Below are 57,671 nucleotides of genomic sequence, written 5' to 3'. Positions count from 1 at the left end.
TGATAAAAATTATATCCATTTTGGCACGGACCTTTTATCTCCTCAATATAAACAAGTGGTTCCTTTTAGAAATGGCGATTTTGTAACGCCTCGATTTTCTTATCTAGGTGGGGAAATCTACAATAATCAAGGGAAAAAATTAGACCAAGTTCCAGCAGATTTAAAAGCAGAAGTCACGAAAGATAACGATTGGGTGAAAAAATCGTTAAGTTTATCTGACAAATTAAATCAGGAAAACCTTTTACGTTTTTATAAACCACAAGGATTCCAAGAAGTGCAACCAAAGGACTACAACTATTATGTGGCTTTTGAAAAAAACAAAGTCTTAGAAGTAGAAAAACAAAAAAATGCACAATCAACTAGCTTGTTTAGTCAAAATGGCAATCAAACGACAGTCCAAAATTATCCGACTACGCCATAGATCATTTAAGAAGGATAATTTTTGGAAGGGAAAGAGAATCATATATGAAGTGAAGGAGGTCAGAACAGAGCCGTTTATTTTCGAAGGAATAGGTTCTGTTCTCGCCATTTATCAGGTTTTGAGCCTGGAACAAAAATCCAAAGTGATTTTTGTCCCAGGCTCTTTCGCTCTTTTATTGAGTAAGAAGTCAGTTTAGAATTTATATTAAGTTTCGCTGTACATTTTAAAATTATCATCAACAGAAAATACAACAGGCGAATTTTTAGATAAAAAAATTAGTAAAACAAGTATTAAATAAATAGTATTTTTGAGGATAAAGTAAGAGAAATGTTGTTTTTTTAATAGTTGTTAACGGAAAACAAAATTATTTTATAGCCATAAAATATATTTTTATTATAATTATATTATAAAATAATGAGCATATGATTTGCAGATAAGTTTTTCAGGGCCTATTCTGAATAGGAACTTAGCTATAAAAATAAAAGAGGAGAGTGGTTTTGATGAGAAAAAATCAGAAGATTGTGCCAATTGTGACAGCTTCAGACGAAAATTATGCTCCTTATTTGAATGTAATGATGACAACTGTTTTAGAAAATTGTCATGCGGAGAGATCTGTTCATTTTTATGTGATTGATGATGGGCTGTCGCTATCTAGCAAAAAAGCACTCCAAGAAACGGTTAGTAGTAACTCACAAAATGCGACTGTTGAATTTCTAACAGCAGACAAAGAAGTTTATCAAAATTTTTTAGTGAGTGATCATATTACAACGACCGCTTACTTACGCATTTCTTTACCGTCACTTTTACAAAAATATAGCTATAAAAAGGTTCTTTATTTAGATGCAGATACGCTTGTTTTAGATGATATTGTCCAGTTGTATGATACGCCATTAGTGAACCAAACGATTGGCGCGGTTATTGATCCTGGGCAAGCATATGCCTTGAAACGTTTGGGCATCCATTCAGCCGATTATTATTTTAATTCAGGAGTCATGATGATTGATATTGACCGATGGAACGAGAAAGCAATCACCCAAAAAACAATTCAGTATCTAGAAGAAAATGGGGACCGCATAGTTTATCATGATCAAGATGCTTTAAACGCTGTTCTTTATGAAGATTGGCTAGCTTTAGAACCAAGATGGAATATGCAGACGTCTTTAGTTTTTAATCGTCATGAAGCGCCTAATGAAGCCTATCAAAAATTATATACAGCGGGAAATCAAGAGCCAGCGATTATTCATTTTACTGGTCACGATAAACCTTGGAATACGTTAGAAAATCATCCTTATACAGCTCTTTATCTAAACAAGTTAAAGAAAGTAGGTGCAAGAAATGGAAAATAGAAAAGAATTAGCGATTGTCTCCTGTTGCAATACCAACTTTGTACCGCATCTTGCTGCTATGTTTGTTTCAATTTTAGAAAATAGTCCTTCAGCGGCAGCTGTTCATTTTTATGTGATTGATGACAATATCAATTTTGAAAGCAAGCAACTACTGTATTTTACGATTAAACATACCCAAATCAATGCAGAGTTAACATTTTTAAAAATCAACCCCCATTTTTTCAAAAATGTTGTAACCAGTGAACGAATTCCCAAAACAGCTTACTACAGGATTGCTATTCCAGAGCTGTTTAGAGGAAGCCAGATCGAACGGCTGTTGTATATGGATTGTGACATGATTGCCTTAGATGATGTCGCAAAATTATGGACAGTTGATTTAGGTGAAAATATCATCGCCGCTGTTGAAGATGCAGGGTTCCATCAACGTTTGGAAAAAATGGCGATTCCTGCAGAATCTATGTGTTATTTTAACTCAGGCTTGTTGCTAATCGATGTTAAAAAATGGTTGAATTTAGATGTAACCACTAAAGTCTTAAGATTTATTGAAGAAAATCCAGATAAATTACGTTTCCATGATCAAGATGCATTGAATGCGGTTTTACACGACCGTTGGACCCTTTTGCATCCTAAGTGGAACGCCCAAGGTTATATTCTGTCAAAAGCGAAAAAACATCCAACTATTTATGGAGAAAAACAATATGAAGAAACGAGAAGAGCACCATCCATTATCCACTTTACTGGCCATGTCAAACCTTGGACGAAAGAATTTCAGTGGTATACCAAGCGTTATTATGATCAATATGCGAACAGGACTGCCTTTCGTTGTGTCAACACATTCAATCAATATTTATCTTATACGAAAATTAGCAGAAGGATTGAATATGCTCAATAATGAATATTGTCATGGATTTCGTAAAATCAGTTACTTGTTAGTTGTTGCCAAAACCAAACAATAGAAACGAAGAAGTCGGGATCGAACTGTTTTTCAGATTTTGAGTATGAGACAAAAATCTAAAGTGATTTTTGTCTCATACTCTTTTTTTTCTATTTAAAATAAAGCTAGCAACTGGTATCATATTTAAGGGTGGTTTTTTATAAAAAAATGATTTCTTGAGGAAAAAAATATTACAATAAAGAAAAATGAAAAAATGTAAACGTTATCATTTCAAGGTTATAGCGGTATGAAGATATTTATTAATACTTTTTATTGACAAAATAAAAAAAACCACCGTACTATTGGTTTGTGGTTATAACCAGTTAGGGTAAAGGAGAAAGTTATGGAAAATGCCTTTAAAAACAAAGCTTTGTATCATCAACTTGTTGATTTGCTGCAGGAACGAATCGAAACATGCATGATTCCTCATGACAAGTTGCCCTCTGAACGTGAATTGACTGCACAATATGGAGTGAGTCGGACGACGGTCCGGTTAGCGCTACAAGAACTAGAAAATAGAGGTTCCATCTATCGTCGTCATGGCAAAGGAACATTTGTTTCAGATATAAAAAAAGAGGCCGCTGATTTAGCTGGCGCATATAGTTTTACAGAACAAATGAAAGGGCTGGGTCGAAAACCACATACCCGTATATTATCCTTCGAAAAATTGGAAGCGGATAAATTTATTTGTCAGCATTTGAATCTTTCGTTAGGAGAGGCAGTTTTTAAATTAAGTCGGTTGCGGATTGCTGATAACGAGCCATTAATGGTTGAAGACACATACTTGCCTGTGAAATTTTTCTTATCACTCACGGATCAATTACTACGTAGCAAGCCATTATATGATCTATTTTCGGAAGATTTTAAGCAAACCGTTCGTTTAGCTGATGAAGAATTATACGCTAGCATTGCGTCAAAAGAAGATGCCAAATTATTGATGATTCCGGAAGGAGCGCCAGTCCTTCATTTAGCACGCCAGACATATAACATGAAAAATGAAATTATTGAATTTACGTTGAGTGTGGCGCGAGCAGATCAATTTCATTATCAGATACGCCATATTCGGAATAGTTAGGAGAGTTAAGTATGTTTACAGCAGAAAAAGAAGAACTAGAACAACTAGGAGCGGAAATCACGACACGTGAAATTCGTCAGCAACCTGAGCTTTGGCAAGAAACCGTGACACTTTATCATGAAAATCAAACAGCTTTGGAAAACTTTTTAAAAGAAGTCCAAGCTAAAGCGCAAGGAAAACGCACAAGAGTAATTTTTACAGGAGCAGGGACTTCACAATATGTCGGTGATACTGTTGTACCTTATCTCCGAGCACACGGCGACACACAAGCCTTTTCATTCGAAAGTATTGGGACAACGGATATTGTGGCCAAACCAGAAGATTATCTGATTAAAGACGAACCAACATTGCTAGTTTCGTTTGCAAGAAGTGGAAATAGTCCTGAAAGTTTAGCGGCAGTTGAAGTAGCTAATCAAGTGGTTGAAACAATTCATCATTTAGCGATTACTTGTGCCGAAGAAGGACAACTGGCACAAATAAGCCAAAAAGAAGAAAACAGCTTTTTATTCTTAATGCCAACACGTTCCAATGATGGTGGTTTTGCGATGACTGGTAGCTTTTCTTGCATGACCTTGGGTACATTACTACTCTTTGATCAAACAGCCTTTGAGCAAAAACAAGATTATGTAACCGCTCTAATTAAATTAGGTGAAGAAGTGCTATCCCGTGAAGAAGAATTAAATGAAATTGTTAACCTTGATTTTGAACGAATTGTTTATGTTGGTTCTGGAAGTTTAGCTGGTTTGACAAGAGAAGCGCAATTGAAAATTTTAGAACTAACAGCCGGCAAAGTTGCCACAATTTTTGACTCTTCTATGGGCTTCCGTCATGGACCAAAATCATTTATTAATGAAAAAACAATAATGTTTGGTTTTGTTAATAATACACCATACACAAGAGATTATGATTTGGATATCTTAGAAGAAGTTCACGGTGACGAAATTGCGGCGGGTGTTTTTGCGATTGCTCAACCTGGCAAACGTAATTTCTCAGGTTCAACTATTGAATATTCCGCAGAAACTGCTCTATTACCTGATGGCTATTTAGCATTAGCAGATATCATGGTAGCCCAAACAGTCGCACTTTTAACATCTATTAAAGTTGGAAATAAACCGGATACCCCTTCACCGACAGGTACAGTGAATCGTGTGGTTAAAGGCGTAACGATTTATGACTATAAATAATACAACATTTGGAGGAGGAACTATGCTTACGTTAACAGCTGGAAAAAAAGCGGCAATGGATCGTTTGTCAACCCAAGAAGGAATCATTAGCGCATTAGCCATTGATCAACGAGGTGCCTTGAAAAAAATGATCAAAGCGCTAGATGTAGAGCCAACTGATGCACAAATTGAAACGTTTAAAGAATTAGTCTCGAAAGAATTGACACCTTATGCGTCCGCCATTTTATTGGATCCAGAATATGGATTGCCTGCTGCAAAAGCACGCGATACCGAGGCTGGATTGTTACTCGCTTATGAAAAAACGGGCTATGATGCAACAACTCCGGGACGATTGCCTGATTTACTAGCAGACTGGTCTGTTTTACGCTTGAAAGAAGAAGGCGCAGATGCGATTAAATTTTTACTATACTATGATGTGGATGAGGATCCAGAAATCAATCATCAAAAACATGTCTTCATTGAACGCTTAGGAAGTGAATGTGCAGAAGAAGACCTACCATTTTACTTAGAATTAGTTTCTTATGATGCACAAATAGCAGATGCGACTTCTTTAGAATATGCAAAAGTTAAACCGCATAAAGTGAATGAAATGATGAAAGAATTTTCTAAACCCCAATATAAAGTAGATGTATTGAAAGTGGAAGTTCCAGTTAATATGAATTTTGTAGAAGGTTTTGCGCCGGCTGAAACAGCGTATACAAAAGAGGAAGCGGCGAATTATTTCTTAGAACAAAGTCAAGCCACTGATTTACCATTCATCTTTTTAAGTGCCGGTGTCTCAACAGAGCTATTCCAAGAAACACTACGTTTCGCTAAAGAAGCTGGTTCAACATTTAATGGTGTTTTATGTGGCCGAGCTACGTGGAAAAATGGCGTGAAACCTTTCGTTGAAGCAGGAGAAACTGCGGCTTGTGATTGGTTAAAAACAGAAGGCCGAGAAAACATTGAAAGTTTAAATGAAGTCATCGCAGCAACCGCCAGCTCTTGGCATGCGAAAGTTCAAGTAAACGAAGGGTAATTGGGAGGCATAGCTGTGATAGTAACAGTAACAATGAATCCGTCAATTGACATCTCCTACCTATTAGATCATCTAAAGCTTGATACCGTTAATCGGACCAGTCAGGTGACCAAAACCCCTGGTGGCAAAGGACTAAATGTCACTCGCGTTATTCATGATTTAGGTGGAGATGTTATCGCTACCGGCGTTCTTGGTGGTTTTCATGGGGCGTTTATTGCAAACGAGTTAAAGAAAGCAAACATCCCTCAAGCATTTACGTCAATCAAAGAAGAAACGCGTGATTCGATTGCGATTTTGCACGAGGGGAATCAAACTGAAATTTTAGAAGCTGGACCAACTGTTTCCCCAGAAGAAATCAGTAACTTCCTTGAAAATTTCGATCAATTAATTAAGCAAGCAGAAATTGTCACAATTTCTGGCAGTTTAGCGAAAGGATTACCATCAAATTTTTATCAAGAATTAGTTCAAAAAGCTCACGCACAAGAGGTTAAAGTGCTACTAGATACTTCTGGGGATAGTTTAAGGCAAGTTCTTCAAGGACCATGGAAACCGTATTTAATTAAACCTAATTTAGAGGAACTAGAAGGATTGCTAGAGCAAGATTTTTCAGAAAATCCATTAGCAGCTGTACAAACAGCTTTAACAAAACCAATGTTTGCTGGAATTGAATGGATTGTCGTATCTTTAGGAAAAGATGGTGCAATTGCCAAACATCACGATCAGTTCTATCGTGTAAAAATTCCAACGATTCAAGCTAAAAATCCTGTTGGTTCAGGAGATGCAACCATTGCTGGTCTTGCATATGGACTAGCCAAGGATGCCCCAGCGGCCGAACTGCTAAAATGGGGCATGGCGGCTGGAATGGCTAATGCCCAAGAAAGAACGACTGGGCATGTAGACGTAGAGAACGTGAAGAAACATCTTATGAACATCCAAGTAGTTGAAATTGCTAAATAAAGAGCTTTCTTTATTTAGCAATTATCCAGTAATTGAAAGCGTTTACTAGAAAGGGTGGCAATGTGGACAGATTTGAAATTAAAGAGGAGTTTCTTTTAAATGGTCAACCATTTAAAATTTTATCAGGCGCCATTCATTATTTTCGTGTAGATCCCTCAGATTGGTATCATTCACTTTATAACTTGAAAGCTTTAGGCTTCAATACAGTTGAGACATATGTACCATGGAATTTACATGAACCGCAAAAAGGAACATTTCATTTTGAGGGAATATTAGATTTGGAGCGCTTTTTAAAATTAGCACAAGAACTTGGACTATATGCGATTGTGCGGCCGTCTCCTTATATTTGTGCAGAATGGGAGTTTGGCGGTTTTCCAGCCTGGCTATTAAATGAACCAGGACGGATGCGTTCGAATAATCCAACCTATCTGAAGCATGTTGCGGAATATTATGATGTTTTAATGGAAAAAATTGTTCCGCATCAACTTGCTAACGGTGGCAATATTTTAATGATTCAAATCGAAAACGAATATGGTTCATTTGGCGAAGAAAAAGCGTATTTACGGGCGATTCGCGATTTGATGATTGCACGCGGCGTGACAGCACCATTTTTTACTTCTGACGGGCCATGGCGCGCAACATTGCGGGCAGGCAGCATGATTGAAGATGATATTTTAGTAACTGGGAATTTTGGCTCAAAAGCCAAAGAAAATTTCGGTATGATGCAAGCCTTTTTTGAAGAACATGGTAAAAAATGGCCGCTAATGTGTATGGAATTTTGGGATGGCTGGTTTAATCGTTGGAAAGAGCCAATTATTAAACGAGATCCGCAAGAATTGGCTGAATCAGTTAGAGAAGCATTAGCATTAGGCAGTATCAACTTATATATGTTTCATGGCGGCACCAATTTTGGGTTTATGAATGGCTGCTCCGCACGAGGAACCATTGATTTACCACAAATCACTTCCTATGATTATGATGCGCCACTTGATGAACAAGGGAACCCAACCGAAAAGTATTTTGCGTTACAAAAAATGCTTCACGAAGAGTACCCTGCGTTACCACAAGCTGAACCATTAGTAAAAGATTCTTTTGCGCAAACAGCAATTCCTTTAACAAACAAAGTGAGTTTGTTTGCGACTTTAGAAACGATTAGTCAGCCAGTGGTCAGCGTTTATCCGCAAACCATGGAACAATTAGGACAAAATACCGGCTATCTTCTTTACCGAACAAGCATTGAAAAAGATGCTGCAGAAGAAAAGCTAAGAGTGATTGACGGTCGTGATCGTCTGCAATTATTTGTCAATCAGGTACATCAAGCAACGCAATATCAAACGGAAATTGGCGAAGATATTTACGTTACACTGCCGCAAGAGAATAATCAAATCGATGTTTTAATGGAAAATATGGGTCGTGTCAATTACGGGCACAAACTATTTGCAGATACTCAGAAAAAAGGGATTCGAACGGGTGTCATGGCAGATTTACATTTTATGACACAATGGCAACAATATTGTTTACCTATGACAAGCTGTGAACAGGTAGACTATTCAAGAGAATGGCAACCTGATCAACCAAGCTTTTACCAGTATCATATGGAGTTAGCAGAAGTGAAAGATACATTTATTGATGTTTCTAAATTCGGCAAAGGAATTGTTTTTGTTAACCAAACCAATCTTGGTCGTTTCTGGAATGTTGGTCCGACGCTTTCCTTATATATTCCCAAAGGATTATTAAAAGAAGGGCAAAATGAGATCGTCATTTTTGAAACGGAAGGAACGTACCAACCAGAAATTCAGTTAGTAAAAGAACCACTATATAAAGAAATGAAAGAGGGATTACAATGAGTATTATTGGCGTAAGAATTGATGGACGTTTGATTCATGGACAAGTGGCAAATTTATGGGCGACAAAATTGAATATTTCCAGAATTATGGTCGTTGATGATGAGGTTGCAGGGAATGCCATTGAAAAAAGTGGCTTAAAATTAGCAACACCAGCTGGCGTGAAACTAAGCGTGTTACCAGTTGAAAAAGCTGCTCAAAATATTTTAGCAGGAAAATACGACTCACAACGTTTACTAATTGTGGTACGGAAACCAGATCGTTTATTAAAACTAGTAGAACTTGGGGTGCCGATTAAAGAAATCAATGTTGGGAACATGTCTCAAACAAACGAAACACGGTCGATTACTAAGTCAATCAATGTGGTCGATCAAGATATTGATGTTTTTAAAGAGTTAAATGCTAAAGGTGTCCATCTGATTGCTCAAATGGTGCCAAGTGACAAAGCGGAAGACTTTATGAGTTTGATAACAAAATAGGAGGGAACAAAAAATGAATATCTTATGGTGGCAGATCTTATTATTAACATTATACGCAGGATACCAAATTTTAGATGAATTACAAATTTATTCTTCATTAAGTGCGCCAGTGTTTGCAGGTCTTTTTGCAGGATTAGTGATGGGGGATATTAAAGCAGGACTTATTATTGGTGGAAGTATGCAATTAACTGTATTAGGAGTTGGGACTTTCGGGGGTGCCTCCAAAATTGATGCTAACTCAGGCACGATTCTTGCCACAGCATTTTCTGTGTCTTTAGGAATGAATCCTGAACAAGCAATCGCTGCTATTGCAGTACCAGTTGCTAGTTTAATGATTCAATTAGACATTTTGGCTCGCTTTGCGAATACCTACTTTGCACATCGGATTGATAAAATGGTCGAAGATATGAACTACAAAGGAATTGAACGTAACTTCTTAATGGGTGCTTTACCATGGTCTCTTTCTCGAATGATTCCAGTCTTCTTAGCACTTGCTTTTGGTGGTGGTTTAGTACAAAAAGTTGTATCTGTCCTAAATGGCGATTTGAAATGGTTAGGTGATGGCTTGTCTGTTGCTGGGGCGGTCTTACCAGCGGTCGGTTTTGCAATTTTACTACGTTACTTACCAGTGAAAAAACATTTCCCTTATTTAATTCTTGGTTTCACTGTAACTGCTTTACTAGGAACAATCTTTACAAACATGCAACTTTTAGGAACATCTGTTGCGAGCGTTGTGAAAGACTTCAGTGGTGTATTTAACGCACTACCAATGTTAGCAGTTGCTTTAATTGGTTTCGCTTTAGCCGCAATTAGCTACAAAAATGGCCAAATGATTCCGAGTGGGCCAGCAGCCAAAAAAGAACATGCAGCGAATGATTCAGACGAAGGAGAGATTGAAGATGACGAAATCTAATTATAAATTGACGAAAGAAGATTTTAAACAAATTAATCGCAGAAGCTTGTTTACTTTCCAATTAGGTTGGAACTACGAAAGAATGCAAGGATCAGGTTACTTGTATACGATTTTGCCACAATTGCGTAAAATTTATGGGGATGATACGCCTGAATTAAAAGAAGTGATGAAAACACACACGCAATTTTTCAATACTTCAAACTTCTTTAATACGATTATTACAGGGATCGATTTGGCCATTGAAGAAAAAGAAGGCATTGCTGGAAAACAAACAGTTTCAGGTTTGAAAACTGGTTTAATGGGACCGTTTGCAGCAATTGGGGATTCAATTTTCGCAGCTTTAATTCCAACTATTTTTGGGGCGCTAGCTGCCAACATGGCGATTAATGGCAACCCAACTGGTATCTTTATCTGGATTGTTGCTCAAATTGCCGTGATGGTCTTCCGTTGGAAACAATTGGAATTTGCGTATCGCGAAGGAATTTCTTTGGTAACAACTATGCAACACCGCTTAACTGCCTTAACAGACGCTGCAACTTTACTAGGGGTCTTCATGGTTGGCGCTTTAGTGGCAACGATGGTTAATGTGAAACTATCATGGGCACCAAGTATTGGGGATGTAACACTTAACATGCAAAATAACTTGGATATGATTTTACCACGTCTACTTCCTGCAGGAATTGTCGGTGGCGTTTATTGGATGCTAGGTAAAAAGAATATGACGTCTACTAAAGCCATTTTTATCGTATTAATTGTCTGTGTCGCATTGTCTGCGTTAGGTGTTATTTCAAAATAAGTAAGACAGGAGAAAATCGATGAGTGAACATTTAGTTTTAGTAAGTCATGGCCGTTTTTGCGAGGAATTGAAAAAAAGTGCGGAGATGATTATAGGACCGCAAGAAACAATTTCCACTGTTACTTTATTACCAGAAGAAGGTGAAGCTGACTTTTTAGAAAAATTTGAAGCGATTACGGAATCGCTAGAAGATTTTGTTGTCTTTGCTGATCTATTAGGGGGGACACCTTGTAATATTTTATCGAAAAAAATTATGCAAGGTGCTTCGTTTGACTTATATACTGGGATGAATTTACCGATGGTTATCAGCTATGTAAATGCAAGTTTATTAGCGATCGAAGGTGACTATGTTAAGGAATCAGCAGAAAGTATTGTGAAAGTCAACGAATTGCTGCTAAATGTTGCAGTAGATGATGAGGATGAATAATTCTGACTTGTTGTCGTAAGTAATTAAAGTTTTTAAGAGAATGATTTAGAAATGGACGTTCCAAAAATAAAAGAATTTATTTTTGGAACGCCCCTTTAATTGTTAATAATGAAAGCGTGTTCAAAAATGTTAGGGGGCTGATTTATCAGATGAAACATGGAAAAATAAAACGATTTAGTACATTGACACTATTGGCAAGCGCAACGATTTTAGTACCATTAAGTACGTCTGCAGAAGAAACAACAAACAGCAGCACTGAAACAAGCTCATCAATGGTGGAACCTACCGCAACAGAAGAAAAATTGTGGCAATCTGATTTTCCAGGAGGGAAAATTGGTGAGTGGCAAGATGTGATTGGTAAAACAAATCGAGAATTAGCAGGAGAGTCATTGGCGATTTCACGAGATGCAGCAGCAGGTAATAATGCCGTATCTTTAAATTTAGATTCCCCTAAATTAGCTGATGGTGAAGTAGAAACAAAGTTTAAATACACTGCTGGAAGCGGTCGAACGGGTGTGATTATTCGTGGTAATACCAAAGATAGCTGGGTTTTTGTAGGCTATAACGCGAATGGCAAATGGTTAGTTGAAAGCCCTAATTCGTGGAATGATTCAATTTCTGGGCCAACGTTAAATGAAGATACGAATTATTTGTTGAAAGTACGTTATGTTGGTGAAAAAATTACTATCTGGCTTAACACCACGTTGATTTACGAAGGAGAACCTGTTTTGGCCAACGGAGACAAAATTCCAACAGAAGCCGGACATGTGGGTGTCCGTTTGTGGTACGACAAAAAAATTGTCAATTATGACTATTTTAAAAATGGCCCCGTAGATAGCATTCCAGAAATTGTGCCAGAAGTGACCCAAATTGCGCCAGTCAAAGTTTTTACAAAAATTGGTGTCGCACCAAAATTACCGAAACAAGTAAAAGTGACCTATAATACTGGTAAAGAAGCCAATGAAGCAGTCCGTTGGGATGAAATCGATCCTGCTGCATACAAAGAACCAGGAACTTTTGAAGTCGACGGTACTTTGGAAAATACAAACATCAAAGCAAAAGCCAGCATTGTTGTTGCTAAAGACAATGAAGCTGAAAAAGGCGACAAAATCTCTTCCGCAGATTTAACAGCCGTGGTTGATCCACAATTTCCACGAATTATTCGCTACGAAGACCCTCAGAGTAATCAAGTGATTTTTAATGGCCAACACGAGAAAATTGACCAAGTAATGATTGATGGCAAAGCATATAAAGCAACTGCTGAAAAACAAAAGAGTGAAGCAAATCAAGCCGTTTATAACGTAGCTGTCCCAGAAATTGGTTTGCATTTCACAACGACATTGACTGTTTCCGAAGGCCAAGAATTAGCTATGAAACTCTCAGATATTCGTGAAGAAGGAATCAAAATACACACAATTTCAATTCCAAATCAAGGCTTGATTTCTGTCAATAGTACAGATGAAGGGGCGACTTTTGCTGGCGTTGTGATGAATACTGGGACAAATGCAAATAACGGAAATAAAAATGGTGATACTATCCAAGATTTAACTACAACAAGCCAAGAAGAAACGAAAAAATATATGTATGGTTTCTTAAATACGGCGAATTATGCTGCAAGTTTTTGGACGAACGCCTATGGAGACGGCTCTGTCGATGGTAGTGACAACAATCGAATCCATAAACAAACAAAAGAAGCGGCGACTGGTTTTGTAACAACCTTGTCAAGTGGGGCATGGACCTATCGACCATTTGATGCACCGGAAGATTACACAACTGGAGAAAGACCAGAAGTGAAAGTTAAATTCTCAAAAGATAGCAACGACGACAATCGGGTGGATTGGCAAGATGCGGCAATTGGGTTCCGTTCAATTATGAATAACCCAATGGGCGCGGAAAAAGTCCCTGAATTAGTCAACCAACGGATTCCTTTTAACTTTGCTAGTCAGGCGACAAATCCATTCTTAGTGACGTTAGACGAATCAAAACGTATTTACAATTTAACAGATGGATTAGGACAAATGAATTTACTAAAAGGGTATCAAAATGAAGGACATGATTCTGCGCATCCAGATTACGGTGCTATTGGTCAGCGACCTGGTGGGGAACAAGCGTTGAATCAATTAATTGATGAAGGACATAAATTAAATGCCGTTTTCGGTGTGCATATTAATGACACCGAGTCTTACCCAGAAGCAAAAGGATTTAATGAGGAATTAGTTGATCCAACGAAGCGTGGCTGGGATTGGTTAGATCCGTCTTATTTTATTAAACAAAGACCCGATGCATTGAGTGGTCGTCGCTATGAGCGCTTTAAAGAATTAAAACAAAAAGCACCGAATCTAGATTATATTTATGTTGATGTTTGGGGCAACCAAGGCGAATCAGGTTGGGCAAGTCGTCAACTAAGTAAAGAAATTAATTCACTCGGTTGGTTTACAACCAATGAATTTCCGAATGCTTTAGAGTATGACTCGGTTTGGAACCATTGGTCTGCAGAAAAAGATTACGGCGGTACAACAACGAAAGGCTTTAACAGTACAATCGTTCGTTTTATTCGGAATCATCAAAAAGACACTTGGATTATTTCCGACAACCCTTTGTTAGGTGGAGCTGAATTTGAAGCCTATGAAGGTTGGGTGGGTAAAACCAATTTTAATACCTATCGCCAAAAAACTTTTGCCATTAATGTCCCAACTAAGTTCTTACAACATTACCAAATTACAAACTGGGAAACTACAACAGCAGCAGATGGTCAAATCTATGGCACGATTAAATTAGCGAACGGTGCTGAAAAAGTGACCGTTACTCAAGCAGATGCTAATTCGCCAAGAAGCATTACGTTAAATGAGACAGAAGTTCTAAAAGGTGATGCGTATCTACTGCCTTGGAATGTCAATGGTCAAGACAAACTATATCACTGGAATCCAAAAGGCGGTACCAGCACTTGGTCATTGGATAAGAAACTGCAAGGAAAAACGAATTTACATTTATATGAATTAACAGATCAAGGGCGTATTGACAAAGGCGCAATTGCCACTACAAATAACCAAGTGACCATCCAAGCCGAGGCTAATACACCGTATGTCATTGCTGAACCTGACAGTATTGAACCGATGACATTCGGAACAGGAACACCATTTAAAGATCCTGGATTTAATGAAGCCAATACCTTAAAAAATAACTGGAAAGTTTTCCGAGGTGATGGAGAGGTTAAAAAAGATGCTAACGGTGATTATGTCTTTAGTTCAGAAAAAGAAAGAACCGAAATCAAACAAGACATCAATCTTCCTAAACCAGGAAAATATAGTTTGTATTTAAACACAGAAACACATGATCGCAAAGCCACAGTAACTGTTAAAATTGGTGGTAAAAAATATACGCGGACAGTGAATAATTCGGTTGCCCAAAACTACATTCAGGCAGATATTAACCATACAAGCAGGAAAAATCCGCAGTATATGCAAAATATGCGAATTGATTTTGAAATCCCAGATAATGCCAAAAAAGGCTCGGTGACATTAGCGGTTGATAAAGGCAATTCCGTTACAAAATTTGATGATTTACGAATTGTTGAGCGTCAAACGGATATCATGAACCCAGACAAACAAACAGTTATTAAGCAAGATTTTGAAGACACACAAGCAGTTGGGTTATATCCGTTTGTTAAAGGCTCAGCTGGTGGTGTAGAAGATCCACGGATTCATTTATCAGAAAGAAATGAACCTTACACACAATATGGTTGGAATGGAAACCTTGTTTCAGATGTATTAGAAGGCAACTGGTCCTTGAAAGCCCATAAACAAGGAGCAGGTTTGATGCTTCAAACAATTCCGCAAAATATTAAATTTGAACCGAACAAGAAATATACGGTCCAATTTGATTATCAAACTGATGGTGAAAATGTCTTTACTGCTGGGACCATTAATGGGGAGTTGAAAAATAACAATGACTTTAAGCCAGTCGGTGAGTTGACTTCGACAGCAGCAGATGGTCAAACCAAGCATTATGAAGCAGAAATAATTGGGGATGCTTCAGGAAACACTACGTTTGGTATTTTTACAACAGGTGCCGATAAAGATTTCATTATGGATAACTTTACGGTCACAGTGGAATCGAAAAAATAAATTTAGTTTATCTAAGCAACTTGGGCTACAAGTTAAACGTACTTGTAGCCCAAGTTGCTTCTTTTATGAAAAGAAGCAAGGCCTAGTGCCTCATTTTTATACTGCAGAATAAACAGACACATTTTTAAAGTGTCAGGCTTCTTTGTGTATTTCATCAAGAACGAATGGACAAACTTGCCTTTTGCCACAAATCGTTTACAATTACAATGATAGGCATAATTTATTTAGAGGTGAAGTGATTGAAGAAATACAATGTTGATTGGAATTACTGGGTTGTCCGCTTTTTATTTGTAATGGCGCTGATTGTTGGCTATTTATTAATCACGAATTATCAGCACTTTGTCCATAGTGTTTCGGGTTTATTAGGCATCTTATCCCCATTCATTACTGGGTTTGTGATTGCTTATTTATTGAGTGGAAGTCAGAAAAAAATCGAGGGATTACTAGAAAGAGTACCTTTACCAGTCGTTAAAAAAGCGAAACACGGCTTGAGTGTACTCCTTTTGTACCTGATTATTTTGTTTATTTTTGTCTTGACATTAAACTATATCGTTCCGCTACTCATTAGTAATTTAGTAGATTTAGCAAACTCTTTACCCACTTTTTATGATCACATGGTTCAGTTTGTGATGAGTTTAGAAGATAAAGGGATTTTAAAAACAGCCGCGATTGAAAAATATTTAAATAGTGTCCTTAAAGATTTGTCGCCGGAACGTTTTTTAAATCAATGGACACAAGCGTTATTTTCATTAGGAACGTTGACTAAAAATGTTTCCTCATTCTTTTTAAATGCATTTTTAACGTTGATTATCTCAATATATGCGCTGGTATTTAAGCAATCTATTTTGACATTTGTTGAAAAGGCTGCCCACAAACTGCTGTCTGAAAAAGTGTACAAGCAAACACAAACCTGGTTAAATACAACGAATAAAATTTTCTATAAATTTATCAGTTGCCAATTTCTTGATGCTTGTATAATTGGCGTTTCATCAACGATTTTGTTAAGTATTTTGAATGTGAAATTTGCTGTGACTTTGGGGATTTTATTAGGTATTTGTAATATGATTCCTTATTTTGGTTCGATTTTTGCGTCAATTGTTGCTGGTGTGATTACGCTTTTCACAGGTGGTGTTACTCAAGCAATTACGGTGTTACTAGTTTTATTAATTTTACAACAAATTGACGGTAATATTATTGGTCCTCGAATTATGGGAGATGCCCTAAATGTCAATCCGATTTTAATTATTGTTTCAATCACGATTGGGGGAGCGTACTTCGGCGTCTTAGGGATGTTTTTAGCAGTTCCTGTTGCTGCAATCATTAAAATTATTGTCTCGGAGTGGCTAAATGAATCAAAAGAAAATGATAAGATTGTAGATTCTATTGAATCCTAAAGTAAAACTTTTCGTCTCGCGCTGACGAAAAGTTTTTTAGTGAGAAAGAAAGTTTAATTATTCGGAATTTTTAATATGCTATACTTAAAGTAAATAGAAAATAAAAATTGAGGTGAATAGATGCAGTTTTTAAAAAAATATGGCGGCTATTTTTTAGTTTTAGGGGTCTTACTTGATTTTTTTACACCTTATTATGTCGGATTCAAAGATCAAGGTTACAATCAATTGACAGAAGTAATTAGCTTATTAGGTGATGTGAATAGTCCAGTTAGGGAAAACTTTAATCGGTTAACTATCATTGCGGGAATGTTGATGTTAGCAAGTTTACCTAGGATATATGCTATTTTTTCCAGAAAAACGAAAAAAGGTGCTTGGTTAGTAGTGGCAATGATTGGCGCTTATGGTTTATTTGACTGTATTTTCAGTGGTCTCTTCAGCGTAGACACTTCAACCGCTGGCACAGTTGCTGCCGCGCTTCATAACGGAGGATCAGCAGTCGGTTATACAGGCTTTTTGTTGTTATCAGGCGTCTTAACCATTATCTACAGTAAATACGGTTCGCAAAAAAATAAAAACCTTTTTGGCTTTTTGTTTATTTTATGTATGCTTGCAGCCGGCTTATATGGCTTAGCAAGGATTCCACAGTTGCAACAGGTAAAACCATTTAATTATTTAGGCTTATGGCAAAGAGTGAGTTCATTTTGTAATTATCTACCAATGCTGGCACTGTGTTTACAAACTAAAACCAATGACAAATTTGATTGAACATTTGTCATTGGTTTTTTACTAGTTAAAATTGTCTGGTAATAACTTAATTATTGGCTACGGTGACTTCACCAGTAACAGTGGCACCATCTTTTTCTAAGTCAGCAGAATCTTTGTATTCTTGTTTATCAAAAGTAATATTGCCATTAACTTTGGTACCATTTAAAGTAAAGCCATTTGCTTTCACCTCAATATCACCTTTGACAGTCCCATGAACGATGTTGAAATTTTCAGAAGAAACGATTAGCTTAGGAACCGTGATTTCATATTCAGCAGTTACTTTTTTATTATCATCTTGAGAATAAAGCGCTAATTTACGATAGACATCGTTGGAATCTTTCCCCTTATCATGGAAAGTACCAGCAACTGTTACCTCTTTATCAAAAGTGACATTGTCAGTAGCTGCGACAATCCAATTTCCTTTATCACTTAACGCCATTTCGAGTTCTTCAGGCTTGGCACTAATTGAAGCACCAGAGACTACTTCTGTACTTGAATTAGCTGTTTCTTTGCTACTAGAACTACTATCTGTTTTTTTATCAGATGAACAAGCACTAAGCAACACAAGAGCAGCAGTTGCCGTCAAAACAGTGGTGAGTACTTTAGACATTTTCATGAAAATCCCTCCAAAAAATTTATTTATTTCTTCCTTTATCATAACTGATTCAAAGGGAAATGAGTAATCATACACTCAAAGATTGAGAAGTTTGGCCAACGGGAAATTAGGATTATTCTCTCAAGAAGGTTCAGGAAATATTCAAAGTAATCATTTCTTTTTCAAATGTTCCTTTTCTGTAGTAAGCTAGTAATAGACAGAATTTAAGGAGGAGATTTTGATGCCTTGGAATATGAATGATTATCCTACATCAATGAAAAATTTAGCACCTTTGATTCGGAAAAAAGCGATAGATATTGGCAATGCGTTGCTTGCGGATGGCTACCCTGATGATCGCGCCATTCCAATTGCGATTAGTCAAGCGGAGAAATGGTATCAAGAGGCAAGTGCAGCAGACAAAAAGGCATTTGAACAAGAAGCAAATCCTACGAAACAAGATTCGCATAAACAGGATAAACATGCGGGAAAATTATTAACGGCGGCTGTCAACGTTAAATATAAAGACGGCCAATGGTTGGTGATTTCAGACAGCGCTGAAAAAGCAAGTAATACATTTACCCACAAACAAGAGGCGATTGAACGAGCCCAAGAAATTGCTCGGAATAAGCAAACAAAGCTGAAAATCTATAAGCAAGATGGTACGTTACAAGAAACCAAAGAGTATACTGAATAATTTTTCGAAACCTTGATATTCCGTTGCAATTCAAGAAACGGTTATCAAGGTTTTTTTGCGAGGGAGAAATGGACAAGTAAGAAAAAATAACAAAAGTTAAGAATGAGAATAAGACTTGCTTTTCTAGTTTTTGGTGGGTACAATTACACTAATTAAGATAAAAAATCAAAATAATTGAGGTGCTACGACAATGGAAAAAGCCAATCTTGATTGGAATAATTTAGGATTTTCTTACATTAAAACGCCCTTTCGTTATATTATTTATTGGCGAGATGGCAAGTGGGAAGAAGGCACGCTAACAGATAACAATCAGTTAACGATTAGTGAAGGTTCGCCTGCTCTACATTATGGCCAACAATGTTTTGAAGGATTAAAAGCGTATCAATGTGCAGATGGTTCTGTCAATTTGTTTCGTCCAGATGAAAATGCCAAACGGCTACAAAAAAGTTGTGCGCGTCTACTGATGCCACAAGTGCCAGTAGAAACCTTTGTTTCTGCATGCCAAGAAGTGGTGAAAGCCAACCTTGCTTATTTACCGCCATATGGAACGGGTGGCACGTTGTATCTTCGCCCTTATATGATTGGTGTCGGCGATAATATTGGCGTAGCACCTGCCAAAGAATACATTTTTTCTATTTTTTGCGTGCCGGTTGGTTCCTATTTTAAAAATGGTTTAGCACCAACCAACTTTATCGTTTCTGAATATGATCGAGCGGCGGGTCGAGGAACTGGGGTCGCTAAAGTGGGGGGCAATTATGCAGCTAGTCTTTTACCAGGTGCAGAAGCACATGAGAAAGAATTTAGTGATTGCATTTATTTAGATCCGTATACGCATACGAAAATTGAAGAAGTTGGTGCAGCCAATTTCTTTGGCATAACCAAAGATGGTACTTTTATTACGCCGAAATCAGCGTCTATTTTGCCAAGTATTACTAAATATTCATTATTGACGCTAGCAAAAGAACGTTTAGGGATGACGGCGCTTGAAGGAGACGTTTACATTGATCGATTAGCGGACTTCTCCGAAGCGGGTGCTTGTGGCACAGCGGCGATTATTTCTCCTATTGGTGGGATTCAAAACGGCACAGATTTCCATGTATTTTATAGTGAAACGGAAGTTGGACCAGTGACTAAGCAACTATATGATGAACTGGTTGGCATACAGTTTGGTGACAAAGAAGCGCCAGAAGGCTGGATTGTAAAAGTTTAAAGAGACAAAAAAGAGAGAATTCATGCTCTCTTTTTTTGTGTAGAATATTCAGAATTTTCTATAAAAAGATTGACTTTGATTCTATTTAAAGGAATAATGGAAGATACAAGATTTAAAAAAGGAGGGAAAGCTATTGCTTATTAAATCAGCAGAATCAGAAGAAATGACGATTTTTTTTGATAAAGAAAACCAACCAAATACACAAGTTCAAATGGGCATTATTACATTACAGCCTGGTGAAAAACGGCCTTTAGCTGGATATGCTCGCCATGAACAGGATGAATATTCTTATGTGATTTCTGGCGAAGCACATACGATTTTAGAAGATGGTCAAGACTTAGTCGGAAAAGCTGGACAAGCCCAATTAATTGAAGCTGGTGAGGGGCACATTAATTATAATGATGGGTTGGAGCCAGCGGTCGTTGTCTGGATGCTTGTGGAAAGGACAAAATAAAAGGGGAGCTGTCTTTCTGTAAGTAAAAGCATAAAAAAATGAAGAGTTATAGGAGAAAGAAGATGAAAAAGTATTTAAAAATCACAATGGTTTGTATTTTATTGGTAGGATTTTTAGCTGGGTGTACCAATAAAAATGAAAATAAAAAGAAACAGAAAAATACCAAAGAAGCCGTTCAACTGATGTCACCTTCAGAATTAACAACGCTCAACACCTCTGTATTATTGGATTTTCCAGATGCTATTGTCCAAACAGCAGCGTTTGAAGGGTTATATAGTTTAGATGAACAAGACCAATTGGTACCAGCCGTAGCAAAAGCATTGCCGACGATTTCAGAAGATGGAAAAACCTACACGATTTCTTTGAGAAAAGAAGCGGTTTGGAGTAACGATGATCCTGTCACAGCACATGATTTTGAATATGCTTGGAAAAAAATGATTGATCCTAAAAACGGCTTTGTCTATAGTTTCCTCATCGTTGAAACAATTCAAAATGGTGCAGAAATCTCAGCGGGGAAATTAGCACCCAATGAACTAGGTGTCACAGCTGTGGATGATTATACATTAAAGGTGACGCTCAAAGAGCCAAAACCGTACTTTACGTCCTTGTTAGCTTTTCCGACATTTTTCCCGCAAAATCAAAAAGTAGTCGAACAATTTGGTGCGGACTATGGAACTGCTAGTGATAAAGTCGTCTATAATGGTCCGTTCGTGGTAAAAGATTGGCAGCAAACAAAGATGGACTGGCAACTAGCAAAAAATAATCGCTATTGGGATCACCAGAACGTGCGCTCAGACATTATCAATTATACGGTTATCAAAGAAACATCTACCGCATTGAATCTTTTTGAAGATGGACAATTAGATGTGGCTACACTAAGTGGTGAATTGGCGCAACAGAATAAAAATAATACGTTGTATCATTCGTACCCAACAGCGACAATGAACTATTTGCGCTTAAATCAAAAACGGAAAGGGCAAGCAACGCCGCTTGCAAACGAAAACCTGCGTAAAGCGTTGGCTTTAGGAATAGATAAAGAAAATCTAGTCAATAATATTATTGCAGATGGTTCTAAAGCGCTACATGGTGCGGTTACGGAAGGCTTTGTGGCGAATCCCACAACGGGACTCGATTTTCGTCAAGAAGCAGGTGATTTAATGGTTTATAACAAAGAAAAAGCGCAAAGTTATTGGAAAAAAGCACAAGCAGAATTAGGAGAAAAGGTTAACGTTGAATTGATGGTAACAGATGATGGTTCTTACAAAAAAATTGGTGAAAGTTTGCAAGGCTCGCTACAAGAACTGTTTCCTGGTTTGACAATAGAGCTAACCGCATTGCCGACCGAAGCTGCATTGAACTTTGGGCGAGAAAGTGACTATGATTTATTCTTAATTTACTGGACACCAGACTATCAAGACCCTATTTCTACCCTAATGACTTTATACAAGGGCAATGATCGCAATTATCAGAACCCTGTCTATGACAAATTATTAGATGAAGCAGCCACAACCTATGCCTTAGAGCCAGAAAAAAGATGGGCGACACTGATTGCGGCTGAAAAAGAAGTGATTGAAACGACTGCTGGCATGATTCCACTTAGCCAAAATGAACAAACAGTCCTGCAAAATGATAAAGTCAAAGGCTTGAATTTTCATACCTTTGGCGCTCCGTTAACGTTAAAAAATGTTTATAAGGAAAAATAAAAAGAGAGCCTGGGCTGAAAATCGCTTTTGATTTTCGGCCCAGGCTTAAATCCTGCTTTTTAACCCAAAATTTGTCACCATTTAGCCTTTTCGGGTTTTATCTCGAACGCTTCTGTTCTAATAGTTCAGAATCAGGTGCAGTGTGTGGCTGGGCATATTTTTTCATATATGTCGGCAAGGCTTGACTAATCTTCGTTGGTAAAACAACATAGTCGGTTTTGGCCAAATCATCTCCAATGAGACTGTGTAAGTAGACGGCGCCAGCAATGGTTTCAATTGTCGGCTTAAACTGAGCTAAAAAACCAGCAATGATGCCAGCCAAGGTATCCCCAGTTCCGCCAGTAGCCATCCCAGGGTTGCCACCTGTATTTTGAAAAGGTTCTCCTGCGTGGAAAATTGTGGTGCGATGACTTTTTAAAACAATCGTACTGCCTAATTTTGCTTGTTGGCGCTGGTTATTTACCAGTGTTTGTTGCTCGATAGGTAAGTGACTCAAACGTTGCCATTCCATTTGATGAGGTGTGAAAACAACTTTTTCAGGATAGGTAAGGGAAAAATTGCCTTGGCTAAACAGGGTAATTGCTGAGCCATCGATAATTAACCATTGTTGTTTTTGATGTTGGGCGAGTACCATCTTTAATATTTGTTGTGCAGTAGCATCTAAGCCTAAACCTGGACCAATTAAAATAACCTCCGCTTGCTCTACGACGTCCGTTAGAAGGACTGTTTCTTCAAAGCCCACGACCATCGCTTCTGGGCATCTTGCATGTAAAGGCCCGTGATTTTTAACATCAGTAATCACAGTGGTGAGACCAGCGCCACTATTGATACACGCTTCGGTACTCATGATGATGGCTCCGCCGTATTGACGGTTTCCTCCGATTAATACGACACGCCCAAAATTGCTTTTATAAGAGTCGGAGGGGCGTTGAGTGATGACTTCCTCTAAAATGTCCTTGCTTAAATAGCGCATTCTATCACTCCTTTTCTTGGGATTTCTTTGTTCTCAGTATACTACAAGAGCCCCGAAAAAATCAGTTTATTAATGTTAAAAGTTACTCTATTGAAGGCAATGAGGTGTATAATAAGGACCAGATAAATGAGTTAGGAGAGTGAAACAGATGGAAGAGAAAAAAACATTTTATATGAGTGGCTACGTAGGAATTGCGAGCTTATTAGTTATTTTAATTGCGGGAATTGGTTTATTTATTTATGGAGCAAGTCATACCAATGGAGTTCTTGTTGTTTTAGGTATTATTTTGTTAGTTGGGGCTATTTTATTTTTAAGTTCCTTAACTATTGTTAGTCCCAACCAGGCGAAAGCGATTTTATTTTTTGGTCGTTACTTAGGTACGATTAAAGAAAATGGGTTGTTTATTACCATTCCATTTACGCAAAAAATGAACATTTCTTTGAAAGTACGAAATTTCAATAGTTCTCTATTAAAAGTCAATGACTCTGACGGGAATCCAATCGAAATCTCTGCGGTCATTGTTTTTCGGGTAGTCGATACAGCTAAGGCGTTATTTAATGTCGATTATTATCAAGACTTTGTGGAAATTCAAAGCGAAACGGCAATCCGGCATGTAGCAACACAATATCCTTATGACACTTTTTCAGATAATGATGTAACTCTGCGAGGAAATACCGAACAAATTTCCGAGGAGTTAACCAAAGAATTGCAAGAACGCTTAGCAGTGGCTGGTGTAGAGGTTATCGAAACACGGTTGAATCATTTAGCTTATGCAACTGAAATAGCTAGCTCCATGTTGCAAAGACAGCAAGCAAAAGCAATCTTAGCGGCTCGACAAACAATTGTTGAAGGTGCGGTAAGCATGACACAAATGGCCTTAGAACAGATCGAAGAAGGGCAAGAAATTAATTTTACCGATGAACGAAAAGTACAACTTATTAATAATTTACTAGTCTCAATCATTACTGATAAAGGCACACAACCAGTTATTAATACAGGCGATGTTTCTTCTTAAAGAGGAAGCAACGCTAAAAATAGCAAAAAAAGAGTCATCTTTCCGATGACTCTTTTTTTTGATAAACACGAACATTATATAATTTTAATCTATAATATTTCGGTTTTTCTTTGACATCTCTTTTTCTCATTGTTAGAATAACAGTGAAAAAAGGCGGAAGGAGTTATTACATTCATGAAACCATTAGTCGCTGTGATTATGGGAAGTACCTCAGACTGGGCAACGATGAAAGCTGCTTGTCTTGTGTTGGAAGAGTTGGGAATTCCTTATGAAAAACGAGTGATATCAGCACATAGGACCCCTGATTTGATGTTTCGTTTTGCAGAGGAATCACGAACAAAAGGATTGAAGGTTATTATCGCTGGCGCTGGTGGAGCGGCCCATTTACCAGGGATGGTAGCTGCAAAGACAACCTTACCTGTCATTGGTGTTCCAGTTAAAACACGAACATTAAACGGTATTGATTCACTGTTGTCTATTGTGCAGATGCCAGGGGGAGTTCCTGTAGCAACAACTGCGATTGGCTCAGCAGGTGCTGCCAATGCTGGCTTATTAGCTGCAGAAATACTAAGTATTGATGATTTACAGTTAGCAGAAAGAATCCAAGCAAGACGACAATCATTGGAAAAAGCGGTTATGGAAAGTGGGGAACAACTTGAATAAACCTTTAAAAGTCGGAGCAACTATTGGCATTATAGGTGGGGGACAGTTAGGGCGAATGCTAGTCATGAGTGGTAAAAAAATGGGTTTCCAAATGATTGTGTTGGACCCGACGCTCAATAGTCCAGCTGGTCAAGTAGCTGACCGTCAAATTGTGGCAGCCTTTGATCAGACATCTGCTTTAACTGAACTAGCAGAGTTATGCGATGTGATCACCTATGAATTTGAAAATATTGAAGTGGCCTCCCTAGAAAAGGCCATTCCACTAGAAAAGCTGCCACAAGGAACAGAATTGTTAAAAATTACTCAAAATCGATTGCTTGAAAAAACGTTTCTTCAATCGATTGGCTGTAAGATTGCCCCTTTTGCGGAAGTGAAAAGTCAGAAAGAGCTGCCACAAGCAACAGAAAAGATTGGTTTTCCATGTGTCTTAAAAACTATTCAAGGTGGATACGATGGAAAAGGACAGGTCGTCTTAAAATGCGAAGAGGATTTCTCCCAAGCGACTGAATTATTAGCTAACGCCACTTGTGAATTAGAAAAGTGGGTGCCTTTCACTAAAGAACTTTCAATCATCGTTGCAGGGAATAAGCATGGTTACCAAAGCTTTCCTGCATCTGAAAACATTCATCGAAAGAATATCTTGCATGAATCAATTGTGCCCGCTCGAATTTCTGAGAATGTGCAACAAAAAGCAGCGGAATTGGCGCAACACATTGCTGAGGAATTAAATTTATCTGGGGTTTTAGCTATCGAACTGTTTTTAACGGATTCAGAAGAGTTGTACGTCAATGAATTAGCGCCACGGCCTCATAACTCAGGTCATTACTCTATTGAAGCTTGCTCATTTAGTCAATTTGATGCGCATATTCGAGGGATTAGCAATTGGGGAATTGGGTTACCCCAGTTACTTCAACCAGTGGTTATGGTGAATCTCTTAGGTGAACACTTAGAAAAAAGCTACCAGTTATGCACGTCAAAACCCACTTGGCAAGTCCATTACTATGGAAAAGCTGAATCAAAAGTGGGCAGAAAAATGGGCCACGTCACCATTACAACACCTTGCTTATCAGAAACGTTAAAGGAAATTGAGGCTGTTGGTATTTGGAACGTAACTTAATAAATGCTTGCTCCAAGCAAGTTTTTTATTTTTACATTCGACAAACACGAACGATTATTGTTTTTTTGTAACTAATGTAAGTTTTTGTCTGATGTAAATCAGCTGACTTAGAAAGAATAGGGTTCATGAAGCTAACGAGAAGAGGGAAAGAATGGAAAAGAAAGCACTTGTGTATACAGGAAAAGCGAAGAAGTTGTATCAAACAGAAAATGCAGCGGTTCTTTTTGTGGAATATCTTGATCAAGCAACAGCTTTAAATGGTCAAAAAAAAGACAAAGTTCTTGGGAAAGGCGCTTTAAATAATCAAATCACTAGTCTAATTTTTGAACATTTACAGCAACAGAAGATTCCCAATCATTTTATCAAAAAAGTATCTGAACACGAACAATTAATTCAGGCCGTAGAAATGATTCCTTTGGAAGTTGTCGTACGTAATTATGCGGCAGGAAGTTTTTCAAAACGTTTAGCGATTGAAGAGGGCACTAAATTAGTGACGCCCATTATTGAATTTTATTACAAAGAAGATCGTCTGGATGATCCTTTTATTAACGAAGACCATATTCAATTTCTAAAAGTAGCCACTCCTGCTGAAATTGTGGAGATTAAAGCATTGGCTTTACAAATTAATCAGGCGCTTAGTCAACTCTTTCAACGCCTCAATATTTGTTTGATCGATTTTAAAATCGAGATTGGTCGGACGAAGGCCAATCAATTGTTACTGGCAGATGAAATTTCTCCAGACACCTGTCGTCTATGGGATTTAAACACAAACGAACATCTGGATAAAGATGTTTATCGCCGTGAATTAGGAGAAATAGTTCCTGTATATGAAGAAGTTTTACAACGTTTACTAACAGCTAATTGAGGAGGAAGCGCGTATGTATTTTGTCAAAGTCTATGTTACGTATAAAGAATCAATTTTGGATCCCCAAGGTGAAGCGGTTAAGGAAGCAGTCCATCGGCTTGGTTTTACAGAAGTAGCCGAAATCCGTGTCGGTAAGTATTTTGAAATGCACGTCCAGCAGACAGAAGCAATTGAAGAGAAAATTGAACAAATTTGTGATCAACTATTAGCCAATGTAAATATGGAATCCTATCGTTTTGAAATTTTATCTTTGGAGGAAATTTAAATGAAATTGGCAGTGATTGTTTTTCCAGGATCCAATTGTGATGCAGACTTATTGTGGGCTGTCAAAGAGGTGATGGGCGTCGATGCAGAATTTGTCCGACACGATGCCACTTCTTTAGCAAAATTTGATGGCGTATTGTTGCCTGGTGGTTTTTCTTATGGCGATTACTTACGTTGTGGTGCAATTGCTCGGTTTTCGCCAATTATCAATGAGGTGATTCGCTTTGCTACAGAAGGCAAAATGGTTTTTGGTACTTGTAATGGCTTTCAAATTTTAACAGAAATTGGCTTACTTCCTGGCACGTTGCTAAGAAATGATTCGCTTCGTTTTATTTGTAAAAGTGTCCCATTGAAAGTGAATACGCACACAAAGTTTACAAGCGAGTATCCTGAAAATGTTTCGATACATTTACCAGTAGCGCATGGCGAAGGGAATTACTATTGTGATGAAAAAACGTTGCAAGAGCTGAAAGAAAAGAACCAAATTGTTTTTACGTATCAAGAAAAGGTGAACGGTAGTCTTGCGAATATTGCTGGTATTTGTAATGAACAGGGCAATGTTCTAGGAATGATGCCTCATCCGGAACGAGCGATGGAAGAATTGTTAGGTTCAACAGATGGACGCAGCTTTTTTGCTTCAATCATTAAAAACTTTGGAAAGGAATTAAGCCAATGATGAATGAACCAACACCAAAAGAAATCAAGGAGACACGGTTGTATGCAGAATGGGGACTAACAGATGAAGAATATCATCAGATTGAGACCATTTTACAAAGAGAACCTAATTATACAGAAACTGGCTTATTCTCCGTGATGTGGAGTGAACATTGCTCTTACAAAAATTCCAAGCCCGTTTTAAAAAAGTTTCCGACGGAAGGGCCACAAGTGCTTCAAGGCCCTGGTGAAGGAGCTGGGATTGTCGATATTGGTGACGGATTAGCTGTTGTTTTTAAAGCAGAGAGCCATAATCATCCTTCTGCAGTAGAACCTTACGAAGGAGCAGCTACAGGCGTTGGTGGAATTATTCGCGATATTTTCAGTATGGGGGCGCGGCCGATTGCTTTACTGGATTCGCTAAGATTTGACGAACTGACGGATGCACGAACACGTTATTTGTTTCAAGAAGTTGTGGCGGGGATTAGCGGTTATGGAAATTGTATTGGTATTCCAACCGTTGGCGGCGAAATTGCTTTTGAGCCATGTTATCAAGGAAACCCACTTGTCAATGCTATGTGTGTGGGATTGATTCGTCATGATGAGATTCAAAAAGGCCAAGCAAAAGGCGTCGGAAATAGCATTCTTTACGTAGGTGCGAAAACAGGACGAGATGGAATTCATGGTGCGACCTTTGCTTCAGAAGAATTTAGTGAAGGTGAAGAACAGCAACGATCTGCGGTACAAGTAGGTGATCCGTTTATGGAAAAATTATTATTGGAAGCTTGTCTTGATTTAATCAAAAATCATCAAGATATTTTAATCGGCATCCAAGATATGGGGGCGGCTGGCTTGGTTTCTTCAAGTGCTGAAATGGCATCAAAAGCAGGTTCAGGCTTGATTCTAGAGCTAGATAAAGTTCCGCAGAGAGAGACGCAGATGAGCCCCTATGAAATGCTCTTGTCTGAGTCCCAAGAACGGATGTTAATCTGTGTGGAAAAAGGAGCAGAACAGCAAGTTTGTGAATTGTTTCAAACATATGACTTAGAAGCGGTAACGATTGGATCCGTAACAGATGATGGACAGTATCGTGTCTTTCACAGTGGCAAAATAGTCGCAGATGTACCAGTAGATGCTTTAGCAGAAGAAGCACCTGTTTACCAGAAAGCCTATCAAGAACCAGAACGGATGCGTGCTTTTAAAAAATTAGCGCCCTTCATTCCAGAAATTACGAATAGTACGGAATTATTAAAACGCCTATTGCAACAGCCAACGATTGCATCGAAAAAATCAGTTTACGAAACCTATGATAGTCAAGTACAAACGAATACAGTGGTGCAACCAGGAAGTGATGCAGCTGTTTTAAGAGTGCGGGGCACCAATAAAGCCTTAGCAATGACGACAGATTGTAATAGCCGTTATTTGTATTTAAATCCTGAAATTGGTGGGCAAATTGCGGTTGCAGAAGCAGCCCGTAATATTGTAGCAAGTGGAGCACAACCTTTGGCTATCACTGATTGTTTGAATTATGGTTCCCCTGATAAACCAGAAAGTTTTTGGGAATTATGGACGTCGGCGGATGGAATCGCCGCAGCCTGCCGTCAGCTAGGAACACCCGTGATTTCAGGGAACGTCTCTCTTTACAATGAAACAGATGGTCAAGCCATTTATCCAACGCCAATGATCGGCATGGTGGGAGTGATTGAAGATGTTTCACAAATTACCACACAAGCGTTTAAACAAGTGGATGACTTAATTTATCTCATCGGTGAAACCCACGCAGATTTTAACGGCTCAGAAATTCAAAAAATGCAACTGGGGCGAATTGAAGGGCAATTACGCTCATTTGATTTAAAAGAGGAAAAAGCAAACCAAGAATTAGTTTTAAAAGCAATTCAAGCAGGCCTAGTTGCTAGCGCGCATGATTGCGCTGAAGGTGGCGTTGCCGTTGCTTTAGCCGAGTCGGCTTTTGCTAACGAACTGGGGTTACAGGTGACACTGCCATTAAAAAAAGAATATCTATTTGCGGAGACGCAATCCCGTTTTATTCTTTCAGTTAGTTCCCAGCATCAAGAAGCATTTGAAACACTTATCGGAAGAAAAGCTCAACATATTGGGAAAGTGACTGAAACTGGTTTGATCATTCATGCGTTAGATGATGTGATCAATTGTTCAACAAAAGAAGCCAAAGCCTTATGGGAGGATGCGATTCCATGTCTTATGAAGCAAAAAGCTTAAATGAAGAGTGTGGTATTTTTGGTATTTGGGGTCATCCTGATGCGGCACAAGTGACCTATTTTGGCTTACACAGCTTGCAGCATCGAGGCCAAGAAGGCGCGGGAATTGTGGCGAACAATTCTGGGAAATTAGATGGCCACCGTGATTTAGGTTTATTAGCAGAAGTATTTCAAAAGCAAGAACAACTGAATGCGTTAGAAGGAACGGCGGCTATTGGTCATGTACGCTATGCAACCGCTGGTACGGGTAGCGTGGATAATATTCAGCCATTTTTATTTAAATTTTATGATAGTCAAATTGGGTTAGCACACAATGGCAATTTGACAAATGCCAAGCGTTTACGAAAACAACTAGAAAGAGAAGGAGCTATTTTTCATTCCAATTCAGACACTGAAATTTTAATGCACTTGATTCGAAAAAGCACTGCTGCCTCGTTTCTCGATAAATTAAAAGAGAGCTTGAATTTGGTTAAGGGTGGCTTTGCTTATCTTTTATTAACAGAAACGATGATGATTGCTGCACTGGATCCCAACGGCTTTCGCCCTCTCTCCATCGGACAAATGAACAATGGGGCGTACGTTGTCGCATCCGAAACGTGTGCATTAGAAACAGTTGGGGCTCGCTTTATTCAAGATGTGGCGCCTGGTGAAGTAGTCATCATTTCTGATGAAGGCTTGAAAATAGAGGTTTTCACTACGGAAGTCCAACCGGCGATTTGCGCAATGGAATATATTTATTTTGCACGACCAGATTCAAATATTGCTGGAGTTAATGTGCATACAGCTCGTAAAAGAATGGGGAAGAACTTGGCAATCGAAAGTCCAGTCGCAGCTGATATGGTAATTGGGGTACCAAACTCGTCATTGTCTGCAGCTAGCGGCTATGCAGAAGAAGCACGGATTCCTTACGAACTAGGTTTAGTAAAAAATCAATATGTCGCTCGAACATTCATTCAGCCGACACAAGAATTAAGAGAACAAGGTGTCCGTATGAAACTATCGGCAGTTCGTGGCGTGGTCAAAGGAAAAAAAGTCGTTTTAGTAGATGATTCGATTGTTCGCGGGACCACTATTCGGCGCATTATTCATTTATTAAAAGAAGCAGAAGCGCAAGAAGTTCATGTCAGAATTGCTTCACCACCATTAAAATATCCGTGTTTTTATGGCATTGATATACAGACGCGGGACGAACTAATTGCGGCAAACTATTCAATTGAAGAGATCAAAGAGCAGATTGGCGCAGATTCGCTGGCTTTTTTGAGTGAAGCAGGGCTGATTGATGGGATTCAATTAAATTATGATGCTCCTTATTCTGGGCTGTGTATGGCTTACTTTAATGGAGACTATCCAACGCCTTTGTATGATTATGAAGAACAATATCAAGCATCCTTGAAAAAAGAAACTAGGAGGAATTGACATGGAAAATGCCTATTCAAAAGCTGGCGTAAATGTTGAGGCAGGATACGAAGTAGTGGAACGAATTCAAAAGCATAGCCAAAAGACACAACGGACGGGAACGTTGGGCATGCTTGGTGGTTTTGGTGGTTGTTTTGATTTAAGTAGTTACAAGCTTAAAGAACCAGTTTTGGTATCAGGAACGGATGGCGTAGGCACAAAGTTACTCTTGGCAATTGAAGAACAGAAACACGAGACAATCGGAATTGATTGTGTAGCAATGTGTGTCAATGATGTCGTCGCACAAGGCGCCGAACCGTTATATTTTTTAGATTATTTAGCGTTAGGGACCGTTAATCCAGCTAAAGTTGAAGCAATTGTTGCGGGTGTTGCGGCTGGCTGTTGTGAGGCGAATGCAGCCTTAATTGGGGGCGAAACAGCTGAAATGCCTGATATGTATGAAGCAGATGCTTATGACGTGGCTGGTTTTGCCGTGGGTATTGCTGAGAAAAGTCAACTCTTGACTCCAAGTAACGTAAAAGAAGGCGATTTCTTGATTGGTCTTCCTTCAAGTGGTCTTCATTCTAATGGTTACTCTTTAGTAAGAAATGTTTTTTTTAAGAAACATTCGTTTAAAACAACGGACAAGCTTCCAGAATTGGCACCCAAAACGTTAGGGGAAGAATTATTAACACCAACAAAAATTTACGTCAAGGAATTATTGCCATTGTTAAAAGCAGGACTCGTGCATGGGGCTGCGCATATTACTGGCGGCGGGTTTTTAGAAAATCTACCAAGAATGTTTTCTTCCGCATTAGCTGCAGAGATTCAATTAAATAGTTGGCCAGTGCTACCAATTTTTAAATTGATTCAAAAATACGGTGAAATTCCACCTGAAGAAATGTATGAAATTTTCAATATGGGCTTAGGGATGATTTTAGCGGTGAGTCCAGAGCATGTTGAAAAAGTTCAGGAGCTTTTGCCAGAAGCTTTTGAAATTGGTCGTTTGGTACCTAGGAAAACGAAAGCCGTTATTTTTAAGGAAGCCTTATGAAGATAGCTGTTTTTGCATCTGGCAATGGTAGCAATTTTGAGGCGATTGCTGCAGCTTTTTCCCAGAAAAAAATTGCAGGGCAGTTGAGCTTAGTCTTTTGTGACCAGCCTGAAGCCTATGTATTGACCCGTGCCCAAAAACGCAAGATTCCCGTTGTTTGCTTTTCACCATCTGATTTTCCATCTCGTGGGCAGTATGAAGAACAAGTATTGAAACATTTAAAAGAGCATCAGATCGATTTAATCGTGTTAGCTGGTTATTTGAGAATTATCGGCAAGACTTTACTGGAGGCTTATCCAAAGAGAATCGTCAATATTCATCCTTCTCTGTTACCTAGTTTTCCAGGTCTTCACGGAATTGAAGAGGCATTTCATTATGGAGTGAAAATAACAGGAATCACTATCCATTATGTTGACTCTGGGGTTGATACAGGACCGATTATTTTCCAAACAACCACCAAGATTGATACTGAAGATACATTGGACACATTAGCAGAGAAAATTCATGCTCTTGAGCACGAATGGTACCCAAAAATAATTTCACAAATTGTAAAGGAGACAATGAAATGACCAAAAGAGCATTGATTAGCGTTTCAGACAAAACAGGAGTGACAACATTTGCAGCAGGCTTAGTTGCAAATGGTTTTGAAATTATCTCCACTGGGGGTACAAGGAGTGTCTTAGAAGAAGCGGGGGTACCGACACTTGCTATTGACGACATCACTGGCTTTCCAGAAATGTTAGATGGCCGTGTCAAAACGTTACATCCGAATATCCATGGCGGACTTTTGGCAAAAAGGGGAAACCAAGCGCATCAAAAAGCACTGACTGAACAAGGCATTCAATTTATTGACCTTGTAGTAGTGAATCTTTATCCATTTAAAGAAACAATTTTAAAACCAGCGATCTCTGAAGCAGAAGCGATTGAAATGATTGATATTGGCGGTCCTAGCATGTTACGTTCAGCGGCAAAAAATTATCAAGACGTAACAGCAGTGGTTGATCCTAGTGATTATGAACAGGTATTAAGTGAAATTAGCAGCACTGGAACTAGCCAGTTAGCCACTAGAAAAAGATTAGCAGCAAAAGTCTTTCGTCATACCGCTGCTTATGACGCGCTTATCGCTGACTATTTAACGACGCAAGTGGGTGAAACTGAACCAGAGAAACAGACGCTTACTTATGAACGTAAGCAAACATTGCGTTATGGCGAAAATAGCCATCAACAAGCCACCTTTTATCAATCCGTTGTACCTGTATCATTATCCATTGCTTCCGCTCGACAACTTCATGGCAAAGAACTGTCATATAACAATATTCGAGATGCTGATGCAGCACTCCGGATTGCTAGCGAGTTTACAGAACCTACGGTCGTCGCTGTTAAACATATGAACCCATGTGGAATTGGAACAGGAAAAACGATTTTGGCATCCTATCGTCAGGCATTTGAAGCAGATCCAGTTTCAATTTTTGGTGGCATTGTTGTTTTGAATCGTCCAGTGGACCAAGCGACTGCGGCTGAAATGCATCAAATCTTTTTAGAGATAATTATTGCGCCTAGTTTTGAGGAAGAAGCTTTGGCACTGTTATCTCAGAAAAAGAATCTTCGTTTGTTAACGTTAGATTTTCATGCTCAAGAAAAAAAAGCGGTGGAATTAGTTTCTGTTATGGGCGGGTTATTAATTCAAGAACAGGATACAGTTGTTGAAAATGACCAAGCATGGCAAGTTGTTACAGAGCGCCAACCCACACCAGCTGAAAGAGACGCATTGAACTTTGCTTGGAAAGCAGTCAAGCATGTAAAATCAAATGCTATTGTTTTAGCCAATGAAAGCCAAACGGTGGGGATTGGCGCTGGTCAAATGAATCGAATTGGTTCAGTAAAAATTGCAGTTGATCAAGCCCAAGCAGCTGGAAAATTACAAGGGGCCGTCTTAGCAAGTGATGCCTTTTTCCCCATGGCAGATAGCGTGGAATATGCTGCACAACATGGCATTCAAGCAATTATTCAGCCAGGCGGGAGCATTAAAGATCAAGCATCAATTGATCTAGCGAATCATTATGGTATTGCGATGATTTTTACTGGGACTCGTCATTTCAAACATTAATTTTTAAAGGAGAAACCGATGAATATATTAGTGATTGGGCGTGGTGGTCGTGAACATGCAATCGCCAAAAAATTACAGCGAGAAGACAAAGTCAAGACTGTTTATTGTGCACCAGGTAATCCTGGTATGAGTGGTGATAATATTCGGACTGTACCTATCAGTGAAGAGCAGCAAACGGAACTAATTCAATTTGCGAAGGATAATCAGATTGATTGGACATTCGTCGGACCGGAAACGCCATTAATTGAAGGGATTGTAGATGCCTTTCAAGCAGCGGGATTACTGATTTTTGGCCCGACAAAAGCAGCTGCAATAATTGAAGGTTCAAAAAGTTTTGCGAAAGATTTTATGCAAAAATACCAGATTCCAACGGCAGAATATCGGGTCTTTCGACGTTTGGCACCTGCCTTAGAATATATTGAACAGCAAGGAGTACCAATTGTTATTAAGGCAGATGGTTTGGCAGCTGGAAAAGGAGTAGTAGTTGCCGAAACAAAAACAGCCGCAAAACGGGCGCTAGTTGCGATGATGGAGGACCAACAATTTGGAGCAAGCGGTCAAACGGTTGTAATCGAAGAATTTTTGCAAGGAGAAGAATTTTCCTTAATGGCTTTTGTTTCTAATGAGAAGGTATATCCGATGGTGATTGCTCAAGATCATAAGCGGATTTTCGATGGGGATGCTGGTCCGAATACAGGGGGGATGGGGGCTTACACACCAGTGCCTCAGATTCCAGAAGAAGCGGTTCAGCAAGCTATTAGCCAAGTCCTGAAACCGACTGCTAAAGGAATGGTGGCTGAAAAACGTCCGTTTCAAGGGATTTTATATGCTGGTTTAATCCAAACAGCAACTGGCCCCAAGGTTATTGAATTTAATGCTCGATTTGGGGATCCAGAAACACAAGTTGTGTTGGCCCGTTTAGAGAGTCCCCTTTCAGAAATAATTTCTTCATTGCTGGTGAAAGAGCAACCAACGATTGCATGGAATGAGTTAGCGAGTGTTGGTGTTGTTGTAGCAGCAGAAGGCTATCCTAATCAATACAAGACAAATCTACCATTGCCCGAAATGTCTGGTGAAACCATCTATTATGCAGGGGTAACTCGTTCAGAACAGGCTCTGGTTTCGGCTGGCGGACGAATCTTTTTAGCAGAAGCAACTGCTTCGACTCTTGAAGAAGCCCGCAAAAAAGTTTATCAAACATTGGATAATTACTCATTTCCTGGAATGTACTACCGAAAAGATATAGGTGTGAAAGGCTTGATTTAGGATTTTCAAAAACAGAGGCAAGGACATTTAATCGAATGTTTCCTTGTCTTTTTTTTATTGCAAATTCAGATAGGGAGGCATAAACTGAAAGTATATCCATCATTAAACTAGAGGAGAAAGCTAAATTAATGAGAGAGAAGCAGATTGAAAAAGTTAGTCAGCGGTTGTTTATTGTTACAAGTATTTTAGCAGTCAGTTTACTATTATTAAGTGCGGTGGTCTATCCTGATTTACCAGCTCATGTGCCCATTTATGTGAATTTTTGGGACGAGGGTAATTCGTTTGGCCCAAGATATAGTATATTTATGTGGCCAACGGTCCTATTTGCCTTGAGTATTTATCAACGAAGTTATCAATCGGTACAACCATATGGTGGATGGCTGAAGGTGTTCTTAATCATTGTTAATCTTGGCGCTTTGTTTAGTATTCTGCGTCTATTTATTCATTTGTTGGTTTGAAAGGGTCGAAAGGTGAGAAAATGAGAAAGTTAATTTTGGTTTTTGTGGGCTGTGCCATGGCCTTTTGTTTATGGCCTAATCAAGCGGCGGCTGTAGCTGGTGGCTATGGCGGTGGACGTGTAGAAAGTCCTAGCGGGGGTAATCCCTCGAATGATTTTTCGCCAAGCGGTGATGGATCAAGAAGTTATGTTCATCATAACGAGACCGGGACCAGCAACACAACGCCACTGGAAGGCTTAATTTCAACAGTGTTTTTTGTTCTTTTTGGGGGCACGATGATTTGGCAAAGACGCCGTAGAAATCAACCAGTCGATGAAGGAGCTTTTCAAGAAATGTGGGCAGCATTACCTGGAACATCAAAAGAAAAAAAGGCACTCTTAAAAGAAATACAACAAACGTTTTTAGAAATACAACAAGCGTGGGATCAAGAAAACTTGTCTGTGGTCAAAGATAACTATACAGAAAAACTTTATCAAAAACATCTTGCAGTATTACAAGCAAATCAACAAGTGGGCATCAGAAATCATGTGAAAAAAGTGAAAGTAGCGCCAGCTTCGAATTATCATCATATTAGTGAAACGAGTTTTTCACTGATGCTTCATTTTTCTTGTATTGACTACGAGGAAGATACTCAAAGCGGTCGTGTTTTATCGGGATACAAGCATCAAAAACAATATTTTTCACAACTTTGGTATTTTGATTACAATCCATCTCTTGGAAAATGGCAAGCAGACTTCATTCAACCTAAAGGATAGTGCTAAAAAGCGCTTGGGGTTTAAATCCCAAGCGCTTTTTTATTCTTCGATGCGTTTTACAAGCTGTATTTTTTTATTTAATACGTAAATCAGGATACCGCCGACGGTCATTGAAAGAAGTTCACCAAGTCCAACGGTCAACCATGTGTACCAAAAAGGTAACTGATAAAAGAACGTTAAGGGTCCGGCGACAGTGAACATGGACAAAGCAAAAAGAATGGCCGTCAGCATTAGTTTAATCAATAAATTTTGCTGATTTTTTGTCGCAAAATAGGCAATCCATAAGACTGCGCACGTTCCAGCACTACCGATGACTATATCGATGATACCAAGAGGCGAAGCGGTGTTGGCAATCGCAACCCCTAACGTAATGGACCAGATATATCGCTTGTTAAAAACGCCTAAATAATTAAATAATTCGGCAAGACGAAGCTGTATCGGACCAAAACTAAGCGGAGCGAGAAGTACAGTGACAACGACATACAAAGCGGTAACCAGCGCCATTTTAGCCAACGCCGTAGCTGACCACGTACTGGTTTGTGGATTTGATGAATGATTCATTTAAGATTCTCCTTTATAAAACAACGACGTGTTTTAGTGATAACCATAACCAAAGGAAGGGCAGTAAAGCCAACTGAAGTGTTATGGTGTGAGTTGCCTCACTGTGTTACATGTTACTGAAGAACAGACACTCTGTAAAGTCTTTTTATTTCATGGTCCAACCACCATCAATGGTCATAACTGTGCCATGGATATAATCAGCGTCATCACTAGCTAGAAATAATGAAAGTTTTGCTACCTCTTGTGGCTGTGCCCAACGGCCCGCGGGTGTTTCACGTGCTACCCAAGCAGCCATTTCACTTTCTCCTGCAAAATCAGCTGCGTTCATGGGTGTTTGGATGGCACCTGGCGCAATCGCATTTGCTCGAATGCCTAATTTGGCATAATCGTAGGAAAGTTGTTTTGTATACCCGATGATTGCGTGTTTGGAGGCAGTGTACGCTGCGCCGCCGCCCCCAGCTACTAAGCCAGCGATAGATGCCATATTAACGATTACTCCTTTTTTTTGTTGGAGGAAATAAGGTAATATGGCATTGGTCACTAAAAAGACACTTTTTAAATTGGTTGCTAAAATTTGATCCCATAAAGCTTCTGAAGTTTCTAGAGAAGGGCGATAATCATCTAAAATACCTGCCGTATTTAATAAAATATCAATTTGGCCGTTGTTTTTCACAATTTGTTTCATCGTGGCTTGCACAAATGAGGGAGAAGACACATCACCGACAAAATAAGTAAACGACTTAGCAGAATCTGGGTCAACCAGTGCGGCTGTCTGCTTTAACCCCGTTTCGTCTAGGTCGATGCCAATAACTTCAGCACCTTGCTCAGCAAAGGCAATTGCTTGTGCTTGGCCAATCCCTGAAGCTGCACCGGTTACAAGCACCCGTTTTGTTTCAAATTCTTTTGGCATAAGAAAAACTCCTTTAAACATTTAAAAATTAAGGTCTGGAAGAACGAGCAATCGCCGTAATCTGCCAGACCTTATGTGTGTAGTTATGCTTCAACAATCACCCAATCTTCTGCTAAGACATCACAAGGTGTTGGTGAAAACATGCTGTAGCCTTCATCAGAAGTTTTGATTAAAAAATACGGGGTAACTTGTAAAAATTCACCTTCGGAGGTGCCAATTTCATCACGTAATTCAATAAAAAGTTCAAAACCGCTCCAGCCTTTACGTACGGCTTTTTTTCCTGCTTTAATCTGTGGCAATACTTCTTCAAATGTCATTTGCTTGTGCTCCTTTTTCGTTAAATGGTAGTTCGTGATAGCTCGTTGCGCCTTTTTCAATTGTCAACTGACCGTTAAGTAGATCCGTCATTTCAGCTATAAATGTTTCTGTTGCTTGTTCATCTACTAAACAAATTAACTGAATAGACTCTGTGTAAATAGTTTCTTTAAGCGTGTAGGGACTATGTTCTAAAAAGGCTTGGGCTTTTCCTAATAAAGGATAGGTGATCGTAATCAATAGTTCTTGTTGTAATTTGCCAATGACTAAACCAATTTCATCTAAAGTGTGGGAAAGAGCATGACTATATGCTCGGATTAAACCACCAGCGCCTAATTTTATTCCGCCAAAATAACGAGTGACAACAGCCACTACGTTGATTAACTCTTTTTTCTTTAAGACTTCCAGCATTGGAACACCAGCAGTGCCACTAGGTTCGCCGTCATCGCTGCTCCTCTGAATGTCATTTTTTTCGCCGATCACAAAAGCACTACAATTATGATTGGCTTTCCAATGTTCTTTTTTTATTGCGGCGATAAAGGCTTTTGCTTCTTCTTCTGATGTTACGCGCTTTACAGAACAGATAAACCGCGATTTCTTGATTTCAATCTCGCTGAAACCATCTTGTTTGACTGTAATATAGCTTTCTAACATATGGGTATCCTTTTCTCTCGTAATAAAGTCAGTATAAAAAAGAATCAACTGAATAGCAACTTTTTCTCTCATCTTTTTTGTGAGATTTTTTGGAAAAAAACGTTATAATAAGGTATGATAGAGAAAAGGGAGGCGCTGGAAATGGTACATACACGACAGAAAAAATATGATACAATTACTCATTATTTGAAAACGAATGGCGGTTCCCAAGTTACCTTGACCTTTACCCAGTTTGATGAATTGTTATTCCCTCATTCTGGTTTACCAAAAACTGCTAAGACAGATGTCGATTGGTGGGCAAACGATTATAAGCATCCAGAAAAGGGCGCTTATGGTTGGTTGAATGCGAGTTACCAAGTAGTTCAAGTGAATTTGGAAAAAGAATATGTGGTATTTAATAAATTACTGAAATCAGCATGGTACGTTTAAACCAAGATTGTATCCGCTTTAAAAAACAAGAATGATTGACAAAAATTAACTTTACACTATAATATTTTTAATAGATAATGTTGAAAATTGAAAAAGGCAATGGTAAAAGGGGCTGTTAAAATGTCAAAAAAAACAATTATGTTAGTTTGCTCCGCAGGAATGAGTACTAGTTTACTTGTTACAAAAATGCAAAAAGCAGCATTTAATCAAGGCTTAGATGCCCATATATTTGCGGCTTCTGCATCGGAAGCAGAAACAAATTTAGAAAATAATCCAGTCGATGTGTTATTGTTAGGTCCACAAGTTCGTTATATGAAGAGTGATTTTGAAAAGCGTCTATCACCAAAAGGTATCCCAACAGATGTCATTAGCATGTCTGATTACGGCTTAATGAACGGGGAAAAAGTGCTGGAACAAGCCTTGGGTTTGTTAGCACAAGCAGATAAAAAAGAGTAAAAACAAGTTGTTTTTTCGAGAATCTTCGAAAAAGCAACTTGTCTTTTTTTTTCGTAAAAAAGCTAGAGAAATGCGTATTTTATAAATGAGGTGGTTAACATGGAAGATTTGCATGGACGTAAAATAATTATTGAAGAAACAGAACGTTCAATACAGACAAAACTGGTTTATTTACCAACAATGCTAGAGCGTTCACCCCTAACAATTCAATGTCAGCGGTGCGGGGAAGTCGTATCCAAAAAAGAAAACAGACTGGCGACAAATGTATACTACTGTCATGCATGCATTCAATTAGGCCGTGTGACTTCTTGTCAAAAATTTTGTCATTTACCAGAAAGGCTCAATAGCCCAAGAACTGTCTTTTTTGAGTGGTCTGGACAATTAACAAAGGGACAGCAAGCGATCTCGGTTGAACTTTGTGAGACAGCAAAAATAAGAGAGAATCGCTTAGTGTGGGCAGTTACAGGTGCAGGCAAAACAGAAATGTTATTTGCTGTTTTACACCAAACCTTACAAGAAGGGGGGCGGATTGCGCTGGCTTCGCCGCGTGTCGATGTTTGCTTAGAACTGTTTCCCAGAATCCAAGCGGTTTTTCCTCATGAAGCAATTGCTTTACTTCATGGAAACAGTCAAGAACCGTATCGTTATACGAAACTAGTGATTTGCACCACCCATCAATTATTGAAATTCCATCAAGCGTTTGATTTACTTATCGTTGATGAAGTCGACTCTTTTCCTTTTGTTAATAACGAGCATCTTTATTATGGAGTGCGTAACGCACGAAAAAAAAGAAGTAGTTTGGTGTACTTAACAGCAACCCCTACGAAAGAATTACGGAAGCTTTTACAGCAAAAGAAGTTAGCAGCCAGTATTTTGCCAGCAAGATATCATCGTAGGCCATTACCTGTGCCACGCCGATTTTGGGTTCAGTCGTGGCAACGTCTTTCTAGCAAAAATATTAAAATCATTGCACATCATTTGAAACGTTTATTGGTGCGTAATTCAGTTTTACTATTTTGCCCAAGCATTTCATTAATTCACCAATTGCATGCATTAATAGCTGAGCGATTTTCCGACAAAGAAGTTGTCGCCGTTTATGGTAGTGATGAGCTTCGCCTAGAAAAAGTTCAAGCAATGCGTCAGCAGAAAACGGATATTTTGATCACTACAACCATTTTAGAACGTGGTGTGACTTTTGATGCAGTCTCAGTTATTGTTTATGGTGCCAATCATCGAGTCTTCACTTCTTCAACACTTGTCCAAATTGCGGGCCGAGTCGATCGAAGACAAGAATTCAATTACGGCGAAGTTTTATTTTTACATGATGGGGAAACAAGAGACATGAAAGAGGCAATTCGGCAAATAAAGCAAATGAATCGCTTGGCTAGCAAACGAGGGATGTTAGATGGATTGTAAAAATTGCGCAAGCCCCATTCGTTTGGAGATAACATTAAAAATGCTCTTACGTTTTAAAAAATGGGCGAGGCCTTCACTTTGCCAGCACTGCCAAGCAAAGTTCCAGAAACTGCCAATGACAGGCACTTGTTTTGGCTGTAGTCGCGTCAGCCAAGAGCGCTATTGTTTTGATTGTCAAAGGTGGCAGCTGCTTTATCCAGAGTATTCTTTTCATAATGCAGCGTTGTTTCATTATGATGAAGGAATGCAAGAGTGGATGGAACGCTATAAATTTCAAGGAGACTATCGCTTAAGAATGTGTTTTAACGAGGAAATCAACTTTTACTTTCAGCAACAATCTGCGGACTATATTATTCCGGTGCCCTTATCCGAAAAACGAATGCAAGAACGAGGCTTCAACCAAGTAATTGGCTTACTAGAAGCGGCTGATGTTTCGTACAGCCCTTTTTTAATTAGAAAAGAGGAAAATGTTCCGCAATCTAAGAAAACTAGAAAGGAAAGGATGCAGTTGCAACAACCATTTGCCATCCAAAAAGAAAACCAAAAAAAATTAAAAAAATGTTCTGTTATTTTGGTGGATGACATCTATACCACTGGACGAACTCTTTTCCACGCAGCTGCTGTTATCAATGACTGTTATCCTAAAAGTTTGAATACGTTTACTCTCGCGCGATAAAAAGAAAAGAATTCATAAATTTGATGACTATTTTGTTGGCAAAACCCAGATTATTCGATATAATGAAATTAAGAAGAAGGGAATTAAAGAGTGGTCCTTTAATCTTTTCTTTACTGGTAGATGAAAGGGGTAATTGTTATGTTTAGATATAATGTACGTGGAGAAAATATCGAGGTAACCGAAGCGATTCGAGACTATGTTGAGAAAAAAGTCGGTAAATTAGAAAGATATTTCAGCGATTCACCTGAAGCAACGGTTCACGTGAATTTGAAAGTGTACACTGAAAAAACAGCCAAAGTCGAGGTTACTATTCCTCTTCCTTATCTAGTTTTACGAGCTGAAGAAACGTCACCTGATTTATACGCAAGTATTGATTTGGTTGTCGATAAATTAGAACGACAAATTCGTAAATTTAAAACAAAAATCAACAGAAAATCTCGTGAAACAGGACGTAACAATACAAAAGCCGCTGTCTTCTTAGTTGGTGAAGAAACAGAAGAAACACCTTCAGAATTAGACATCGTTCGTACAAAACGTCTATCATTAAAACCGATGGACAGTGAAGAAGCTGTTTTACAAATGAACATGTTAGGACACAACTTCTTCATTTTTGAAGATGCTGAAACAAATGGAACAAGCATTGTTTACCGTCGTAAAGATGGCAAATATGGCTTGATTGAAACAGACTAAAGCTTAAAACAAGAGCTGAAATGCCTTCGTGCATTTCAGCTCTTTAAACATCTTTAAAGCACGGAGTAAAGAAAAAATAAAGAAATACATAAAATAACTTTAAAAGTTCCTCTTTTAAAGGAAAATGTCTGCAAAATAGAGAGAAATGGTTTTCTTTCTCGTCAAGTAATGATAAAATAAAACGGATAGATTGTGCTTCTTGTACAAAAAGGATACAAAAATAAAAAGAGGTAATTGAAAGGAACACAGATACCAATGGCAAATTTTTTGAAAAAAATGATCGAAAACGATAAAAAAGAATTAAGACGATTAGAAAAAATCGCCGATAAAATTGATGCACATGCAAGTGCAATGGAACAACTAAGCGATGAACAATTACGTGAAAAAACAGATGAATTTAAAGCCCGTTATCAAAAAGGGGAAACCTTAGACGAACTATTACCAGAAGCGTTTGCGGTTGTCCGTGAAGCTGCTAAACGAGTACTAGGTTTATTCCCATACCGTGTCCAATTAATGGGTGGGATTGTGCTTCATGACGGGAACATTCCTGAAATGAGAACAGGTGAAGGGAAAACCTTGACTGCCACAATGCCTGTATACTTGAATGCACTATCTGGCGAAGGAGTACACGTTGTTACAGTTAATGAATACTTAGCAACCCGTGACTCTAACGAAATGGGAGAATTATATAATTTCTTAGGCTTAAGCGTTGGCTTAAACATTAACTCTAAATCTTCTGATGAAAAACGTGAAGCGTATAACTGTGATATCACTTATAGTACAAATAACGAATTAGGATTTGACTATTTGCGTGATAACATGGTTGTTTATCGCAGCCAAATGGTTCAACGTCCATTAAACTATGCAATTGTCGATGAAGTGGATTCAATCTTAATTGATGAAGCAAGAACCCCATTAATTATTTCTGGACAAGCTGAAAAATCGACAGCACTCTATACGCGTGCCGATAATTTTGTCAAACGCTTAAAAGAAGACGAAGATTACAAAATTGATATTCAGTCTAAAACAATTGGTTTAACAGAAGCAGGTATTGAAAAAGCGGAACAAACTTTCGGATTGGATAACCTTTACGATATTGAAAATACAGCATTAACGCACCATTTAGATCAAGCGTTACGGGCAAACTATATCATGTTACTAGACATTGATTACGTGGTTCAAGACAATAAAGTCTTAATTGTTGACCAATTTACTGGTCGTATCATGGATGGTCGTCGTTATTCTGATGGCTTGCATCAAGCGATTGAAGCAAAAGAAGGCGTCGAAATTGAAGATGAAACAAAAACAATGGCGACGATTACGTTCCAAAACTACTTCCGGATGTACAAAAAACTAGCCGGGATGACTGGTACTGCTAAAACAGAAGAAGAAGAATTCCGTGAAATTTACAATATTCAAGTCATTCAAATCCCAACCAATCGTCCAATTATCCGTGACGATCGTCCAGATTTACTTTATCCAACCTTAGAAAGTAAATTTAATGCAGTGGTGGAAGATATTAAAGAACGTTACCACAAAGGGCAACCAGTGTTGGTGGGGACTGTTGCGGTAGAAACGTCAGAATTACTTTCTGATAAATTAAACGCAGCTAAAATTCCTCATGAAGTATTAAATGCGAAAAATCACTTTAAAGAAGCCGAAATTATTATGAATGCCGGTCAAAAAGGCGCAGTTACAATTGCAACAAATATGGCTGGTCGTGGAACGGATATTAAACTTGGTTTAGGTGTACTTGAACTAGGTGGTCTAGCAGTTATCGGGACAGAACGTCATGAGTCACGTCGTATTGATAATCAGTTGCGTGGACGTGCAGGACGTCAAGGGGATCCAGGGGTTTCACAATTTTATTTATCTTTAGAAGATGACTTAATGAAACGCTTTGGTTCAGAACGAATTAAAACATTCTTAGAACGAATGAATGTGCAAGAAGAAGATGCAGTTATTCAAAGTAAAATGTTTACTCGCCAAGTAGAGTCTGCTCAAAAACGTGTGGAAGGAAATAACTATGACACACGTAAAAATGTCTTACAATACGATGACGTGATGCGCGAGCAACGTGAAGTTATTTATGCGCAACGACAAGAAGTAATTATGGAAGAAAATGACTTGTCTGATGTATTGATGGGCATGGTAAAACGGACGATTGGCCGAGTGGTGGATAGCCATACACAATTAGAAAAAGAAGAATGGAATTTAGATGGGATTGTCGATTTTGCAGCCTCAACACTTGTCCATGAAGATACGATTTCTAAAAAAGATTTAGAAAATAAATCAGCTGAAGAAATCAAAGACTACTTAGTGGCACGTGCGCAAGAAGTATTTGAAGAAAAATCTCAACAATTGAATGGTCAAGAACAACTGCTAGAATTTGAAAAAGTTGTCATCTTGCGTGTCGTCGATACTAAATGGACAGATCACATTGATGCAATGGATCAATTACGCCAATCTGTCGGCTTACGTGCGTACGGTCAAAACAACCCATTAGTAGAATATCAAACAGAAGGTTATTCTATGTATAACAATATGGTGGGTTCAATCGAATATGAAGTAACACGTTTATTCATGAAATCGGAAATTCGCCAAAATGTCCAACGTGAGCAAGTAGCTCAAGGACAAGCGGAACATCCAGAAACAGAACAAGATGCAGCTGCACAAAGCAACACAAGTGCGAAGCGTCAACCTGTGCGTGTAGATAAAAAAGTGGGCCGTAATGATTTATGCCCATGCGGAAGTGGCAAAAAATTCAAAAATTGTCATGGAAGAAACGCTTAATTAAAGAAAAAACGCAGGGTGGGGCAATTTGTCCCGCCTTTGCTCTTTTTACAATAAAGAGAAAGAAGGAATCATTTTGGAAAACCCAGAAATTCGTACATTATTAGACGAAATGACACAAAAAATTACTAGCTTCAGGAGGTCTCTTTGACTTAGACCAGTTAGAAGAAGACATTGCCGAGGCGGAAAATCGGATGGGAGAACCTGGTTTTTGGGACAACACAGAAACGGCTCAAAAGCTAATTAACGAAACCAATAGTTTGAAAGAAAAATATCAACAATTTCATCAGCTCTCTGAGGAACTTGACGAATTAACGGTGATGTTTGAATTACAACAAGAAGAATATGATGCAGAGATTCAAGAAGAATTGGAAGAAAGAATTCATCTCTTGCAAGAACGTTTAACAACGTATGAGCTATCCTTACTACTAAATGAGCCATATGATCATAATAACGCCCTAATTGAATTACACCCTGGTGCCGGTGGTACTGAGTCACAAGACTGGGGAAGTATGCTTTTACGAATGTACACACGTTGGGCAGAAAGTCACGGTTTCCAAGTTGAAACGTTGGATTACCAAGCTGGAGATGAAGCAGGGATTAAAAGTGTCACCTTATTAATCAAAGGTTACAATGCTTATGGTTACCTAAAATCTGAAAAAGGTGTCCATCGTCTTGTGCGGATTTCGCCCTTTGATTCCGCTAAACGCCGTCATACTTCGTTTTGTTCAGTTGATGTAATGCCTGAATTAGACGATACAATAGAGATTGCGATCAATCCAGATGACTTAAAAATTGATACCTATCGAGCAAGTGGTGCTGGTGGTCAGCATATTAATAAAACAGAATCGGCTGTTCGAATCACACATATTCCAACAGGTACCGTTGTCGCAAGCCAAGCACAACGTTCTCAATTAAAAAACCGTGAGCAAGCAATGAGTATGTTAAAAGCCAAATTATATCAATTGGAAATGGAAAAGAAAGCCCAAGAAGCAGCAAGTTTACGTGGTGAACAAATGGAAATTGGTTGGGGCTCACAAATCCGTTCTTACGTGTTCCATCCGTATTCAATGGTCAAAGACCATCGGACAAATTACGAAACCGGCAATGTACAAGCTGTGATGGATGGAGACCTTGATGGTTTCATTGATGCCTACTTAAAACAGCGCTTAAGTTAAGCTCTTCATTAAATTGAAATAAAAATGTAACTTAATGCAAGAAGTTTGCAATATTGACATGTTATAATGAGTAGGATTGAAGAAAAAAGAGATGGAGAGAACGCCATGATTGAAATGAAAGATGTAATGAAGAAATATTCGAATGGTACAACAGCGATTCGAAATATTTCAGTAGAGATTGACCAAGGCGAGTTCGTCTATGTGGTTGGTCCCTCAGGTGCAGGGAAATCAACCTTTATTAGATTAATGTATCGTGAAGAAAAAGCAACAAAAGGTAATTTGACAGTTGCAGGTCATGATTTAATGAAAATAAAAAATAAAGAAGTTCCTTATTTACGTCGTGAAATCGGCATCGTTTTCCAAGACTATAAACTATTACCAAAGAAAACTGTGTATGAGAACGTGGCCTATGCGATGCAAGTTATCGGACGGCGTCCTCGCGAAATCAAAAAACGCGTGATGGAAGTTTTAGATTTAGTCGGTCTAAAACATAAGGTACGTGTTTTTCCAAGCGAACTTTCTGGTGGGGAACAGCAACGGGTATCCATTGCACGAGCAATCGTAAATACACCGAAAGTTTTAATTGCCGATGAACCAACTGGGAACTTAGATCCAGAGAATTCATGGGAAATCATGAAATTGTTGGACCGGATTAACGCACAAGGAACAACAGTCGTGATGGCAACGCATAATAGTACAATTGTAAATACGATTCGTCACCGTGTTATTGCCATTGAAAATGGTCGCATTATTCGTGACCAAGTGGAAGGAGAATACGGCTACGATGATTAGAACATTCTTTTCTCATTTATTTGAAAGTATCAAAAGTTTAAAACGGAACGGTTGGATGACTGTTGCCTCAGCAAGTGCGGTTACAATTACATTAGTTTTAGTTGGTATTTTTATGGGCGTTATTTTTAATGCAACGAAACTTGCTGATGATGTCGAAAAAAACGTGACAGTGTCAGTTTTTGTCGATATTGGTACAAAACAAAATGAAATGAAAACATTAGAAAAACAACTTAAAGGATTAGACAATGTTGAAGATATTTCTTATTCAAACAAAGATCAACAATTGAAAAAAATCCAAGAACAAATGGGGGATGCCTGGAATCTTTTCGAAGGCGACAGTAACCCATTATACGACGTGTATTATGTCCGTGCAAAAACACCAGAAGACACGAAAGATATTGCGAAACAAGCAGCTAAATTCCCAAGTGTTTTTAAAGCCGATTACGGTGGTGTAAACTCAGACAAAATCTTTAAAATCGCTCAAACCGTTCGAACTTGGGGCTTAGCAGCTGCTGCATTACTTTTATTCGTTGCAGTGTTCTTAATTTCCAACACCATTCGGATTACGATTTTATCTCGTCAAAAAGAAATCCAAATTATGCGTCTTGTAGGAGCGAAAAACAGTTTCATTCGTTGGCCGTTCTTCTTAGAAGGTGCTTGGATTGGGTTGATTGGCGCAATCGTGCCAGTCATCATTATGACGTTAGGCTACCATCAAGTTTATAACATGTTTAACCCGCAGTTATTGCGTTCGAATTATTCATTAATTCGTCCAGAAGATTTTATCTGGAAAGTTAATCTATTAATGATTGCAACAGGAATGATTATTGGATCACTAGGTTCAGTTATTTCAATGCGTCGTTTCTTGAAAATTTAAACGAAAAAAAGCTCTCCATTTTGGAGAGCTTTTTTTGTTTTAGTTTTAAAATACTTGTTATTTAATTTAAGAGTTTTCTCAGTTGTACCAACAAATTGATAACTTATAATTTTCAAGTCCTACATATAATGGTAAAATAGAATAGATTGAAATTAATTGGAGGAATAATGAATCGATGAAAAAAAGATTGCTATTATTTATTGGTTTGACAAGTATACTTACTTTGACAGGATGTGCAAAATGGATTGATCGTGGTGAATCCATCACAGCGGTAGGCTCATCAGCTTTACAACCATTAGTAGAGACAGCGAGTGAGGAATATCAAAGCCAAAATCCGGGAAGATTTATTAATGTCCAAGGTGGCGGAAGCGGAACAGGTCTGAGTCAAGTCCAATCTGGTGCGGTAGACATTGGTAATTCTGATTTATTTGCAGAAGAGAAAAAGGGCATCAAAGCGGAAGACCTAATTGATCATAAAGTTGCTGTCGTTGGGATTACACCAATCGTTAACAAAAATGTCGGTGTCAAAGATATCTCAATGGAAAATTTAAAGAAAATCTTTTTAGGTGAAGTAACAAACTGGAAAGAACTTGGCGGGAAAGACCAAAAAATTGTTATTTTGAACAGAGCGGCCGGTAGTGGTACGCGTGCGACTTTTGAAAAATGGGTCTTGGGAGATAAAACAGCCATTCGTGCGCAAGAACAAGATTCCAGCGGCATGGTTCGTTCCATTGTTTCTGATACACCAGGAGCGATTAGTTATACCGCATTTTCATATGTTACTGATGAAGTAGCTACGTTAAGTATTGATGGTGTTCAGCCAACAGATGAAAATGTAATGAACAATAAATGGATTATTTGGTCTTATGAACACATGTACACCCGTAAAAATCCAAGTGATTTAACCAAAGAGTTTTTAGACTTTATGTTGTCAGATGATATCCAAGAACGTGTAATTGGTCAATTAGGGTATATTCCTGTTTCGAAAATGGAAATTGAACGGGATTGGCAAGGAAATGTCATTAAATAATTCTCTTAACACAAAATTTACAAACTTAACATAAAATTTACATGTTATTAAAAACAAATTGATGTAAAAAAGGTACACTATTTTTATCTGTAAAAGTTGGATTGTTTGAGGAGGAAATATTCTTGGAAGATGTACAGAAAAAATTATTAACAAAATCGAAAAGAGCCAAGATGGAGCAACGAGGGAAATTTATTAGTTTCCTATGTATTGCCTTAATTGTAGCAGTGGTTGTTTCAATTTTCTATTTTGTTGCAAGTAAAGGACTTGCTACATTCTTTAAAGATAAGATTAACGTGTTTGATTTCTTATTTGGAACAAACTGGAACCCAAGTGATATCGGCGCAGACGGTAAACCCATGGTTGGGGCTTTACCGATGATTGCGGGTTCCTTTATTGTAACGTTTTTGTCAGCGATTGTTGCGACGCCATTTGCGATTGGAGCGGCTGTTTTTATGACAGAAATTTCACCTAAAAAAGGAGCGAAATTTTTACAACCAGTTATTGAATTACTTGTAGGGATTCCCTCTGTTGTTTATGGATTTATTGGTTTATCTGTCATTGTTCCTTTTGTCCGTTCAATCTTTGGCGGAACTGGCTTCGGTATTTTAGCTGGTACGTTTGTGCTATTTGTCATGATTTTACCAACGGTTACTACGATGACCGTAGATGCATTAAAAGCTGTGCCTCGACATTATCGTGAAGCGTCGTTGGCGCTTGGTGCTACGCGTTGGCAAACGATTTATAAAGTTGTCTTGCGGGCAGCTGTGCCTGGTATTTTAACTGCGGTTGTCTTTGGTATGGCTCGTGCGTTTGGTGAAGCCTTAGCAATCCAAATGGTAATCGGAAATGCAGCTGTGATGCCAACTAGTTTGACGACACCAGCTTCGACACTAACAAGTATTTTGACAATGGGGATTGGGAATACAATTATGGGAACAGTAGAAAACAACGTTCTTTGGTCTTTAGCCTTAATTCTATTGTTGATGTCTTTACTATTCAACATTGTTATCCGAATTATCGGTAAGAGAGGAGCCTTAAAATAATGAATGCAAAAAAAGCAGATAAAATCGCAACAGGTATCTTATATGCCGTATCTGGCGTCATTGTTTTAATTTTGGCGGCCTTACTGATTTACATTTTAGCTAGAGGAATTCCACATATTTCGTGGGAATTTTTAACACAACCATCCAGAGCCTATCAAGTTGGTGGTGGGATTGGTATTCAGCTTTTCAACTCACTATATTTACTATTGATTACAATGATTATTAGTATTCCAATTTCATTGGGTGCTGGAATTTACTTATCGGAATATGCGAAAAAGAATTGGTTAACTGATTTAATTCGTACCTCGATTGAAATTTTAAGTTCATTGCCTTCCGTTGTTGTCGGGCTGTTCGGCTTCTTGATTTTCGTTGTACAAATCGGATATGGCTTTTCAATCTTATCAGGTGCGTTAGCATTAACATTTTTTAACTTACCATTATTGACTAGAAATGTTGAGGAATCTTTGAAAGCCATTCATTATACACAGCGTGAAGCGGGGTTAGCCTTAGGTCTTTCACGTTGGGAAACAGTTAAAAAAGTTATTTTGCCAGAAGCGTTACCAGGAATTTTGACAGGTGTTATTTTGAGTTCTGGTCGGATTTTCGGTGAAGCCGCTGCGCTAATTTATACAGCAGGACAAAGCGCACCTGCCTTAGATTTCAGTAATTGGAATCCATTGAGCGTTTCAAGTCCAATTAGCATTTTCCGTCAAGCGGAAACGTTGGCTGTGCATATTTGGAAAATTAATACCGAAGGAACGATGCCAGATGGCGCTGCGGTCTCAGCAGGTGCCTCCGCTGTGTTAATTTTAGTAGTTTTACTTTTCAATTTCGGCGCTCGTTTTATCGGCAACCGTCTTTATAAGAGAATGACATCAGCTTAATGTTAGGGGAATTAGCATGAAAGAATACAATTTAAATGATACCCATTTACTTCAACTAGATAGCCAAAAAGACCCGATTGCGTTACACACGGAAGACTTACATGTCTTTTACGGGGACAATGAGGCTATCAAAGGTGTTGATTTACAATTTGAAAAGAACAAAATAACCGCCTTAATTGGACCTTCTGGTTGCGGTAAATCCACGTATTTACGTTCGCTAAATCGTATGAACGATGGCATTGCCAATTCACGTGTTACTGGAAAAATCATGTATAAAGATGTCGATGTCAATACGAAAGAAGTTGACGTCTACGAAATGAGAAAACGCATTGGCATGGTTTTTCAGCGGCCCAATCCATTTAGTAAATCTATCTATGAAAATATCACATTCGCATTGAAACAGCATGGTGAAAAGGATAAGAAAAAATTAGATGAAATCGTTGAAACAAGTTTGAAGCAAGCCGCACTTTGGGATCAAGTGAAAGATAACTTAAACAAAAGCGCCTTAGCTCTGTCTGGTGGGCAACAACAACGTTTGTGTATCGCTCGGGCAATTGCGATGAAACCAGATATTTTATTGTTAGATGAACCGGCAAGCGCGTTAGATCCGATTTCAACAGGAACGGTTGAAGAAACGTTAGTGAATTTAAAAGATGATTACACTATCATCATTGTGACACATAACATGCAACAAGCGGCGCGGATTAGTGACTATACAGCTTTCTTCTATATGGGTAAAGTCATTGAATACGACCATACAAGAAAAATCTTTACACGACCAAAAATTCAAGCAACGGAAGACTACGTTTCAGGACATTTTGGTTAGGAGGAGCAAGATGGGCAAAGAAATTATTTCATCAAAAGATTTACATTTATATTACGGGAAAAAAGAAGCATTGAAAGGCATTGATTTAACTTTTAATCAAGGAGAATTAACTGCCATGATTGGTCCTTCTGGTTGCGGGAAGTCAACGTATTTACGTTGCTTGAATCGTATGAATGATTTAATCCCAGACGTAACTATTACTGGAAGTGTCGTCTATAAAGGAAAAGATATTTATGGACCGAAAACAGATAACGTTGAATTACGTAAAGAAATTGGCATGGTTTTCCAACAACCTAATCCATTTCCGTTTTCAGTTTATGAAAATGTGATTTATGGCTTGCGCCTAAAAGGAGTCAAAGACAAGCAAGTCTTAGATGAAGCAGTTGAAACCAGTTTGAAAGCTGCTGCCGTTTGGGAGGATGTCAAAGATAAACTTCACAAAAGTGCACTTTCACTTTCTGGTGGACAACAACAGCGGGTTTGTATCGCTCGTGTTTTAGCTGTGGAACCAGATATTATTTTATTAGATGAACCAACTAGCGCCTTGGACCCAGTTTCTAGTGGTAAAATTGAAAACATGCTGTTAACATTAAAAGAGAAATATACCATGATTATGGTGACACATAATATGTCACAAGCATCACGGATCTCTGATAAAACGGCCTTCTTTTTACAAGGTGATTTAATTGAATTTAATGACACGAAAAAAGTATTTTTAAATCCAAAAGAAAAACAAACAGAAGATTACATTTCTGGTAAATTTGGTTAAAAGGGGGAAAAAGAATGTTACGGACACAATTTGAAGAAGAACTATTGAATCTGCACAATCAATTTTATGAAATGGGTATGATGGTTAGTAGTGCCGTCCATAAATCCGTGAAGGCATATATTAATCATGATAAAAAATTGGCTCAAGAAGTGATTGATCGCGATATTGAAATTAATGATATGGAAGTCAAACTTGAGAAAAAGAGTTTTGAAATGATTGCGTTACAACAACCAGTGACAACAGACTTACGTATGATTATCACTGTTATGAAAGCTAGTTCGGATTTAGAAAGAATGGCGGACCATGCCGTTTCAATTGCTAAATCAACGATTCGCTTAAAAGGAGAAACACGTATTCCTGAAATCGAAAAAGAAATTTCAGATATGTCTGATTATGTGAAAAAAATGGTGGATAATGTTTTAATCGCCTATGTTAAAACGGATCAAAAAGATGCACGAATGATTGCACAAATGGATGATCGTACTAATGAATATTTCGATAGTATTTACAAACATGCCGTAGAAGCAATGAAAGCTAATCCAGAAACGGTCATTAGCGGAACTGATTATCTACATGTGGCACAATACTTGGAAAGAATTGGCGACTATGTCACAAATATTTGTGAGTGGATTGTTTACTTGGCAACTGGTAAAATTACCGAATTGAATAGTAATCGTGACGAACAATTTTAAGAAAAACAAATAAAAAAAACTAGGAGACGGCCTTTTTTAGACCAATTCCTAGTTTTTTTAGCATAAAATGAACTGATTTTATAAAACTAGTCCTTACTAATGAGAAGAAATCGTTCTTAAGTCCTATGACAAATGATCAAAAACAAGGCATAATAATGCATGTAAGGAAAACACTATTGAGTGAAAAATTTGCTAAGGAGGCAATATCCATGAAAGAAAGAGAACGCGTATTAGAATTAGTGAAAAAAGGTATTCTAACGTCAGAAGAAGCGTTAATTTTATTAGAAAATATGGCAACTGAAAAAGATGAAAAACAAATCGAAAAAGCTGCTGAAAAAGTCGATACACAAAATATTGGAACAACAAATAAAGAAGATCAAGTCGCAGATTTAATGGATGCATTAGAAAAAGGCGAAGCAGAAGGACCTACTGTTGATTCGTTTGAAGAAAATACACAGGACAGTGCAGAAAAAGATCGTGAAAACTTAGAAAGAATTCTTGATGAGTTAGCAACAAAAGCCAATCGCGCTTCGGCTGAATTGGACGAAGTCAACGCAGAAATTGCCGGCATCAAAGAAGAAATTAAAGAAGTCGCTGAAGAAATTGGAACATTAGATACAAAAGAAGAATTAGATGCATTAACAGAAGATGAACAAGTTCAACGAAAAGACTTGCACGTTTTACTTGCACAATTAGAAGAAAAATTAGCGACTCAAAGTACTGAAAAAACAGCACTGGAAGAAGAACTAAAAAATATTCGCAAAGAACAATGGAAAGGTCAATGGAATGATACAAAAGAAAAAGTTTCTTCTCAATTCTCTGAAGAGTGGAAAGATCAAGCCACAGACACCTTTAACCAAGTCGGCGGTAAAGTTGCCGAAGTTGGCGGCCAAGTGGGAGAATTCTTGAAAAAAACATTTAATTCTTTCAGTGATACCATGAATGATAATGTGGAATGGAAAGACATTAAAATGAAAGTTCCTGGTGTGGCAACAACTAAGTTTGAACATGAGTTTAACTATCCAAATCCACAAGCAAGTTTAATTGATGTCAAGGTAGCAAATGGTACCGTGGTTTTCAAAACTTGGGATCAAGAAGATGTGAAAGTCGAAGCAAAAATCAAATTATATGGTAAAATGGCAGGAGATTCACCAATGGAAGCTTTCTTAGAACGAAGTGACATTGATGTGGATGATGAAACAATTTCTTTCCAAGTGCCAAACAAACGGGTGAAAGCAGATTTAACGTTCTATTTACCAAAACGCACTTACGATCATGTATCTGTTAAATTATTAAACGGAAATGTCTTAGTAGAAGAGTTAACAGCGAAAGATGTTTACACAAAATCAACGAATGGGACGATTACGTTTAAAAAAATTGATGCAACTATGTTAGAAATTGAAGGCGTGAATGGTGAAATTAAAGTCCTAGAAGGAACGATTTTAGATAACATTATTGAAACAGTCAATGGTGATGTGTCTATTTCCGCGGCACCAGAAAGTCTAAGTGTTTCTCTGATTAATGGAGATATCCGCATTACAGCTAAAGAAAAAACGCTTCGCCGTGTTGAAGCAAGCTCTGCAAATGGGAATATCAAGTTGGCCTTGCCAAATAACTTAGGCGTTGAAGGGCAAGTGAAAACGAATTTAGGTAGTATTAACAGCCGTTTAACAGATATTGAAGTTGTTCGTGAAAAGAAAGATCGCGGCAATCAACAATTACATTTTAGACGTGTACTGGAAGAATCAATGGCTCAAATTAATGCTTCTACAACAACGGGAAGTATTTTCCTAAAAGATACGGATAAATAATTAATAATTTTAAGCTAGATGGGCTGACGAATCAGCCTTTCTAGTGTAAAATTTAGTAGACGAGGTGAAAACATATGAAAAGAAAACTAACAAAATCTCCGAATAACGTGGTTTTAACAGGAAGCTTAGCTGGGATTGCTGATTGGCTAGGAATTGACCCAACAATTATTCGTGTCGTTTATGTCTTGCTCAGCTTTTTCTCAGCAGGATTTCCAGGCATTCTCTTATACATTGCCTTAGCAGTCTTGATCCCTTCTGGAAGAACAGGAAGCGATCGCGGCTACGGCCATCAAAATCCTTATAATAGAAATGTTCGCAATGAAAATCCTTATGCTGCCAATAAAAAGCAACGTAAAGAAGCGGAAAAAATTGATGATGACGAATGGAGTGACTTTTAATGACATATTTTCAGCGATTGGTTGTTAATACACTGACATTCATTTCTTTATCAGTTGTTTTTCCTGGCATGATTCATGTGAGAGGCATAATGCCTGCAATTATTGCCGCCTTTGTTCTCTCAATCCTAAATATGTTGGTGAAACCAGTCTTAACAATCTTGTCGCTCCCATTTACTTTATTAACGTTTGGTCTATTTAGCTTTGTTGTCAATGCAGCGATTTTACAAATGACCTCGTTTTTTGTGGGGGAAATGAACTTTGGCTTCTCAAGTTTTTGGGCAGCGGTGCTAATGGCTGTAATTATGTCAATTGTCAATACGATCGTTACGGATCACAATTTATCTAAATATGAATAAAAAAAGCCTGAAGAACGTAGCATAAAATGCGTTCTTCAGGCTTTTTCGATGGTTAAATTTTCTAGGTGACATTCTGGATGGCGGCTGATATAGCCATATAAAATGTTTAAAAAATCAACTTGTTGCTTCGAGTAATGCTCAATTGTTTTCGGTGGTTTTTTGGGCATGATTTTTTTTGCTAGTTCAAGCGATGAATATTTTTGAAACGTTTGTTTAGTTACAACACGTGTTGCTACCACCAAGCCTTGGTAAATTAAATAGTATTTGATTTTTTTCTGACAAGGTAACCACATCAGTTGCCAATCTCGTTGGTTAGCTTGACTAATTCGTTGATTTTGGTTTGCAAAGCGCGTCAGAAAGAGCCAATCTTCCTTGAGTTTTGCCGCTTTTTCGAAGGCTTGTTTTTCAGCAACTTCTTGCATTTGTTGAGCAATTCGTTTGATTGGTTCTCGTCCTTGATTATGGAAAAAGTCGAACAATTCTTGTTGAAATAGTTCGGTCGGAATGGCACTCTCTTTTTGAAAGGTTTGATGCCAATAGTTGGTTGGGACGAGATCGTAGATACTATCCAAAATTATTTTTAAACGGTTTAATTTTCGGCGAATCGAATAAGGACCAAAACAGTTCTCTTTAGTGGGAATATTTAAGAGTTTAATCTCTAATTGCCGCTCATTAACGGCTACCGATACATAAGAATATTGTTCATAAGCATTCATTTGGCGATTGTAGCGCGGCCGATACTGTTGAATCAGTTGACATTCTAGAAGGAGCGCATCCAATTCTGTGTCAGTATGGAGAACATCGAAGTCTATAATTTGTTTGACTAAACGCATCGTCTTTCGAGAATGTTGATTACTATTAATAAAATAGCTCGACACGCGATTTTTAAATTTTTTGGCTTTACCCACATAAATAATTGTGTCGGTTGCGTCTTTCATTAAATAAACACCCGGTGTTAA

At 38.2% G+C, this 57,671-nt stretch carries 58 protein-coding genes (2 of these 58 cut by a window edge); 51 read left to right on the top strand and 7 right to left on the bottom strand.

Annotated features, from left to right (window positions below; all coding sequences use genetic code 11):
* From IGL13_RS07470 to IGL13_RS07400, 15 genes are all read left to right on the top strand, one after another.
* Positions 1-421, top strand: the final stretch of a protein-coding gene (locus IGL13_RS07470) for an LTA synthase family protein (protein WP_002378413.1). Its footprint begins 1,640 nt before the window's first position; only the last 421 of its 2,061 coding nucleotides appear in the window; the start codon falls outside the window, past its left edge; it ends in the stop codon at positions 419-421.
* A 500-nt stretch (positions 422-921) separates the two neighbouring features.
* Positions 922-1,767, top strand: a complete 846-nt coding sequence (locus IGL13_RS07465) for a glycosyltransferase family 8 protein (protein WP_002401385.1) — start codon at positions 922-924, stop codon at positions 1,765-1,767.
* Positions 1,757-2,659 carry a glycosyltransferase family 8 protein gene (locus IGL13_RS07460; RefSeq protein ID WP_002382420.1) on the top strand — a complete coding sequence of 301 codons (903 nt, stop codon included), beginning with the start codon at positions 1,757-1,759 and terminating at the stop codon, positions 2,657-2,659. Before IGL13_RS07465 ends, IGL13_RS07460 begins: the two co-directional genes overlap by 11 nt.
* Positions 2,660-3,044: 385 nt before the next feature.
* Positions 3,045-3,776, top strand: a complete 732-nt coding sequence (locus IGL13_RS07455) for a GntR family transcriptional regulator (protein ID WP_002360115.1) — start codon at positions 3,045-3,047, stop codon at positions 3,774-3,776.
* A gap of 11 nt (positions 3,777-3,787) precedes the next feature.
* Positions 3,788-4,960, top strand: a complete 1,173-nt coding sequence (agaS, locus tag IGL13_RS07450) for an SIS domain-containing protein (RefSeq protein WP_002357242.1) — start codon at positions 3,788-3,790, stop codon at positions 4,958-4,960.
* A 22-nt stretch (positions 4,961-4,982) separates the two neighbouring features.
* On the top strand, positions 4,983-5,978 hold the full coding sequence (gene lacD, locus IGL13_RS07445; protein ID WP_002357245.1) for a tagatose-bisphosphate aldolase: 996 nt from the start codon (positions 4,983-4,985) through the stop codon (positions 5,976-5,978).
* 15 nt (positions 5,979-5,993) lie between these two features.
* Complete coding sequence (locus IGL13_RS07440; RefSeq protein WP_002388146.1) at positions 5,994-6,935, top strand: hexose kinase; 942 nt, start codon at positions 5,994-5,996, stop codon at positions 6,933-6,935.
* Between the two features lie 32 nt (positions 6,936-6,967).
* A complete protein-coding gene (locus IGL13_RS07435; protein WP_002401384.1) occupies positions 6,968-8,782 on the top strand; it encodes a glycoside hydrolase family 35 protein in 1,815 nt (604 codons plus the stop codon).
* Positions 8,779-9,258 carry a PTS system mannose/fructose/N-acetylgalactosamine-transporter subunit IIB gene (locus tag IGL13_RS07430; RefSeq protein WP_002357249.1) on the top strand — a complete coding sequence of 160 codons (480 nt, stop codon included), beginning with the start codon at positions 8,779-8,781 and terminating at the stop codon, positions 9,256-9,258. The genes IGL13_RS07435 and IGL13_RS07430 overlap by 4 nt, the downstream gene beginning before the upstream one ends.
* Positions 9,259-9,271: 13 nt before the next feature.
* A complete protein-coding gene (locus IGL13_RS07425; RefSeq protein WP_002357253.1) occupies positions 9,272-10,171 on the top strand; it encodes a PTS mannose/fructose/sorbose/N-acetylgalactosamine transporter subunit IIC in 900 nt (299 codons plus the stop codon).
* On the top strand, positions 10,158-10,967 hold the full coding sequence (locus IGL13_RS07420) for a PTS system mannose/fructose/sorbose family transporter subunit IID (RefSeq protein WP_002357254.1): 810 nt from the start codon (positions 10,158-10,160) through the stop codon (positions 10,965-10,967). Before IGL13_RS07425 ends, IGL13_RS07420 begins: the two co-directional genes overlap by 14 nt.
* Before the next feature lie 19 nt (positions 10,968-10,986).
* Positions 10,987-11,394, top strand: a complete 408-nt coding sequence (locus tag IGL13_RS07415; protein WP_002357255.1) for a PTS sugar transporter subunit IIA — start codon at positions 10,987-10,989, stop codon at positions 11,392-11,394.
* A 149-nt stretch (positions 11,395-11,543) separates the two neighbouring features.
* Positions 11,544-15,518: an endo-alpha-N-acetylgalactosaminidase family protein gene (locus tag IGL13_RS07410; protein WP_002401383.1), complete on the top strand. Its 3,975-nt coding sequence runs from the start codon at positions 11,544-11,546 to the stop codon at positions 15,516-15,518.
* 239 nt (positions 15,519-15,757) lie between these two features.
* Complete coding sequence (locus IGL13_RS07405; protein WP_002386882.1) at positions 15,758-16,912, top strand: AI-2E family transporter; 1,155 nt, start codon at positions 15,758-15,760, stop codon at positions 16,910-16,912.
* Positions 16,913-17,032: 120 nt separating this feature from the next.
* A complete protein-coding gene (locus IGL13_RS07400; protein ID WP_002378408.1) occupies positions 17,033-17,677 on the top strand; it encodes a DUF998 domain-containing protein in 645 nt (214 codons plus the stop codon).
* Positions 17,678-17,723: 46 nt separating this feature from the next.
* Here IGL13_RS07400 and IGL13_RS07395 read toward each other — a convergent pair whose 3' ends face one another.
* Positions 17,724-18,335: a lipoprotein gene (locus IGL13_RS07395; RefSeq protein WP_002382413.1), complete on the bottom strand. Its 612-nt coding sequence runs from the start codon at positions 18,333-18,335 to the stop codon at positions 17,724-17,726.
* Positions 18,336-18,513: 178 nt separating this feature from the next.
* On the opposite strand from IGL13_RS07395, the gene IGL13_RS07390 reads away from it, so the two are divergent.
* The 4 genes from IGL13_RS07390 (at position 18,514) to IGL13_RS07375 (ending at position 22,333) form a co-directional block, all read left to right on the top strand.
* Positions 18,514-18,966, top strand: coding sequence for a DUF2188 domain-containing protein (locus tag IGL13_RS07390; protein ID WP_002369264.1), 453 nt, complete (start codon positions 18,514-18,516; stop codon positions 18,964-18,966).
* 190 nt (positions 18,967-19,156) lie between these two features.
* The gene (locus IGL13_RS07385; RefSeq protein ID WP_430604576.1) at positions 19,157-20,176 is read left to right on the top strand and encodes a branched-chain amino acid aminotransferase; all 1,020 of its coding nucleotides are present in this window, start codon (positions 19,157-19,159) and stop codon (positions 20,174-20,176) included.
* Positions 20,177-20,309: 133 nt separating this feature from the next.
* The gene (locus tag IGL13_RS07380; protein ID WP_002378407.1) at positions 20,310-20,630 is read left to right on the top strand and encodes a cupin domain-containing protein; all 321 of its coding nucleotides are present in this window, start codon (positions 20,310-20,312) and stop codon (positions 20,628-20,630) included.
* 62 nt (positions 20,631-20,692) lie between these two features.
* Positions 20,693-22,333, top strand: a complete 1,641-nt coding sequence (locus IGL13_RS07375; RefSeq protein ID WP_002378406.1) for a peptide ABC transporter substrate-binding protein — start codon at positions 20,693-20,695, stop codon at positions 22,331-22,333.
* A 97-nt stretch (positions 22,334-22,430) separates the two neighbouring features.
* Here the strand turns inward: IGL13_RS07375 and IGL13_RS07370 are convergent, their stop codons facing one another.
* Positions 22,431-23,306, bottom strand: coding sequence for an NAD(P)H-hydrate dehydratase (locus tag IGL13_RS07370; RefSeq protein ID WP_002364088.1), 876 nt, complete (start codon positions 23,304-23,306; stop codon positions 22,431-22,433).
* A gap of 148 nt (positions 23,307-23,454) precedes the next feature.
* On the opposite strand from IGL13_RS07370, the gene IGL13_RS07365 reads away from it, so the two are divergent.
* The 14 genes from IGL13_RS07365 to IGL13_RS07300 all read left to right on the top strand — a co-directional run bounded on the left by IGL13_RS07365 (position 23,455) and on the right by IGL13_RS07300 (position 37,156).
* Complete coding sequence (locus IGL13_RS07365) at positions 23,455-24,321, top strand: SPFH domain-containing protein (protein WP_002357267.1); 867 nt, start codon at positions 23,455-23,457, stop codon at positions 24,319-24,321.
* A 174-nt stretch (positions 24,322-24,495) separates the two neighbouring features.
* Positions 24,496-24,984, top strand: a complete 489-nt coding sequence (purE, locus tag IGL13_RS07360) for a 5-(carboxyamino)imidazole ribonucleotide mutase (RefSeq protein WP_002378405.1) — start codon at positions 24,496-24,498, stop codon at positions 24,982-24,984.
* Positions 24,977-26,101, top strand: a complete 1,125-nt coding sequence (purK, locus tag IGL13_RS07355) for a 5-(carboxyamino)imidazole ribonucleotide synthase (RefSeq protein WP_002397378.1) — start codon at positions 24,977-24,979, stop codon at positions 26,099-26,101. Before purE ends, purK begins: the two co-directional genes overlap by 8 nt.
* Before the next feature lie 151 nt (positions 26,102-26,252).
* Positions 26,253-26,966 (top strand): phosphoribosylaminoimidazolesuccinocarboxamide synthase, encoded by a 714-nt coding sequence (gene purC / locus IGL13_RS07350; protein WP_002357270.1) that lies wholly within the window; start codon positions 26,253-26,255, stop codon positions 26,964-26,966.
* Between the two features lie 13 nt (positions 26,967-26,979).
* Positions 26,980-27,231 carry a phosphoribosylformylglycinamidine synthase subunit PurS gene (purS, locus tag IGL13_RS07345; protein WP_002357271.1) on the top strand — a complete coding sequence of 84 codons (252 nt, stop codon included), beginning with the start codon at positions 26,980-26,982 and terminating at the stop codon, positions 27,229-27,231.
* On the top strand, positions 27,232-27,906 hold the full coding sequence (gene purQ, locus IGL13_RS07340; protein ID WP_002357272.1) for a phosphoribosylformylglycinamidine synthase subunit PurQ: 675 nt from the start codon (positions 27,232-27,234) through the stop codon (positions 27,904-27,906).
* Positions 27,903-30,122: a phosphoribosylformylglycinamidine synthase subunit PurL gene (gene purL, locus IGL13_RS07335; RefSeq protein WP_194180175.1), complete on the top strand. Its 2,220-nt coding sequence runs from the start codon at positions 27,903-27,905 to the stop codon at positions 30,120-30,122. Before purQ ends, purL begins: the two co-directional genes overlap by 4 nt.
* Entirely contained in the window at positions 30,098-31,537 is a 1,440-nt protein-coding gene (gene purF / locus IGL13_RS07330; RefSeq protein ID WP_002401381.1) for an amidophosphoribosyltransferase, read from the top strand. Before purL ends, purF begins: the two co-directional genes overlap by 25 nt.
* Position 31,538: 1 nt before the next feature.
* Positions 31,539-32,570, top strand: a complete 1,032-nt coding sequence (gene purM, locus IGL13_RS07325) for a phosphoribosylformylglycinamidine cyclo-ligase (protein WP_002360140.1) — start codon at positions 31,539-31,541, stop codon at positions 32,568-32,570.
* Complete coding sequence (gene purN / locus IGL13_RS07320) at positions 32,567-33,139, top strand: phosphoribosylglycinamide formyltransferase (RefSeq protein WP_002360141.1); 573 nt, start codon at positions 32,567-32,569, stop codon at positions 33,137-33,139. Before purM ends, purN begins: the two co-directional genes overlap by 4 nt.
* On the top strand, positions 33,091-34,677 hold the full coding sequence (purH, locus tag IGL13_RS07315) for a bifunctional phosphoribosylaminoimidazolecarboxamide formyltransferase/IMP cyclohydrolase (RefSeq protein ID WP_409360314.1): 1,587 nt from the start codon (positions 33,091-33,093) through the stop codon (positions 34,675-34,677). The genes purN and purH overlap by 49 nt, the downstream gene beginning before the upstream one ends.
* A gap of 18 nt (positions 34,678-34,695) precedes the next feature.
* Positions 34,696-35,943, top strand: a complete 1,248-nt coding sequence (purD, locus tag IGL13_RS07310) for a phosphoribosylamine--glycine ligase (protein ID WP_002378400.1) — start codon at positions 34,696-34,698, stop codon at positions 35,941-35,943.
* A 128-nt stretch (positions 35,944-36,071) separates the two neighbouring features.
* Positions 36,072-36,401: a DUF1648 domain-containing protein gene (locus IGL13_RS07305; RefSeq protein ID WP_002378399.1), complete on the top strand. Its 330-nt coding sequence runs from the start codon at positions 36,072-36,074 to the stop codon at positions 36,399-36,401.
* Between the two features lie 20 nt (positions 36,402-36,421).
* Positions 36,422-37,156, top strand: a complete 735-nt coding sequence (locus IGL13_RS07300) for a TIM44-like domain-containing protein (protein ID WP_194180173.1) — start codon at positions 36,422-36,424, stop codon at positions 37,154-37,156.
* A gap of 39 nt (positions 37,157-37,195) precedes the next feature.
* Here IGL13_RS07300 and IGL13_RS07295 read toward each other — a convergent pair whose 3' ends face one another.
* From IGL13_RS07295 to IGL13_RS07280, 4 genes are all read right to left on the bottom strand, one after another.
* Positions 37,196-37,717, bottom strand: a complete 522-nt coding sequence (locus tag IGL13_RS07295; protein ID WP_002385866.1) for a QueT transporter family protein — start codon at positions 37,715-37,717, stop codon at positions 37,196-37,198.
* A gap of 145 nt (positions 37,718-37,862) precedes the next feature.
* Positions 37,863-38,648 (bottom strand): 3-oxoacyl-ACP reductase, encoded by a 786-nt coding sequence (locus IGL13_RS07290; protein WP_002401380.1) that lies wholly within the window; start codon positions 38,646-38,648, stop codon positions 37,863-37,865.
* Between the two features lie 62 nt (positions 38,649-38,710).
* Positions 38,711-38,944 (bottom strand): DUF2829 domain-containing protein, encoded by a 234-nt coding sequence (locus IGL13_RS07285; RefSeq protein WP_002357284.1) that lies wholly within the window; start codon positions 38,942-38,944, stop codon positions 38,711-38,713.
* Entirely contained in the window at positions 38,934-39,596 is a 663-nt protein-coding gene (locus IGL13_RS07280; protein WP_002378396.1) for a YigZ family protein, read from the bottom strand. The genes IGL13_RS07285 and IGL13_RS07280 overlap by 11 nt, the downstream gene beginning before the upstream one ends.
* A gap of 141 nt (positions 39,597-39,737) precedes the next feature.
* On the opposite strand from IGL13_RS07280, the gene IGL13_RS07275 reads away from it, so the two are divergent.
* The 18 genes from IGL13_RS07275 to IGL13_RS07190 all read left to right on the top strand — a co-directional run bounded on the left by IGL13_RS07275 (position 39,738) and on the right by IGL13_RS07190 (position 56,712).
* Positions 39,738-40,025, top strand: coding sequence for a DUF7662 domain-containing protein (locus IGL13_RS07275; RefSeq protein ID WP_002357286.1), 288 nt, complete (start codon positions 39,738-39,740; stop codon positions 40,023-40,025).
* 120 nt (positions 40,026-40,145) lie between these two features.
* Entirely contained in the window at positions 40,146-40,481 is a 336-nt protein-coding gene (locus IGL13_RS07270; protein ID WP_002360150.1) for a PTS sugar transporter subunit IIB, read from the top strand.
* Between the two features lie 99 nt (positions 40,482-40,580).
* Entirely contained in the window at positions 40,581-41,897 is a 1,317-nt protein-coding gene (locus tag IGL13_RS07265; protein WP_002401378.1) for a DEAD/DEAH box helicase, read from the top strand.
* Complete coding sequence (locus IGL13_RS07260; protein WP_002401377.1) at positions 41,887-42,573, top strand: ComF family protein; 687 nt, start codon at positions 41,887-41,889, stop codon at positions 42,571-42,573. Before IGL13_RS07265 ends, IGL13_RS07260 begins: the two co-directional genes overlap by 11 nt.
* 138 nt (positions 42,574-42,711) lie before the next feature.
* Positions 42,712-43,263 (top strand): ribosome hibernation-promoting factor, HPF/YfiA family, encoded by a 552-nt coding sequence (gene hpf / locus IGL13_RS07255; protein WP_002357293.1) that lies wholly within the window; start codon positions 42,712-42,714, stop codon positions 43,261-43,263.
* Between the two features lie 255 nt (positions 43,264-43,518).
* Positions 43,519-46,056 (top strand): preprotein translocase subunit SecA, encoded by a 2,538-nt coding sequence (gene secA / locus IGL13_RS07250; protein WP_002381826.1) that lies wholly within the window; start codon positions 43,519-43,521, stop codon positions 46,054-46,056.
* A gap of 76 nt (positions 46,057-46,132) precedes the next feature.
* Positions 46,133-47,234 (top strand): peptide chain release factor 2 gene (gene prfB / locus IGL13_RS07245; protein WP_111997025.1). Its coding sequence is split into 2 segments (ribosomal slippage): positions 46,133-46,204 and positions 46,206-47,234, totalling 1,101 coding nucleotides; the frame shifts between segments, so codons are not numbered across the junction.
* 105 nt (positions 47,235-47,339) lie between these two features.
* The gene (ftsE, locus tag IGL13_RS07240; RefSeq protein WP_002361935.1) at positions 47,340-48,026 is read left to right on the top strand and encodes a cell division ATP-binding protein FtsE; all 687 of its coding nucleotides are present in this window, start codon (positions 47,340-47,342) and stop codon (positions 48,024-48,026) included.
* Positions 48,019-48,903: a permease-like cell division protein FtsX gene (gene ftsX / locus IGL13_RS07235; RefSeq protein ID WP_002360154.1), complete on the top strand. Its 885-nt coding sequence runs from the start codon at positions 48,019-48,021 to the stop codon at positions 48,901-48,903. Before ftsE ends, ftsX begins: the two co-directional genes overlap by 8 nt.
* Before the next feature lie 175 nt (positions 48,904-49,078).
* Positions 49,079-49,933 carry a phosphate ABC transporter substrate-binding protein PstS gene (locus IGL13_RS07230; protein WP_002378391.1) on the top strand — a complete coding sequence of 285 codons (855 nt, stop codon included), beginning with the start codon at positions 49,079-49,081 and terminating at the stop codon, positions 49,931-49,933.
* 122 nt (positions 49,934-50,055) lie between these two features.
* Complete coding sequence (pstC, locus tag IGL13_RS07225) at positions 50,056-50,976, top strand: phosphate ABC transporter permease subunit PstC (RefSeq protein ID WP_002357299.1); 921 nt, start codon at positions 50,056-50,058, stop codon at positions 50,974-50,976.
* The gene (pstA, locus tag IGL13_RS07220) at positions 50,976-51,860 is read left to right on the top strand and encodes a phosphate ABC transporter permease PstA (protein WP_002357300.1); all 885 of its coding nucleotides are present in this window, start codon (positions 50,976-50,978) and stop codon (positions 51,858-51,860) included. The genes pstC and pstA overlap by 1 nt, the downstream gene beginning before the upstream one ends.
* A 16-nt stretch (positions 51,861-51,876) precedes the next feature.
* Positions 51,877-52,686: a phosphate ABC transporter ATP-binding protein PstB gene (gene pstB, locus IGL13_RS07215; protein ID WP_002357302.1), complete on the top strand. Its 810-nt coding sequence runs from the start codon at positions 51,877-51,879 to the stop codon at positions 52,684-52,686.
* 10 nt (positions 52,687-52,696) lie between these two features.
* Positions 52,697-53,455, top strand: a complete 759-nt coding sequence (gene pstB, locus IGL13_RS07210) for a phosphate ABC transporter ATP-binding protein PstB (protein ID WP_002357303.1) — start codon at positions 52,697-52,699, stop codon at positions 53,453-53,455.
* Positions 53,456-53,469: 14 nt separating this feature from the next.
* Entirely contained in the window at positions 53,470-54,147 is a 678-nt protein-coding gene (phoU, locus tag IGL13_RS07205; RefSeq protein ID WP_002357304.1) for a phosphate signaling complex protein PhoU, read from the top strand.
* A 209-nt stretch (positions 54,148-54,356) separates the two neighbouring features.
* Positions 54,357-55,958 carry a daptomycin-sensing surface protein LiaX gene (gene liaX / locus IGL13_RS07200; protein WP_002371914.1) on the top strand — a complete coding sequence of 534 codons (1,602 nt, stop codon included), beginning with the start codon at positions 54,357-54,359 and terminating at the stop codon, positions 55,956-55,958.
* Between the two features lie 74 nt (positions 55,959-56,032).
* On the top strand, positions 56,033-56,356 hold the full coding sequence (locus IGL13_RS07195; protein ID WP_002357306.1) for a PspC domain-containing protein: 324 nt from the start codon (positions 56,033-56,035) through the stop codon (positions 56,354-56,356).
* The gene (locus IGL13_RS07190; protein ID WP_002357307.1) at positions 56,356-56,712 is read left to right on the top strand and encodes a phage holin family protein; all 357 of its coding nucleotides are present in this window, start codon (positions 56,356-56,358) and stop codon (positions 56,710-56,712) included. Before IGL13_RS07195 ends, IGL13_RS07190 begins: the two co-directional genes overlap by 1 nt.
* Positions 56,713-56,747: 35 nt before the next feature.
* Here the strand turns inward: IGL13_RS07190 and IGL13_RS07185 are convergent, their stop codons facing one another.
* A protein-coding gene (locus tag IGL13_RS07185) for a GIY-YIG nuclease family protein (protein ID WP_430604575.1) crosses the window boundary here: on the bottom strand, positions 56,748-57,671 show its 3' portion. 39 nt of this gene lie beyond the right edge of the window; 924 of the gene's 963 nt are visible here — the last part of the coding sequence; its start codon lies beyond the right edge, outside the window; the stop codon is at positions 56,748-56,750.

It is taken from the genome of Enterococcus sp. DIV1937 (genome assembly GCF_050535975.1).
Classification (GTDB): domain Bacteria; phylum Bacillota; class Bacilli; order Lactobacillales; family Enterococcaceae; genus Enterococcus; species Enterococcus faecalis.
This window is presented reverse-complemented; position numbering and strand designations above follow the sequence as displayed.

What these genes read in the sequence shown, in the direction of transcription:
- IGL13_RS07465 (WP_002401385.1), top strand. Translation starts at nt 922, where the DNA reads ATGAGAAAAAATCAGAAGATTGTGCCAATTGTGACAGCTTCAGACGAA.
- IGL13_RS07460 (WP_002382420.1), top strand. Translation starts at nt 1,757, where the DNA reads ATGGAAAATAGAAAAGAATTAGCGATTGTCTCCTGTTGCAATACCAAC.
- IGL13_RS07455 (WP_002360115.1), top strand. Translation starts at nt 3,045, where the DNA reads ATGGAAAATGCCTTTAAAAACAAAGCTTTGTATCATCAACTTGTTGAT.
- agaS (WP_002357242.1), top strand. Translation starts at nt 3,788, where the DNA reads ATGTTTACAGCAGAAAAAGAAGAACTAGAACAACTAGGAGCGGAAATC.
- lacD (WP_002357245.1), top strand. Translation starts at nt 4,983, where the DNA reads ATGCTTACGTTAACAGCTGGAAAAAAAGCGGCAATGGATCGTTTGTCA.
- IGL13_RS07430 (WP_002357249.1), top strand. Translation starts at nt 8,779, where the DNA reads ATGAGTATTATTGGCGTAAGAATTGATGGACGTTTGATTCATGGACAA.
- IGL13_RS07425 (WP_002357253.1), top strand. Translation starts at nt 9,272, where the DNA reads ATGAATATCTTATGGTGGCAGATCTTATTATTAACATTATACGCAGGA.
- IGL13_RS07420 (WP_002357254.1), top strand. Translation starts at nt 10,158, where the DNA reads ATGACGAAATCTAATTATAAATTGACGAAAGAAGATTTTAAACAAATT.
- IGL13_RS07415 (WP_002357255.1), top strand. Translation starts at nt 10,987, where the DNA reads ATGAGTGAACATTTAGTTTTAGTAAGTCATGGCCGTTTTTGCGAGGAA.
- IGL13_RS07410 (WP_002401383.1), top strand. Translation starts at nt 11,544, where the DNA reads ATGAAACATGGAAAAATAAAACGATTTAGTACATTGACACTATTGGCA.
- IGL13_RS07400 (WP_002378408.1), top strand. Translation starts at nt 17,033, where the DNA reads ATGCAGTTTTTAAAAAAATATGGCGGCTATTTTTTAGTTTTAGGGGTC.
- IGL13_RS07395 (WP_002382413.1), bottom strand. Translation starts at nt 18,335, where the DNA reads ATGATAAAGGAAGAAATAAATAAATTTTTTGGAGGGATTTTCATGAAA.
- IGL13_RS07390 (WP_002369264.1), top strand. Translation starts at nt 18,514, where the DNA reads ATGCCTTGGAATATGAATGATTATCCTACATCAATGAAAAATTTAGCA.
- IGL13_RS07385 (WP_430604576.1), top strand. Translation starts at nt 19,157, where the DNA reads ATGGAAAAAGCCAATCTTGATTGGAATAATTTAGGATTTTCTTACATT.
- IGL13_RS07375 (WP_002378406.1), top strand. Translation starts at nt 20,693, where the DNA reads ATGAAAAAGTATTTAAAAATCACAATGGTTTGTATTTTATTGGTAGGA.
- IGL13_RS07370 (WP_002364088.1), bottom strand. Translation starts at nt 23,306, where the DNA reads ATGCGCTATTTAAGCAAGGACATTTTAGAGGAAGTCATCACTCAACGC.
- IGL13_RS07365 (WP_002357267.1), top strand. Translation starts at nt 23,455, where the DNA reads ATGGAAGAGAAAAAAACATTTTATATGAGTGGCTACGTAGGAATTGCG.
- purE (WP_002378405.1), top strand. Translation starts at nt 24,496, where the DNA reads ATGAAACCATTAGTCGCTGTGATTATGGGAAGTACCTCAGACTGGGCA.
- purC (WP_002357270.1), top strand. Translation starts at nt 26,253, where the DNA reads ATGGAAAAGAAAGCACTTGTGTATACAGGAAAAGCGAAGAAGTTGTAT.
- purS (WP_002357271.1), top strand. Translation starts at nt 26,980, where the DNA reads ATGTATTTTGTCAAAGTCTATGTTACGTATAAAGAATCAATTTTGGAT.
- purQ (WP_002357272.1), top strand. Translation starts at nt 27,232, where the DNA reads ATGAAATTGGCAGTGATTGTTTTTCCAGGATCCAATTGTGATGCAGAC.
- purL (WP_194180175.1), top strand. Translation starts at nt 27,903, where the DNA reads ATGATGAATGAACCAACACCAAAAGAAATCAAGGAGACACGGTTGTAT.
- purF (WP_002401381.1), top strand. Translation starts at nt 30,098, where the DNA reads ATGTCTTATGAAGCAAAAAGCTTAAATGAAGAGTGTGGTATTTTTGGT.
- purM (WP_002360140.1), top strand. Translation starts at nt 31,539, where the DNA reads ATGGAAAATGCCTATTCAAAAGCTGGCGTAAATGTTGAGGCAGGATAC.
- purN (WP_002360141.1), top strand. Translation starts at nt 32,567, where the DNA reads ATGAAGATAGCTGTTTTTGCATCTGGCAATGGTAGCAATTTTGAGGCG.
- purH (WP_409360314.1), top strand. Translation starts at nt 33,091, where the DNA reads ATGGTACCCAAAAATAATTTCACAAATTGTAAAGGAGACAATGAAATG.
- purD (WP_002378400.1), top strand. Translation starts at nt 34,696, where the DNA reads ATGAATATATTAGTGATTGGGCGTGGTGGTCGTGAACATGCAATCGCC.
- IGL13_RS07305 (WP_002378399.1), top strand. Translation starts at nt 36,072, where the DNA reads ATGAGAGAGAAGCAGATTGAAAAAGTTAGTCAGCGGTTGTTTATTGTT.
- IGL13_RS07300 (WP_194180173.1), top strand. Translation starts at nt 36,422, where the DNA reads ATGAGAAAGTTAATTTTGGTTTTTGTGGGCTGTGCCATGGCCTTTTGT.
- IGL13_RS07295 (WP_002385866.1), bottom strand. Translation starts at nt 37,717, where the DNA reads ATGAATCATTCATCAAATCCACAAACCAGTACGTGGTCAGCTACGGCG.
- IGL13_RS07290 (WP_002401380.1), bottom strand. Translation starts at nt 38,648, where the DNA reads ATGTTTAAAGGAGTTTTTCTTATGCCAAAAGAATTTGAAACAAAACGG.
- IGL13_RS07285 (WP_002357284.1), bottom strand. Translation starts at nt 38,944, where the DNA reads ATGACATTTGAAGAAGTATTGCCACAGATTAAAGCAGGAAAAAAAGCC.
- IGL13_RS07280 (WP_002378396.1), bottom strand. Translation starts at nt 39,596, where the DNA reads ATGTTAGAAAGCTATATTACAGTCAAACAAGATGGTTTCAGCGAGATT.
- IGL13_RS07275 (WP_002357286.1), top strand. Translation starts at nt 39,738, where the DNA reads ATGGTACATACACGACAGAAAAAATATGATACAATTACTCATTATTTG.
- IGL13_RS07270 (WP_002360150.1), top strand. Translation starts at nt 40,146, where the DNA reads ATGTCAAAAAAAACAATTATGTTAGTTTGCTCCGCAGGAATGAGTACT.
- IGL13_RS07265 (WP_002401378.1), top strand. Translation starts at nt 40,581, where the DNA reads ATGGAAGATTTGCATGGACGTAAAATAATTATTGAAGAAACAGAACGT.
- IGL13_RS07260 (WP_002401377.1), top strand. Translation starts at nt 41,887, where the DNA reads ATGGATTGTAAAAATTGCGCAAGCCCCATTCGTTTGGAGATAACATTA.
- hpf (WP_002357293.1), top strand. Translation starts at nt 42,712, where the DNA reads ATGTTTAGATATAATGTACGTGGAGAAAATATCGAGGTAACCGAAGCG.
- secA (WP_002381826.1), top strand. Translation starts at nt 43,519, where the DNA reads ATGGCAAATTTTTTGAAAAAAATGATCGAAAACGATAAAAAAGAATTA.
- ftsE (WP_002361935.1), top strand. Translation starts at nt 47,340, where the DNA reads ATGATTGAAATGAAAGATGTAATGAAGAAATATTCGAATGGTACAACA.
- ftsX (WP_002360154.1), top strand. Translation starts at nt 48,019, where the DNA reads ATGATTAGAACATTCTTTTCTCATTTATTTGAAAGTATCAAAAGTTTA.
- IGL13_RS07230 (WP_002378391.1), top strand. Translation starts at nt 49,079, where the DNA reads ATGAAAAAAAGATTGCTATTATTTATTGGTTTGACAAGTATACTTACT.
- pstA (WP_002357300.1), top strand. Translation starts at nt 50,976, where the DNA reads ATGAATGCAAAAAAAGCAGATAAAATCGCAACAGGTATCTTATATGCC.
- pstB (WP_002357302.1), top strand. Translation starts at nt 51,877, where the DNA reads ATGAAAGAATACAATTTAAATGATACCCATTTACTTCAACTAGATAGC.
- pstB (WP_002357303.1), top strand. Translation starts at nt 52,697, where the DNA reads ATGGGCAAAGAAATTATTTCATCAAAAGATTTACATTTATATTACGGG.
- phoU (WP_002357304.1), top strand. Translation starts at nt 53,470, where the DNA reads ATGTTACGGACACAATTTGAAGAAGAACTATTGAATCTGCACAATCAA.
- liaX (WP_002371914.1), top strand. Translation starts at nt 54,357, where the DNA reads ATGAAAGAAAGAGAACGCGTATTAGAATTAGTGAAAAAAGGTATTCTA.
- IGL13_RS07195 (WP_002357306.1), top strand. Translation starts at nt 56,033, where the DNA reads ATGAAAAGAAAACTAACAAAATCTCCGAATAACGTGGTTTTAACAGGA.
- IGL13_RS07190 (WP_002357307.1), top strand. Translation starts at nt 56,356, where the DNA reads ATGACATATTTTCAGCGATTGGTTGTTAATACACTGACATTCATTTCT.